The sequence below is a fragment of the Paenibacillus sp. Soil766 genome, assembly GCF_001428105.1.
Classification (GTDB): Bacteria; Bacillota; Bacilli; order Paenibacillales; family NBRC-103111; genus Paenibacillus_E.
On sequence record NZ_LMSJ01000012.1, the window covers coordinates 1 to 57671 of the forward strand.

51 protein-coding genes and 2 pseudogenes (1 of these 53 running past the window's edge) are annotated in these 57671 nt (G+C 45.7%); 41 read left to right on the forward strand and 12 right to left on the reverse strand.

Annotation, left to right across the window (positions count from 1 at the left end; translation table 11 throughout):
- The first annotated feature begins 78 nt into the window (after nt 1–78).
- The gene (locus ASG89_RS09475; protein WP_057310347.1) at nt 79–402 is read left to right on the forward strand and encodes a transposase; all 324 of its coding nucleotides are present in this window, start codon (nt 79–81) and stop codon (nt 400–402) included.
- An 11-nt stretch (nt 403–413) separates the two neighbouring features.
- On the forward strand, nt 414–1340 hold the full coding sequence (locus tag ASG89_RS09480; protein ID WP_268795611.1) for an IS3 family transposase: 927 nt from the start codon (nt 414–416) through the stop codon (nt 1338–1340).
- Between the two features lie 236 nt (nt 1341–1576).
- On the opposite strand, the gene mtnA is transcribed toward ASG89_RS09480, so the two are convergent.
- Nucleotides 1577–2668 (reverse strand): S-methyl-5-thioribose-1-phosphate isomerase, encoded by a 1092-nt coding sequence (gene mtnA, locus ASG89_RS09485; RefSeq protein ID WP_057310349.1) that lies wholly within the window; start codon nt 2666–2668, stop codon nt 1577–1579.
- On the reverse strand, nt 2665–3885 hold the full coding sequence (mtnK, locus tag ASG89_RS09490) for an S-methyl-5-thioribose kinase (protein WP_057310350.1): 1221 nt from the start codon (nt 3883–3885) through the stop codon (nt 2665–2667). The genes mtnA and mtnK overlap by 4 nt, the downstream gene beginning before the upstream one ends.
- 239 nt (nt 3886–4124) lie before the next feature.
- Between mtnK and ASG89_RS09495 the strand changes: the two genes are divergently transcribed.
- The 15 genes from ASG89_RS09495 to ASG89_RS09555 all read left to right on the forward strand — a co-directional run bounded on the left by ASG89_RS09495 (nt 4125) and on the right by ASG89_RS09555 (nt 15776).
- On the forward strand, nt 4125–4583 hold the full coding sequence (locus tag ASG89_RS09495) for a Dps family protein (RefSeq protein WP_057310351.1): 459 nt from the start codon (nt 4125–4127) through the stop codon (nt 4581–4583).
- Between the two features lie 90 nt (nt 4584–4673).
- Nucleotides 4674–4841: a hypothetical protein gene (locus ASG89_RS36235; RefSeq protein ID WP_157276586.1), complete on the forward strand. Its 168-nt coding sequence runs from the start codon at nt 4674–4676 to the stop codon at nt 4839–4841.
- 38 nt (nt 4842–4879) lie between these two features.
- On the forward strand, nt 4880–5080 hold the full coding sequence (locus ASG89_RS35520) for an isochorismatase family protein (RefSeq protein WP_082592945.1): 201 nt from the start codon (nt 4880–4882) through the stop codon (nt 5078–5080).
- A gap of 151 nt (nt 5081–5231) precedes the next feature.
- Complete coding sequence (locus ASG89_RS09500; RefSeq protein WP_057310352.1) at nt 5232–5801, forward strand: DUF1802 family protein; 570 nt, start codon at nt 5232–5234, stop codon at nt 5799–5801.
- Between the two features lie 165 nt (nt 5802–5966).
- On the forward strand, nt 5967–6797 hold the full coding sequence (gene sufC, locus ASG89_RS09505; RefSeq protein ID WP_057310353.1) for a Fe-S cluster assembly ATPase SufC: 831 nt from the start codon (nt 5967–5969) through the stop codon (nt 6795–6797).
- A 53-nt stretch (nt 6798–6850) separates the two neighbouring features.
- Nucleotides 6851–8146 (forward strand): Fe-S cluster assembly protein SufD, encoded by a 1296-nt coding sequence (sufD, locus tag ASG89_RS09510; RefSeq protein ID WP_057310354.1) that lies wholly within the window; start codon nt 6851–6853, stop codon nt 8144–8146.
- Entirely contained in the window at nt 8143–9369 is a 1227-nt protein-coding gene (locus ASG89_RS09515; protein ID WP_057310355.1) for a cysteine desulfurase, read from the forward strand. The genes sufD and ASG89_RS09515 overlap by 4 nt, the downstream gene beginning before the upstream one ends.
- Nucleotides 9356–9790: a Fe-S cluster assembly sulfur transfer protein SufU gene (gene sufU / locus ASG89_RS09520; protein WP_057310356.1), complete on the forward strand. Its 435-nt coding sequence runs from the start codon at nt 9356–9358 to the stop codon at nt 9788–9790. Before ASG89_RS09515 ends, sufU begins: the two co-directional genes overlap by 14 nt.
- A gap of 63 nt (nt 9791–9853) precedes the next feature.
- Nucleotides 9854–11251, forward strand: a complete 1398-nt coding sequence (gene sufB / locus ASG89_RS09525; RefSeq protein ID WP_057310357.1) for a Fe-S cluster assembly protein SufB — start codon at nt 9854–9856, stop codon at nt 11249–11251.
- A gap of 179 nt (nt 11252–11430) precedes the next feature.
- On the forward strand, nt 11431–12543 hold the full coding sequence (locus ASG89_RS09530; RefSeq protein WP_057310358.1) for a C40 family peptidase: 1113 nt from the start codon (nt 11431–11433) through the stop codon (nt 12541–12543).
- 124 nt (nt 12544–12667) lie between these two features.
- Nucleotides 12668–12889, forward strand: a complete 222-nt coding sequence (locus ASG89_RS09535) for a hypothetical protein (protein ID WP_057310359.1) — start codon at nt 12668–12670, stop codon at nt 12887–12889.
- Nucleotides 12886–13542: a hypothetical protein gene (locus tag ASG89_RS09540; protein ID WP_057310360.1), complete on the forward strand. Its 657-nt coding sequence runs from the start codon at nt 12886–12888 to the stop codon at nt 13540–13542. The genes ASG89_RS09535 and ASG89_RS09540 overlap by 4 nt, the downstream gene beginning before the upstream one ends.
- Nucleotides 13543–13546: 4 nt before the next feature.
- Entirely contained in the window at nt 13547–14743 is a 1197-nt protein-coding gene (locus ASG89_RS09545) for a glutathionylspermidine synthase family protein (RefSeq protein ID WP_057310361.1), read from the forward strand.
- Complete coding sequence (locus ASG89_RS09550) at nt 14740–15390, forward strand: hypothetical protein (RefSeq protein WP_235549684.1); 651 nt, start codon at nt 14740–14742, stop codon at nt 15388–15390. The genes ASG89_RS09545 and ASG89_RS09550 overlap by 4 nt, the downstream gene beginning before the upstream one ends.
- On the forward strand, nt 15387–15776 hold the full coding sequence (locus ASG89_RS09555; protein ID WP_057310363.1) for a DUF350 domain-containing protein: 390 nt from the start codon (nt 15387–15389) through the stop codon (nt 15774–15776). Before ASG89_RS09550 ends, ASG89_RS09555 begins: the two co-directional genes overlap by 4 nt.
- A 17-nt stretch (nt 15777–15793) precedes the next feature.
- On the opposite strand, the gene ASG89_RS09560 is transcribed toward ASG89_RS09555, so the two are convergent.
- The 3 genes from ASG89_RS09560 to ASG89_RS38440 are packed head-to-tail and all read right to left on the reverse strand — an operon-like array spanning nt 15794 to nt 18681.
- Nucleotides 15794–16843 (reverse strand): HD-GYP domain-containing protein, encoded by a 1050-nt coding sequence (locus ASG89_RS09560; protein ID WP_057310364.1) that lies wholly within the window; start codon nt 16841–16843, stop codon nt 15794–15796.
- Nucleotides 16844–16889: 46 nt separating this feature from the next.
- On the reverse strand, nt 16890–17918 hold the full coding sequence (locus ASG89_RS09565; protein WP_057310710.1) for a ThiF family adenylyltransferase: 1029 nt from the start codon (nt 17916–17918) through the stop codon (nt 16890–16892).
- A gap of 58 nt (nt 17919–17976) precedes the next feature.
- On the reverse strand, nt 17977–18681 hold the full coding sequence (locus ASG89_RS38440) for a molybdenum cofactor biosynthesis protein MoaE (RefSeq protein WP_057310712.1): 705 nt from the start codon (nt 18679–18681) through the stop codon (nt 17977–17979).
- 124 nt (nt 18682–18805) lie between these two features.
- On the opposite strand from ASG89_RS38440, the gene ASG89_RS09575 reads away from it, so the two are divergent.
- The 11 genes from ASG89_RS09575 to ASG89_RS09625 all read left to right on the forward strand — a co-directional run bounded on the left by ASG89_RS09575 (nt 18806) and on the right by ASG89_RS09625 (nt 30371).
- The gene (locus tag ASG89_RS09575; protein WP_057310365.1) at nt 18806–19276 is read left to right on the forward strand and encodes a hypothetical protein; all 471 of its coding nucleotides are present in this window, start codon (nt 18806–18808) and stop codon (nt 19274–19276) included.
- A gap of 68 nt (nt 19277–19344) precedes the next feature.
- A complete protein-coding gene (locus ASG89_RS09580) occupies nt 19345–20799 on the forward strand; it encodes a bifunctional metallophosphatase/5'-nucleotidase (RefSeq protein ID WP_057310366.1) in 1455 nt (484 codons plus the stop codon).
- Between the two features lie 243 nt (nt 20800–21042).
- The gene (locus ASG89_RS09585; RefSeq protein WP_057310367.1) at nt 21043–21855 is read left to right on the forward strand and encodes an undecaprenyl-diphosphate phosphatase; all 813 of its coding nucleotides are present in this window, start codon (nt 21043–21045) and stop codon (nt 21853–21855) included.
- A 119-nt stretch (nt 21856–21974) separates the two neighbouring features.
- Nucleotides 21975–23108: an HD-GYP domain-containing protein gene (locus tag ASG89_RS09590; RefSeq protein ID WP_057310368.1), complete on the forward strand. Its 1134-nt coding sequence runs from the start codon at nt 21975–21977 to the stop codon at nt 23106–23108.
- Between the two features lie 65 nt (nt 23109–23173).
- Nucleotides 23174–25402 carry an MMPL family transporter gene (locus tag ASG89_RS09595; protein WP_235549685.1) on the forward strand — a complete coding sequence of 743 codons (2229 nt, stop codon included), beginning with the start codon at nt 23174–23176 and terminating at the stop codon, nt 25400–25402.
- 128 nt (nt 25403–25530) lie between these two features.
- A complete protein-coding gene (gene yfkAB, locus ASG89_RS09600; protein WP_057310370.1) occupies nt 25531–26658 on the forward strand; it encodes a radical SAM/CxCxxxxC motif protein YfkAB in 1128 nt (375 codons plus the stop codon).
- 26 nt (nt 26659–26684) lie between these two features.
- Nucleotides 26685–28022 carry a hemolysin family protein gene (locus ASG89_RS09605; protein ID WP_057310371.1) on the forward strand — a complete coding sequence of 446 codons (1338 nt, stop codon included), beginning with the start codon at nt 26685–26687 and terminating at the stop codon, nt 28020–28022.
- A 14-nt stretch (nt 28023–28036) separates the two neighbouring features.
- Nucleotides 28037–29083: a sporulation integral membrane protein YtvI gene (ytvI, locus tag ASG89_RS09610; RefSeq protein ID WP_057310372.1), complete on the forward strand. Its 1047-nt coding sequence runs from the start codon at nt 28037–28039 to the stop codon at nt 29081–29083.
- Between the two features lie 194 nt (nt 29084–29277).
- Nucleotides 29278–29517, forward strand: coding sequence for a spore coat associated protein CotJA (locus ASG89_RS09615; RefSeq protein WP_057310373.1), 240 nt, complete (start codon nt 29278–29280; stop codon nt 29515–29517).
- Nucleotides 29514–29780, forward strand: a complete 267-nt coding sequence (locus tag ASG89_RS09620; protein ID WP_057310374.1) for a spore coat protein CotJB — start codon at nt 29514–29516, stop codon at nt 29778–29780. The genes ASG89_RS09615 and ASG89_RS09620 overlap by 4 nt, the downstream gene beginning before the upstream one ends.
- Before the next feature lie 21 nt (nt 29781–29801).
- The gene (locus ASG89_RS09625) at nt 29802–30371 is read left to right on the forward strand and encodes a manganese catalase family protein (RefSeq protein ID WP_057310375.1); all 570 of its coding nucleotides are present in this window, start codon (nt 29802–29804) and stop codon (nt 30369–30371) included.
- A 686-nt stretch (nt 30372–31057) separates the two neighbouring features.
- On the opposite strand, the gene nagA is transcribed toward ASG89_RS09625, so the two are convergent.
- Entirely contained in the window at nt 31058–32230 is a 1173-nt protein-coding gene (gene nagA / locus ASG89_RS09630) for an N-acetylglucosamine-6-phosphate deacetylase (RefSeq protein ID WP_057310376.1), read from the reverse strand.
- The gene (nagB, locus tag ASG89_RS09635; RefSeq protein ID WP_057310377.1) at nt 32227–32955 is read right to left on the reverse strand and encodes a glucosamine-6-phosphate deaminase; all 729 of its coding nucleotides are present in this window, start codon (nt 32953–32955) and stop codon (nt 32227–32229) included. Before nagB ends, nagA begins: the two co-directional genes overlap by 4 nt.
- Before the next feature lie 232 nt (nt 32956–33187).
- Between nagB and ASG89_RS09640 the strand changes: the two genes are divergently transcribed.
- From ASG89_RS09640 to ASG89_RS09650, 3 genes are all read left to right on the forward strand, one after another.
- Nucleotides 33188–33859, forward strand: coding sequence for an HAD family hydrolase (locus tag ASG89_RS09640; RefSeq protein ID WP_057310378.1), 672 nt, complete (start codon nt 33188–33190; stop codon nt 33857–33859).
- A 76-nt stretch (nt 33860–33935) separates the two neighbouring features.
- Nucleotides 33936–34160: a spore germination protein gene (locus tag ASG89_RS09645; protein ID WP_057310379.1), complete on the forward strand. Its 225-nt coding sequence runs from the start codon at nt 33936–33938 to the stop codon at nt 34158–34160.
- Between the two features lie 287 nt (nt 34161–34447).
- On the forward strand, nt 34448–35476 hold the full coding sequence (locus tag ASG89_RS09650) for a cation diffusion facilitator family transporter (protein ID WP_057310380.1): 1029 nt from the start codon (nt 34448–34450) through the stop codon (nt 35474–35476).
- A gap of 86 nt (nt 35477–35562) precedes the next feature.
- Here the strand turns inward: ASG89_RS09650 and ASG89_RS09655 are convergent, their stop codons facing one another.
- The 5 genes from ASG89_RS09655 to ASG89_RS09675 form a co-directional block, all read right to left on the reverse strand.
- A complete protein-coding gene (locus tag ASG89_RS09655) occupies nt 35563–36669 on the reverse strand; it encodes a YheC/YheD family protein (protein WP_057310381.1) in 1107 nt (368 codons plus the stop codon).
- A 6-nt stretch (nt 36670–36675) separates the two neighbouring features.
- Complete coding sequence (locus ASG89_RS09660) at nt 36676–37803, reverse strand: YheC/YheD family protein (RefSeq protein ID WP_057310382.1); 1128 nt, start codon at nt 37801–37803, stop codon at nt 36676–36678.
- Nucleotides 37803–39167: a YheC/YheD family protein gene (locus tag ASG89_RS09665; protein ID WP_057310383.1), complete on the reverse strand. Its 1365-nt coding sequence runs from the start codon at nt 39165–39167 to the stop codon at nt 37803–37805. Before ASG89_RS09665 ends, ASG89_RS09660 begins: the two co-directional genes overlap by 1 nt.
- A gap of 105 nt (nt 39168–39272) precedes the next feature.
- On the reverse strand, nt 39273–40379 hold the full coding sequence (locus ASG89_RS09670) for a YheC/YheD family protein (protein WP_162259691.1): 1107 nt from the start codon (nt 40377–40379) through the stop codon (nt 39273–39275).
- A gap of 14 nt (nt 40380–40393) precedes the next feature.
- Nucleotides 40394–41785, reverse strand: coding sequence for a YheC/YheD family protein (locus ASG89_RS09675; RefSeq protein WP_057310385.1), 1392 nt, complete (start codon nt 41783–41785; stop codon nt 40394–40396).
- 503 nt (nt 41786–42288) lie between these two features.
- Here ASG89_RS09675 and ASG89_RS09680 point away from each other — a divergent pair.
- The 10 genes and pseudogenes from ASG89_RS09680 to nfsA all read left to right on the forward strand — a co-directional run.
- Nucleotides 42289–42624 carry a hypothetical protein gene (locus ASG89_RS09680; RefSeq protein WP_057310386.1) on the forward strand — a complete coding sequence of 112 codons (336 nt, stop codon included), beginning with the start codon at nt 42289–42291 and terminating at the stop codon, nt 42622–42624.
- A 28-nt stretch (nt 42625–42652) separates the two neighbouring features.
- On the forward strand, nt 42653–43618 hold the full coding sequence (locus ASG89_RS09685; RefSeq protein WP_057310387.1) for an FAD:protein FMN transferase: 966 nt from the start codon (nt 42653–42655) through the stop codon (nt 43616–43618).
- Nucleotides 43615–44187: a ferric reductase-like transmembrane domain-containing protein gene (locus ASG89_RS09690; protein ID WP_057310388.1), complete on the forward strand. Its 573-nt coding sequence runs from the start codon at nt 43615–43617 to the stop codon at nt 44185–44187. Before ASG89_RS09685 ends, ASG89_RS09690 begins: the two co-directional genes overlap by 4 nt.
- A gap of 118 nt (nt 44188–44305) precedes the next feature.
- On the forward strand, nt 44306–45361 hold the full coding sequence (locus ASG89_RS09695) for an acyltransferase (protein ID WP_057310389.1): 1056 nt from the start codon (nt 44306–44308) through the stop codon (nt 45359–45361).
- Between the two features lie 243 nt (nt 45362–45604).
- Entirely contained in the window at nt 45605–47974 is a 2370-nt protein-coding gene (locus ASG89_RS09700; protein ID WP_057310390.1) for a helix-turn-helix domain-containing protein, read from the forward strand.
- 3 nt (nt 47975–47977) lie between these two features.
- A complete protein-coding gene (locus tag ASG89_RS09705; protein ID WP_057310391.1) occupies nt 47978–49525 on the forward strand; it encodes an extracellular solute-binding protein in 1548 nt (515 codons plus the stop codon).
- A 3308-nt stretch (nt 49526–52833) separates the two neighbouring features.
- Nucleotides 52834–54321 (forward strand): annotated as a pseudogene (locus tag ASG89_RS38600) (pectinesterase family protein); the annotation flags it as partial.
- A gap of 12 nt (nt 54322–54333) precedes the next feature.
- Nucleotides 54334–55554, forward strand: a pseudogene (locus ASG89_RS38605) (pectate lyase family protein); the annotation flags it as partial.
- 708 nt (nt 55555–56262) lie between these two features.
- Nucleotides 56263–56922 (forward strand): S-layer homology domain-containing protein, encoded by a 660-nt coding sequence (locus ASG89_RS38610; RefSeq protein WP_235549716.1) that lies wholly within the window; start codon nt 56263–56265, stop codon nt 56920–56922.
- A 154-nt stretch (nt 56923–57076) separates the two neighbouring features.
- On the forward strand, nt 57077–57671 hold the 5' portion of the coding sequence (nfsA, locus tag ASG89_RS09715) for an oxygen-insensitive NADPH nitroreductase (protein ID WP_057310392.1). The gene runs 134 nt beyond the window's last position; 595 of the gene's 729 nt are visible here — the first part of the coding sequence; the start codon lies at nt 57077–57079; its stop codon lies off the right edge, out of view.

A 57671-nucleotide genomic window follows, 5' to 3' on the forward strand; every position in this document is an offset into this window, starting at 1 on the left:
CTTTCTCTTAAGCCCCCTAATTGGATTGGAGTCTTCAATATGCATGAAGTACAATATTGATGAGGGGGAATGAGATGTATGAAAAGCAATATCCTATATGATGAGCAGCGTATCAAAGTTGCCCAWGAGGCACTTAGCGGAACGAAAATATCTTTCCTGGCACGTAAATATTCCGTATCTCCTAGTACGATTACGAACTGGGTGAAATTCTATAAAGAAAGATTTGGAGAGGAAGATCTTCCTTCCGTCAGTGAGCGTATCGATGATTCAAAGCGCCTACAGGAGTTGGAATCTAAGATGGACACAGCGGTAAAGCTTTTRGGTGAGAAAGATCTTGAAATACAGTTGCTACGTGAACTTCTAAAAAAGAGCAACCCCGCTTACAAGACAAACTTGAAATAGCCGGTAAAGCAATTAAGCGGGGCTATGCAGCGGCACCAGTACTGCGAATAATCGGCGTTCATGAATCGACGTACTACGCTAGAAGGAAGCGAAATTCTAAGCAACCAAAACCTCTAGTAAAAGATCGGGTTGCTTTAGGGCGTCCAGTTCCCAAATACTCTCTGACGACAGACGGGCAGAAGATCAACGATACGCAGATCGAAGAATGGCTAATGGAATTGGTAGAGGGCGAGGAGAGCGGTTACGGCTATCGTAATCTAGCCCATGCACTTTATGTGCAACGTGGCCTTATCCTCAACCACAAGAAGGCGTATAGGCTCTGCAGGAAGCTAGGTYTGCTTCAGAAAAAACCAAACAAGAAGTTTAAGCACCCCAGGCGTATCGCGAAGAATCGCTTAGTTACAGGCCCTAATCAACTTTGGCAGATCGACATCAAGTATGGTTATGTTCACRGCTATGATCGCTTCTTTTTTCTCTTTGACATGATTGACGTATTTGATCGTTACATTGTCGGCTATCACTTAGGGTCAAGCTGTGATGCGAAGGATGTATGTGCGGCCGTAAAACGCGCTTTAGAGGCTCGTCTGAAGCCTGGAGAACCTGCACCGGTCATACGTTCAGATAACGGTCCTCAGTTTCTTAGCCATGCCTTTGGGGACATGTGTGCAGATAAAAACCGTCCAATTGAACACGAACGTATACCGCCCAAGACACCCAACATGAACGCATACATTGAGTCATTCCATAGCATCATTGAACGAGATGTGTACACAAAGGAATACTTTGAAACATTTGAAGAAGCTTACCAGAGAGTACACATCTACATAGAGTACTACAACAATCGTCGCTTCCACGGTAGCTTACACAGAATGAGTCCAAGCCAATACCATGAGTCATGGAAGACAAATGAATTAGGAGCAGTTGAGTTTACCCTTTAGCAAAATTGGTCCAGTTCACACGAGATACAAAAAAACGAGAAACTGCGAAATGGCGAGTATTTATTAGAAAGACTCCATAATTAAGGGGCCGAACCGNTTTACCCTTTAGCAAAATTGGTCCAGTTCACACGAGATACAAAAAAACGAGAAACTGCGAAATGGCGAGTATTTATTAGAAAGACTCCATAATTAAGGGGCCGAACCGTCTGTAAGTACCAAACAAAGACTTTGAAGATCTATTCGAAAAGCTTACGAAGATTTCCGCCATAAGGTGCCTGAACGATACCTTTTTCCGTGATAATCGCAGTTACATACTCATTTGGCGTCACATCGAACGCCGGATTGAACACTTTCACGCCAGCAGGTGCTGTACGCTTGCCGAAACCTTGCGTGATCTCGTCCTCGTGGCGCTCCTCGATCGGAATATCGCCGCCAGTCGGAGTGTTCAAGTCGATCGTTGACAGTGGACTTGCCACATAGAACGGGATGCCATGCGCCTTCGCCAGCACAGCTACGCTGTATGTGCCGATTTTGTTGGCTACATCGCCGTTTGCCGCAACACGGTCCGTTCCGACGATGACCGCTTGAATCCACCCCTTGGCCATAACCGCCCCGGCCATGTTGTCACAGATCAGCGTGACATCTACGCCAGCCTGCTGCAGTTCAAAAGCCGTGAGCCGCGCGCCTTGGAGCACGGGCCGAGTTTCATCGGCGAACACTTTGATGTTCATCCCTTGCTCCTTCGCCAAGTAGAACGGCGCGAGCGCCGTGCCGTACTTGGCGGTAGCCAATCCGCCGGCGTTGCAGTGCGTCAGCACGCCGAACCCATCCTCGAACAGCGTGAGCGCATGTTCGCCGATACGGCGGTTGGTGTCTTCGTCCTCCGCCTGAATCACTTGCGCTTCTGTTAGAAGCGCAGCTTTGAACGCATCCGGACTCACGCCCTCGGCTGCCAATACATCCGCTCTCGCACGCATGCGATCGAGCGCCCAGAACAAGTTCACCGCTGTCGGACGTGACGTCGCCAGGTAATCCGCTTGCTTCTGGACTTCCGTCAGAAGCCCGTCTACCGCGGCATCCACGCCGCGGATGCCGAGATACACCCCATACGCGGCGGCGATCCCGATCGCAGGTGCGCCGCGAACTTTCAAGTGCCGAATCGCTTCCCACACCTCAATCGGTGTTTCCAGCGGCAAGTACACAATCTCCTCCGGCAGCAGTCGTTGATCAAGCAAATCCAACTGCTGGCCATTCCAACGCAAGGATTGCAGGGCACCTTGTTCTTGATTTTGATCTTTTACGTTTTCATTCTCTACGTTCGTCGTCATAGTACATAACCTCTTTCTGCTGCTCGTGTTGCAATTGCTATTAGTTCATCAATCGTTGCTACCTGACGGTTAGCACGAAGGCATGCTGTGCCGATTGTAAGTGCCAATCGTTGTGCGCGCTCTCTTGCTGCCGCGTCTTCAATTTTATCGATATCTGCAACGTGGGCAAGACCGACTACACGGCGTACCATTTTGGCACCTGTGAATCCGACTGTATCACGCAGCAAGCCTGCGATGAAATAATCTTGGTAGCCTGGAGCGGCAAATACACGATCTACCCCATGCTCATTCCATAATGCACGGAAGTTTTGTTCGAAATGCGTCCATACATCCTTCACAGTTTGTGTTAAATATGCACGGAATGAGGAACGGCTTTCTTCGTCCTTACTCCAACCTTCTTGAGCCGCAAAGTTAAGCAATAGGTTAGCTAGTACAGCGCCAATATCGAAGCCCATCGGGCCATAATAAGCAAATTCAGGGTCAATCACTTTTGTTGAATCGGGTTTGATGAAAATACTGCCCGTATGCAAGTCGCCATGCAACAACGCTTGTGCCTGAGTAAGGAACTTGCTGCGCAGAATGGCTACCTCTAAGTGAAGCTCATTGTCTACCCAAAGTTGTTCCACGGCATCGCGGATAGCTGCTTCAAAATTGTTCGTTTCCGCATCACGATACGGATCATCGAAGATCAAATCTTCCGTGATTTTGCAAAGTTCAGGGTTGATGAAGCGTCCCAGCTGAATCTTTTTCTCTTGTTGATTTTTGCCTAAATCGGAAGTGAAGAAAAGCGTATTCGCTAGGAAGCGCCCGATATGCTCAGCAAAAAGTGGGTATTGGTTACCCTCAATCAACCCTCTGCGCATGATCACGTGATCGCTCAAATCTTCCATGACTGTAAGCGCTAGGTCTGCATCATAGGCGTACACATGTGGGACAAGGTCTGGCACGAGCCCTTCTTCAATGATCAAAGCTTCGCTCTCAATGCGTGCACGATCAAGCGTCAGCGGCCAGGATTCCCCAACAACTTTGGCATAAGGAAGAGCTTGCTTCAAAATAATACTTTTACCTGTAGCAGCTTCTGTTATACGAAATACGAGGTTTAAATTCCCATCCCCGATTTCTTGGCTGGCCAGTTCAGAACCTGCTTGAAATAATTGCGGAATACGGCGTGCGTATTCAATGGCTTGTGCTTCCGATAACGGATGATAAGTGGACATGAATGAACCTCCTAAAAGTTTTCGTCAGAAAACTGACTTCGTAAGCGTCATCTTAAGTGATTGGAATTAATTCCAACTAATTTACTGAGTATTAATAGTCTTTACCTAGTATAAGACAAATTGTTTCTGCATGAAATACACTTTTCAGAAATGTCGTTTATTTTACATAAAATCCGCGTGATTAACGTAAATTAGCGTGTACAAGGACGATTTTTTAGGCGAAATGAAGGAGGATTTGAATGACGAGCGCAACACTAGTTTCAACACAATCCATACAAACTGTTCTTAATAAGCAAATTTCAAACTGGAATTTACTGTTCGTAAAGCTTCATAATTTTCATTGGTATGTAAAAGGGAATCAATTTTTTACACTTCATGTAAAATTTGAGGAGCTCTACAATGAGGCTGCGCTGCATGTGGATGAGTTGGCTGAACGATTATTAGCGATTGGCGGTCAACCTGCCGCAACGATGAAAGCTTACTTAGAGATTTCTTCACTTAAGGAAGCATCTGGCACGGAATCAGCTACAAAAATGGTTGAAGCGATTATTGAAGATTTCACAATCCTTACGCAAGAGTTGAAAGCGGGCATGGGGATCTGTGAGGAAGCGAGCGACGATACCACCTCGGATATGCTTTTGGCGATCCAAACTTCGTTGGAAAAGCATCGCTGGATGCTGCAATCATTTTTGGGTTGAAATATTTACACAATCTTTAATTCAAACAAACATTCAAGATATGAAATTCCATTATCCTAGAGACAACCTGATTTCAAAGGATGTGAATGGATGAAACTTCTGAATGTCCTATTGGTCGTTGCCCTAGGCACCATGTTCTTACTTCTTGCCTACCAGGCAAAGGCACCTGACAGCACCCATGACCCGAATCCAATGAAACATGATCAAAATCAGTTTGCCCGAATGCAGCTGACGTATTACACAGAATCAGTGAAATAAAAGAAGGAATGGCCTGATTTTAGCGCCATTCCTTTTTTATGTGCGGGGTTCAAACCGAGTACTGTATAGATACTACTGTGAAAACTGCGTTCTCAAACGGCTTTAGAGTTGAATTAGCAAGCTATTGCCATAGCACCTATGATTCCGATGAATTAACTGCAGAGCAAATCATAAGTCATCACATTGGAATACTCGCCAAATTTTCTAATATAATAAAGGCTAATGAGATTTTGTTTTAGATTTGAATTCGAGGGTAAGATTACCAAAAGGAATGGCTGATTTTTCGGGCTGTTCCTTTTTATTTTCTGAAAAATGCCAATCTGCATTTGTTTTGCTTACAAAGTTTATTTATAATAGATAGATTAATGAGGAGAACGAGGGGGTGGCGACATGGGGGATGGGAAAGCATTGAAGGAGTGGGCTTCTGCGGTCAAAGCGCTAGAGGCTGGCTCGCAAATTTTTATTATGCGCAAGGGAGGTATTGTTGAAGAAACGAGAGATTTCCAGGTGGAATCGAATGATTTCTTTCTCTATCCAACATATGAGCATCAGAGAAAAGAACTACTGAAAGAGCAGTATCGTGGGATTATCGATGAAACGTTGGTCAACTGGCGTGCACAAGATACACATGTTACGATCAGTTCTTTTGCCCGTGTGGTTGAAGATATCGAGGTCAGCGATCAGGAAAAGCTCAATCTGCTATTTCCATTTCATATTTGGACTGAAAATTTCACAGAAGAGCGTTTGAAGTGGAAACGGAAAAACCCGCTGCATATAATGATTTTAAGGGTTTATACACTGAAAGAACCGATCCAAATAGAGATCGAACAGGCCTATATTGGCTGCAAATCATGGATACAACTGCAGGCATTGATCCCGGATGATTCCGACATGATCCCCGTGTTGAATGAGGACGAATTTAGCGCACAAGTTGCTGAAATTAAACGTACTTTGGCGTAAAATTTACGTAGCATTTCACAAAACGCTCCCCTTTTTCACGGAATTGCCCTTTCTTGATTTGTTACAGTAAGTTATAATAGAATTATTCTAATGAGAATCAGTGATAATCATTACTTTGATTGTCATCTATCTAGTACACTCAAACATTATGGAGGCTTAAAGAAAATGGCAAATTCAACAACATTTACAATAGAGGGTCTGAAAGCGACCATCGAAGGAAAGGAAATTTTGAAAGGTCTTAGCCTAGAAATCAAAGGCGGCGAAATTCACGCGATCATGGGGCCGAACGGTACTGGTAAAAGTACTTTGGCATCCGCGTTAATGGGTCACCCGAAATATGAAGTAACAGAGGGCTCAGTTACTTTAGATGGCGAAGATGTTCTTGAGATGGCTGTTGATGAAAGAGCACGCGCTGGCTTGTTCTTGGCTATGCAGTACCCAAGCGAAATCACTGGCGTAACGAATGCTGACTTCTTGCGCAGTGCAATGAACGTTCGCCGCGGTGAAGGTAACGAAATTTCTTTGATCAAGTTCATCCGTCAAATGGAAGCGAAAATGAAGCAACTGGAAATGAACCCTGAGTTCATGCACCGTTACTTGAACGAAGGCTTCTCCGGCGGTGAGAAGAAGCGTAATGAAATTCTACAAATGCTTTTGCTTGAGCCTAAATTTGTTATCCTTGATGAAATCGACTCCGGTCTAGATATCGATGCCCTGCGTATCGTTGCTGAAGGTGTTAATGCGATGCGCAGTGAAGAGCGCGGATTCTTGATCATTACGCATTACCAACGTTTGTTGAACTACGTTAAGCCTGATTTTGTACATGTTATGATGCAAGGTCGCATCGTGAAGTCCGGTGGTCCTGAGCTCGCAGAGCGTCTGGAAGCGGAAGGTTACGATTGGATCAAAGAAGAACTCGGCATCGTTGATGAAACGGTTGGTCAAGATACGGAAGAATTCAAAGTACCAATGAACACAACTGGGCCGAAGTACTAGGAGATGAGAGACTTTGATCGCAGGGTCAAAGATACTTATAAATGGAGGAAATCATGAGCACTAAAACAACACTTTCCATCGATACTAATGCTGTTACTGAGCTCTCCCGCAGCAAGCAAGAGCCGGAGTGGATGACAGCCCTTCGTGCTGAAGGGGTAGCATTAGCGAATTCGTTGGAATTACCTATATTAGAAAAAACAAGAATTGACCGTTGGAGCATCTCTGCCTACGGTTCCCATAAAGAGCAAGCAACTTTGAGCTCACTTGATGCTTTGCCTGAAGTGGCCAAGGGATTAACGAGTTCCGATAATCTGATTGTCCAACGCAATTCTGGTATTGTATTCAATCAAGTGTCGGAAGAATTGAAAAAGCAAGGCGTTATTTTCACAGATCTTGAAACAGCTGTTCGCGAGCATGGCGATTTGGTTAAGCCTTACTTCATGCAAGCTGTTCAAGCAAATGAAAATCAGCTGACTGCTTTGCATGCGGCATTGTGGAATGGCGGTATCTTCATCTACGTTCCGAAAAACGTCGTTGTTGATATTCCCCTTCAAGCTTTGTTTGTTGCAGATGATGCAGAAGCAACGTTTGCACCGCATGTTTTGATTGTTGCTGAACAGTTCAGCTCCGTTACGTATGTAGATAACTTCGTGTCCTCCGTTGGCGGCGCAGCGCTTGTACAGAACGGGATTGTTGAAGTATTTGCAAAACCTGGATCACGTGTGAGCTATTCTTCGATTCACAGCCTGGAAGAATCTGTGACAGATCTTACGTATCGCCGTGCAATTCTTGAAGATGATTCCCGCATTGGTTGGGTTGTTGGTGAGTTGAACTATGGAAATTCCATGTCCGATACAACCTCTGTTCTGAAAGGTAAAGGATCCGATTCAGATGCGAAAGTCATCTGTGTTGGAACCCAAGAACAGAAGCTCAATCTGACGACTCGCGCTGTACATTGGGGCAAAGCGTCAACAAGCGATATGATTACACGTGCTGTTATGCGTGATGGCGCAACAGCGATTATTAACGGGATCACGAAGATTGAGAAAGGCGCAACAGGCTGTAACGGTCAACAAACCGAGAAAGTTCTGATGCTTAGCCCGAAAGCTCGCGGAGACGCGAATCCAATTCTTCTGATTGACGAAGATGATGTTAAAGCAGGTCATGCTGCGAGTGTCGGGCAAGTGAATGCCGAACAAGTTCACTACCTCATGTCCCGTGGGATTACAAAGGAAGAAGCTCAACGTTTAATCATTTACGGATTCTTGGCACCTGTTGTTTCCGAGATTCCGGTTAAGAGCGTTGAAGAACAGCTGCAAAGCTTAGTGGAGAGGAAGCTAGGACAATGATACCTGCCGAGATACGTGAACTTTTTCCCATTCTGAAGCAAGAAGTGAACGGTCATCCTCTGGTTTACTTGGATAGTGCTGCTACTTCCCAGAAGCCTATTCAGGTGATTGAGGCACTGAAGCATTACTACGAGTGGGATAATGCGAACGTTCATCGCGGGGTTCACACCCTAGGTTCCCGAGCAACGGATGCGTATGAAGGAGCAAGAGCCAAAGTGGCTAAGTTCATCGGCGCAGCCAGTGAGCAGGAAATTATTTTCACTAGAGGCACGACAACCGCTATCAATATTGTGGCAGCGAGCTATGCACAGTCGGTACTGCGTGAGGGCGATGAAATCGTCCTTACTCCGATGGAGCATCATAGCAACCTGATCCCTTGGCAGCAAGCTGCGAAGAAGACTGGAGCCATTTTAAAATATATCCCGTTGCAGCCTGATGGATCCATCTCCCTAGCCGATGTGGAAAACACGATTACGGAACGTACCAAAATGGTTTCGATCGTGTATGTGTCCAACGTGCTAGGTGTGATCAACCCGATCAAGGAGATCGCGCAAATTGCCCATAAGCATGGTGCGAAAATCATGGTCGATGGTGCACAAAGCACGCCTCATATGAAAGTGGACGTACAAGATTTGGATTGTGACTTTTATGGACTATCTGGACATAAGATGTGTGGGCCTACTGGAATCGGGGCATTGTATGGGAAGAAGTCTTTATTGAATAACATGGAACCCATTGAGTTTGGCGGCGAAATGATCGATCATGTCGATTTTTATGAGTCGACTTGGAAGGAACTTCCGTGGAAATTCGAAGGCGGAACGCCTATGATTGCAGGAGCAGTTGGGCTTGGAGCGGCCATCGACTTCTTAACAGAAGTTGGGATGGATAACATATTTAAACATGATATAGAGCTCACGAATTATGCATTGGAACGTATGATGCAGATTCCAGATTTAGCTGTTTATGGTCCTACAACGAATCGTGCAGGTCTTGTAACTTTCAATCTTGGAGATGTACATCCACACGATGTGGCAACCGTTTTGGATTCCATGGGCATTGCAGTTCGTGCCGGTCACCACTGTTGCCAGCCTCTAATGAGATGGTTAGAACAAAGCAGCACAGCTCGTGCAAGCTTTTATTTATACAATACGGAAGATGATGTAGACCGTCTTGTGAAGGCTTTACTGAAAACAAAGGAGTACTTCGGCGATGCAATTGGATGATTTATACCGTAGAGTAATTATGGATCACTATAAAACTCCTCGCAACCGTGGGAAATTTGAGTCCGGAGAGTCCGTTACGATTGATCTTAACAACCCAACCTGTGGGGATAAAATTTCTCTGCAAATGCAAGTTGAAGAGGGAATCGTAAAAATGGCGAAATTCACAGGTGAAGGCTGCTCGATTAGCTTATCCTCTGCATCCATGATGACGGATGCAGTCAAAGGTAAAACCATTGAAGAAGCACTGAAAATGGCTGACGACTTCTCCGGCTTGATGAAGGGCGAATCCGTAGAGTTTGAATATGAAGACATTGAGGCCCTGTCGGGTGTTAACAAATTCCCTGCGAGGATTAAATGCGCAACTTTGGCGTGGAACGCACTACGCAAAGGGATTGAACATTCTCATAAAACCGATAACTAACGCATTTGCGGTGGAATAGGTTTAACATATGGTAAGCAAAAGAACGTTAAGGAGGAATCAACCATGGCGAAACAAATGCCAGATTTAGAGGATTACAAATATGGTTTTAGAGATGAGCACAAGTCCATTTTCCAATCCGGTAAAGGCTTAACTCGTGAAATAGTTGAAGAAATCTCAAGAATTAAAGGCGAACCAGAATGGATGTTGGAATTCCGTCTGAAATCCCTTGAGCAATTCTTCAAAATGCCGATGCCGCGTTGGGGCGGAAACATGGATGATTTGGATTTCGATGATATCCAATACTATGTTCGTCCATCCGAGAAGCAAGGTAAAACGTGGGAAGAAGTTCCTACAGAAATTAAAGAAACATTCGACAAGTTGGGTATTCCTGAAGCAGAGCAAAAGTTCCTTGCTGGTGTATCTGCACAGTATGAATCCGAGGTTGTTTACCACAGCATGCAAAAAGAACTTGAAGATCAAGGTGTTATCTTCACCGATACAGACACAGCGCTTCGTGAATACCCAGAGTTGTTCAAACAATATTTCGGAACGATCATTCCTCCTTCCGATAACAAATTTGCTGCTTTGAACAGTGCTGTTTGGTCAGGTGGATCTTTCATCTACGTACCAAAAGGCGTTAAATGTGAAGTGCCTTTGCAAGCTTATTTCCGTATTAACTCCGAGAACATGGGTCAATTCGAGCGTACTCTAATCATCACCGATGAGGATAGCTTCGTTCACTACGTAGAGGGTTGTACAGCTCCTATCTATAGCACGAACTCCCTTCATAGTGCGGTTGTTGAGATCGTTTGTTTGAAAAACTCTCGTGCTCGTTACACAACGATCCAAAACTGGGCACCTAACATCTACAACCTCGTCACCAAACGTGCGGTTGCAGAAGAAGGAGCTACCATGGAGTGGGTTGATGGCAACATCGGTTCCAAGCTGACAATGAAGTACCCAGCCGTTGTTCTTAAAGGCCGCGGCGCTAAAGGGATGGTTCTTTCCATCGCTGTTGCGGGCAAAGGTCAACATCAAGATGCGGGCGCGAAAATGACGCATTTGGCACCAGATACAACATCGACGATTGTTTCCAAGTCGATTTCCAAGCATGGCGGTAAAGTAACTTACCGTGGTTTGGCTTCCTTCGGACGTAACTCCCAAGGTTCCAAAGCTAACATCAAGTGCGATACGTTAATCTTGGATAACGAGTCAACTTCGGATACAATTCCGTACAATGAAATCATGAACGATAACATTACACTTGAGCATGAAGCGACAGTATCCAAGGTATCTGAGGATCAATTGTTCTACCTCATGAGCCGTGGACTTACAGAAGCTGAAGCTACGCAAATGATCGTTATGGGCTTCATTGAGCCATTTACCAAAGAACTTCCGATGGAATATGCCGTGGAAATGAACCGTCTCATCAAGTTTGAGATGGAAGGATCTATCGGTTAATCGTATTGATAACAAAAAGCGTGTCAGAGATTGCTCTCTGACACGCTTTTTCGCATGTTTACCACGCTTATACTTCCAACAAACGACATGTCAGAATGAACGCAGGAATTGTATAATTGCATGCCACTTGTCTCACTCTATAAAGGATCATAATGTGTTCCTTAAGGAGAGAGAATTTGATGTGGAATAAGCTAAAGACACCAGCAATAGGTAGCGTGATTGCCATACTGGCAATTACGACGGCATGTGGGAAGGATAACACAAACCCACAGAGTGTAACCCCGTCGCAAAGCCCAACGAGTTTAGCTAGCCCTGGTAATTCGGTTACAAAGAGTATGTCGCAAGCAGGCACGGATATCATTGGGCTTGCAAGCAATGATGCGGTCCTGCCGATGAAACAAATTGGGAACGTAAATTATGTATCTGCTCAGGAATTAATTAAAACACTCAAATTTCAGTCCGAATGGGAAGATTCAGAAGGTAAGCTAATGATAGGGGATAATGATGCTAACTTTGAACTAATAATGAACTCGAACAAAGCCGTAAAGGATGGGGCAGATATTCAACTAAGCCAGCCTGTAGTGAAGGAAGGTGCGACGGCATATATACCTGTCTCTGATTTGGCGGATTTATTTCAAGACGATATGTCGTATGAAGTTAGGACAAGTGATGTCTTAATTCACGCTTCACCTATTGCGATTATCGAACATGAGGATGATCCTGTAAGCGCGAATGACAACTCGCCCGAGTTGAACTTCGGGGATGACCCTTCTGATCCATTCAAAGGCGACGGAGATGGGGTAAATCCGGCATGGATGTCGAATCAAACGAATGGTGATCTACCAGTATGGTCGGCAAACAATGGTGACGAGGTTATGCCGGTTTTGAAAAATATCAATATCAATGCCATGATCAACAAAGGAAAGAACTATTTAGGAGTCAAATATAAATTTGGCACGGGGCCTTACCCCAAAACAGGCCGCTTCGACTGTTCCACATTTACCCAATATATTTTCGGGAAATATAATATCAAGCTGCCGCGTGTAGCACGTCAACAAGGTGCTAAAGGTAACTTGGTATCTCGCAAGTCGTTGCGCAAAGGTGATTTGTTGTTTTTCTACGTCCCAGGGCGTTTCAAAACGAACAGAACGGTTGGCCATGTAGGGATTTACATCGGAAACATGAAGATGCTTCATGCATCGCCTGAGCCTAAGAATGGCGTGCAAATTTCCAGTATTGATAAAGCCTATTGGAAAAAAACATTTCTAAAAGCTAAAAGAATTGCCTATTAATAGGTATAATGGAAAAAGTCTATCCGATGGATAGGCTTTTTATTTTTTTCTATTTTGAAACAATTGAATCCCTCGTGCGTTTAAATGTGTAGAAAGTTTTTAGTTGTGGAGGAGGTATAGCGGAATGACAATCGTACTTTATGAAAAGTTGCCCGAGGGGCAGCTGCTCCGACTTGGAGAACGTGCTTGGGATGATCAACTTATTCAAGCCTTAAATGTGGCTAATTTTATTCTTGTTGGTGGGAAGGAATATGAAATGATTGAGGGGCGATTGAATTTGGATCTCGATGTTTTCGAATTGCTTCTCGTTAAAGCTGGTTCAGAAGGGGGAGGGAGCAAGGAGTGAAACGACCGCTTAAAGTACTATCAGCTTCACTAACCTTCATCTTGGCAGGTCAATTGCTGCTAGGAACGGTTCAAGCTGCGGAGACACCTAGTTCCAATGCAGGCTCATCTAAATTGGTGGAATGGTCGAACGAGGATGTTAAGGCCTATTACGATCCGCAGGTGGACTGGAGCTTACCTATACCGTCTGATAAAGGCTTAGCTGCACCCACACCTACGCCAACACCGAGTACAACAGGTGGGAGCACGGCACCGATTATTGTGAATCAAGTGTCGGGCGGTGGATTTGGCTGGGATGATTTGCTTCTGTATCATCTGATTTTCAATACCGTAAGCCCTTATTCATCAAGCAGTTGGGGGAATAATCATCGCTCGTATTATTATCGATCTAATACACCTTATGTGAATAAATCGTATCAACCAAGCTCGTTTACGAATCGTTCAACGACGAAGACACCAACAACTTCAAGCGGTAGTGGGACCTTTACTTCGAATTCGAATAAATCGTCAACTACCACTAAATCAAGCACATCTGGTTCCTCAGTTAGCGGCTCATCGACCAGTGGCTCCAAGTCAACATCAACCTCATCAGGCAGCATAGGTGGTAAATCAAGCGGTTTTAGCTCCTCCTCCAGCTCAAGCTCCGGAGGCTAATCGCATGGGATTTGAAGTAATTGGAACACCAGCACCTGACAGAAATTCTCGTGTACTGCAACTAGCTGAACTTGGGTTTACGTGGGCTAACTTGGAGAATGAAGAGTACTGGATTGATCAGCTTGTGGTTATGCCTCACGAGGTTTATCAGGAACTTATTCAAGCTGCGACTGGACTTTGGCAGGTGTTTGATAAAGCTGCTCGTTACGTTTTTGGCAAAAGGGAGTTATATGCAGACTTATCGATACCAGATGTGCTATGGGATGGACTGGATCGGCTTGAACCGAATGCCGAAGGGTTCATAAGCCGTTATGCCAGATTTGATTTTACTGTCGATCAGACAGGCAACATTAAACTACTAGAATTAAACGCAGATACGCCAACAGGTTATGTAGAAGCCTCCATTGCGACTCCATGGCTTTGTGAGCAATATGGGTTGGAATCACCGAATGGGAGGATGAAGGAGCTTCTAAGGGACGCCTGGGAGATCGAGGCACCTGATTACGCGGCATGTATAGCTTATGGTGTACATGCGGAAGACACAGGGACGATAGAAGCACTTGTTGCACATAGCGGAAGATCAATGACATGCGTGGACTGTTTGGATTTATGGATCGATGAAGGCGTCGTTAAGATTGGTGCGGATGGGATCATTCAGCGTATGTTTGCCTTATATCCGAAGGAGTGGATGGGGGTTGACGACGGGGGAGAAGCGTTGTCGTATTCAATCGAGGAGCAATTCGTTTATTTGTTCAATTCTTTACATGCTGTGATTTTACAATCCAAAGGTTTACAAGCATTGATCTGGGAACTTCATATAAGTCACTCAAAGTTATTTACGCAAGAGGAACATGACATCATTAAGACCTACATGCTGCCAACCTATATGGATCCTATCCTAGGAGGTAACTACGTGTCCAAATCGATGTTTGGCCGCGAGGGTGGCTCTGTTGAATTATATAACGAGCATGGAGAGTTAGAATATAAGGATGAAGCGGGTTTCGATACTAGTGTGTTTTTCAAGCGTGTATATCAAGAACGGGCAGACCTGCCGCGGCTAACCTTCCAGCATAGTCAAAGCCATTTATTAACCGGTCTATTCGTATTGAATGGTACGCCTTGCGGGCTTTTAGGTAGAGCAGGCGGCATCATAACGGGAAATGCAAGTCAATTTGTGGCGATTGGAGTGAAAGCGCCTTGAAACAAGGACGATTTATACTATTGGCAGTAGGACTTATCGGAGTTATCGTTATCATATGGCTGTTCAGCATGATATTTGATAAGAAGCCATCTGTCTTAAGCCAAACAACATCAGGCAACATATCATCGACATCGAATTATGCTCCTGGGGACGTACCGTGGGATTATCAAGTCCAACAAGTCAAGGTCGGTGATCTCATCGATGGTGATATGGTGTTGTTGCCTAACAACGACCGGATGTCCAACGATCAGAATTTTGCCACTGGGGATAGTATCTGGGTATTGAGTTTCATGCAAGCCTCGATGAAAGTGGACAGTCAAGGGAAGAACGATGTTACTTTGTCGCAATGGAAACCCATCAAGTCCTTCAAAACCAAAGAAGAAGCAGACAAAGATCTCGTGGAGCTAAAAGTGGAAATAAAGACGGATGTGAAATTGATCGGTGTTTATAAAACAGAGCTGGATAGCCAATTTAGATACTTTGCGGTCGTAGAGTTGCCAACTGGACAGAAGGTTAAGCAGCCGATTCCAGAAGAGAGATATAAAGCGTTTAAGGATAAAAAAGAAGTAAGTGTAGTCCTAGAGGAAGTACATGATTATACAGATTTTGATCAATCGATGGCTAAATTTCGGGGGTGGGCAGAGTGATTGTTGTGGATCTTATTATAAGTTTATTCGTCATTGTCTTGTTACAGTTTGCAGGGATGTACATCTTTAGTTTAATGACACCCTACCGAGATATGGAAGAAATCAATAACGGCAATGTGGCTGTGGGGATTACCATGGGAGGCAAGTTCGTAGCTACGGCTATCATTCTAGGCATCGCTGCCTATACGAACGCCTCCATCTGGCATATGAGTCTGTGGTTTGCGGTAGGGTACGCATGCTTAATAGCCTCATATTGGGTGTTCGATTGGTTAACCCCAGGTATGAAGCTATCAGACCAGCTTAAGGGAGGTAATGTGGCTGTAGGTACCCTTCTTGCTGCCGTGTATATTGGAATTGCAATTTCAGTAAGTAGTTTAATTATTTAATATACCTATGTATGAGATTAGATCGCAATTTTCGTTATTTCTACATTTGCGAGCTGTGATAAATCCAAGAATTGATTGTTGATGTTGATGAGCGGTCGGAAGAAATCAGTAGGGTTCGTCATGATGATGATACCTTCGCGTCCGTCGCTCAAAGACACTTTCTTACCTATAAAGTTAGGAATCATGTTGCGTATGAACACTTGGGTGATCTTAGGATCTAACTCGCCGAAGCTCATGCGATGAAGCTCTTTAAGTACATAAAGCATGTCACGTCGCTGTTGATACACTCTGCTGGATATCATAGCGCTATAGATATCTGCGACCGCGACTATGCGTGAGTAAGAATGGATGTCCATGCCGACTTTCCGTAGTGGATAGCCTGAACCATCCATACGCTCATGATGTTGAAGGGCAACAAGTGCGAGCGTTTCATCCTTTAATGACTTACGAATGATATCATACCCATGAATCGTATGCTTCTGAACTTCCTCGAACTCTGCCTTGGTCAACTTGCTTGGTTTATTCAGAACATCCGGATGTATTCTACATTTCCCGATATCGTGCAAATATCCCGCTTTTCCGATAACTAAAGCATCCTTCTCGGACTTATTCATCCATTTGGCTAAGTAGTAGGATAGCATCCCAACTTGAACACTGTGCTGAAGGGTATAGTCATCTGTACTATGCAAAGATAGAAGAAGGGAGACAACATCCTTCTCTTCTTGAATGCTCTCAATTAGCGGATTGAAAGCGGATTCTACAACATCATTGCGAAGAGATCCTCCGTCTTGTAAAGCTTCGAACATTTCTTTAATGCCCTGAGTTGCGTTGTTAAAAGAGGTTACCTGTAACCTATTAGCGTGTCTGGTTGGCGCTTCTTCTACGACTCTATCAATTTCAGTGCTTCTTGGAGCTATATCAACATAATCCACACTGTGGCGATTGAGCATTGAAATGTCTCCAGCATCGAGAACGGTTCCTGAGGATAGAAGATGAAGGCCAACTGCATTGTAGGAATCGGAAATTAATTTGTCACCAACGATAAGTTGAAGCACATGTACACGCATACAAGCTCCTCTCCAAGTCCTAGTATCAGATAGGTATATTGTAATACTACATCCCAATATAACGACTGTAAAGACTTTTGGCTTGAATTAGGTCCTCAGTCCCTTGAATGAGTACACGACCGCCAGGGAATAGAATAATTTGAATATCCTCAGATGCGTGAAACTTTAAAAGAAAGCGGTTTTTCTCAACAAGGCCAAGCGGTTGCAGACGTTCCTCCCAGTATTCCAGAGGTTGAGTGCTTGGAATAATCGGATGAATTTGAACCGAGTTGCGCCCGCATAAGGATTGAATCGTATCACTTTCAATATGGGCATCTAAGTACTCATATTGCTTATGCGCACAAGCGGGACAATCCGACTTCTTAGCCCCAGAGACCCGTATTGCAGAGCTCTGATTGAACCATAAGTCCCATTGCTGCATGCTGAGATTGAGCTGTTCTGTTGCGCCTACGAGTAACTTAAGTGCCTCAGTGGCTTGAAAAGAAGCGACAACATGGATGATCCCCCCTATGACACCTGCAGTGTCACAAGTATCTGTGGTGCCCGCAGCCGGCGCTTGTGGGAAGAGGCAGCGCAAACAAGGTGTTCGTTCAGGGATAATCACCAGTGAGACACCCCGCGAAGCTACGGCACCGCCATAGATCCAAGGGATCCCTAATTTCATGCTGACATCGTTGAGCAGAAAACGAACGGCAAAGTTATCGGTGCCATCGAGAATCACATCGACATCATGAAGCAATTGTTCGGCATTCGTAGCGTTAAGATCACAGACATGAGGATCAATGAAGACATTGGAGTTAACTAGTTGAAGACGTTTCGCAGCGGCGATCGACTTGGGAATCGTTGCAGATGCATCCTCTTCATCGTACAGCATTTGTCTTTGCAGATTGCTCTTATCTACAAAATCACGATCAATAATCCGAACATATCCAACACCTGCTCGAACCATATGATTGGCCAGAACAGTGCCTAGAGCACCCATGCCAACAATAGCAACACGACCAAGACCAAGCTTGCGCTGACCCTCTAGGCCAATCGGGGGGAATAGCGTTTGTCTTGAATAACGTGGGTCAATATCTGAAGTAGTTTCTGTATGTAAATGCGGGTCCAAGTGAAGTCATCTCCATTTCAAATCATTTATCAGCATTCGGTGTTTGTAGTGGATTCCAGGGTCCTGTTTGATTGCCTTTCCATTCGGATCCATCCTCCCACATTTCTTTTTTCCAAATGGGAACGATTTGCTTCAATCGCTCAATGGCATACCGGCTGGCATCATAGCAATCAGGGCGGTGAGGAGAGGATACAGCGATCACGACACTTGCCTCAGCAATCGCAACCTTCCCCAACCGATGTGTGATGGCACATAAGGTACCAGGCCACTTGGCATCGATTTCTTCGCCGATGCTCGCCATCATTTTCAGGGCCATAGGGACATAAGCTTCATACTCTAATAGGACTGTTCGCTGCCCATATGTCATTTCTCGCGTCGTGCCGATGAAGGCAAGTGAAGCGCCATGGTTGGGATGATTCACCTTTGATGTCACGGAAACGACATCAATCGTTGAATCGGTGATTTCATAGAGAGAAGGCTGTCCGCCTGAAACAGGCGGGATGAGTGCGAGCTCATCGGAGGCGGAAACCGTGTCCTGATTACCGGCATATGCTTGATTCTTGGCGAAAAAACATATGGAAAGCTGCGCGGAGGCAGCAGGATAATCAGTGATGATTTTATCCTTCAATTGGGCAATGGTTATCGAATCTTGATCGACTGTAATCGTTAGTACAGCAGTGCCGAATAGGTCTACAAGACCTGCGAAGAGTTGGATGTGTAAGTTCAATTTGTTTCTCCTTGCGATAGATGTTAGAATCCCTTTCAGCATATCATATTTTGCCATGATAATGGTATAATGGAGTGATTCTTTGGCAGGATATGGGATTTGAAATAGGGAAGGAGATCTAAGCATGCAATCCAATTCACACATAGTAGTGTCTGACTTACATAAGAACCAAGAAACCTTTACCGTAGATGAGATGGTCGCTTTAGCGGATCAGCGGTTGAACATTCAAGATCGCGTTCCGTCGGTGGAGGGGGAGGCATTTGATCTCAAATCATGGTACCAAAACTGGAACAACCAAGGGAAGCAGCGTACAGCTGAAGAGCCTACTCATGTAAGGGTGGAAGCGATAGATGAGTTCCAAGCGCTGATACCGTGGATTCAAGTGGATCAAGCTCTCTTCCTGTATGCACAAGAGGGACAACCACTTAAGAAAGGGTATCCTATTCGACTATACGTGCCAGATGGAAGCAGTGAGTGTCTTAACGTAAAAAGTATTGTAAAGGTATGGTTTTTGAACGATCCTGCTTTAGGTGAAGAAGCAACTTATGGGTTTAAGAACAAAGTAACCCTAGATGAGCTCAAATTCAAGAAATGAGGAAGCGGATACTTGCATAACATAGAGACATGCTAGGATCTACTTGATCATGAAGAGAGGTGAACGGGATGTCGGCTCCCTTGCAACGGCTAGTTATTTTACATACGAATGATATACATAGCCATTTTGAACAAATGCCCAAAATAAGCGCCTATTTTGATCGGGTCCGCCGCCTCTGGCCGCCAGATCAGGTATTGACACTTGATATTGGCGACCATATGGATCGGATGTTTCCAGAGACAGAAGGAACGAATGCGATCGCCAATTTAGAAATCATGAATGCCACGGGCTATGAAGCCATGGTTCTAGGCAATAATGAAGGCTTAACCTTCACACCGGACTGGCTCAGAGCTGTTGTACTAGAGCATGCGCAATTTCCGATTATTGGCAGTAATATTACGGATATCAACACGAAGGATACACCGGATTGGATGCTGCCGTCACTTACGCTTGAGAAATCAGGACTTCGTATCGGTTTGATTGGGGTCACGGCTGTTTATCAAGATTACTATGAGCTGCTAGGTTGGCATGTATTGGATCCCATGAAGGCTGTAAGCGCCCATGTGAACCTATTACGTCCCAAGGTGGATATTCTAATTGTCATGTCACATTTGGGCCTTAGAACGGATCAACGAATGGCTGAAGAGCTAGACGGCATTGACTTAATTCTTGGTGGTCACACCCATCATTTACTCGAAGAGCCGCTTCTAATCGGCGGCACGTATATTGGTGCGGCCGGCAAGTTCGGACAGTATGCCGGCCATATCGAGCTTGCTTACGACCCGGAGCAGCGCCGGATCGTAGAGCTGCACGGTCGCGTAATCCCGATGACGGACGCGAGCGAAGCAGACAGCAGCGTCATCACGCTGCTGGAGCACTACCGCATCGCCAGCAGCGCCTCGCTGGCGGTGGAGGTGGCGCAGCTGAAGCAGCCGCTGCGCCTGGATTGGTACGGCGAATCCCCGCTCGGCAACTTGCTTGCCGCGGGTATTCGCCGCTGGACCAGCGCCGAGATCGGGCTGGTCAATAGCGGGCAGCTCCTTCAGGGCCTGAAGGAGGGGGGCTTGACCCGGGGCCGGTTGCTGGAAATCTGCCCCGGCCCGATCAATCCCTGCCGCATGGAACTCAGCGGCGCGGATATTCGGCAAGCGCTCGAAGAGTCGCTGCTTGACGAGTTCATGGAGAAGCCGATACGCGGCTACGGCTTCCGCGGGGAGGTGCTAGGCGTTCTCTGTGTGGACGGGATAACCGTCCAAGTCGATGCCACGCGCCCTCCCTATGAGCGCATCGTCGCTGTGTATGTCGGCGAAGAATTGCTTGATCCAGAACGATTCTACCTCGTGGGAACGATCGATATGTTTACATTCGGCTCAGGCTACTTATCGCTGAGCCGAGGCAAGCAGATCGTTTACATGCTGCCGGAATTTATCCGTGATGTGCTAGTCGATCAACTGCAAGATGAGGCTGCGATTGCAAGCAGCCACCACCTTCGGTTCACAGATGTTGTCAGACCCAGTCAATAACAGGTAGAATAAGAAATTGGAGCAAGATTTCTGATAGAGGTTGTTCAAAAAGTCCACTTTTGATCACGAAGTAGTGCATGAAACATACTCGACATCGAATATTGAATTCAGCCGGAACTTCTGGTGCTCACGTAGCTTTCACTACGCTCCGCTCCTGATTTCCTAGCTTCTTTCAATCTCCTCGATGCTGAAAACTGGATTTTTGAACACGCAATAATAATTATCAGATTATAGGGGGCAATTATGCATACAATTTTTGAGGCGATCATTATTGGGATCGTTGAAGGTCTAACTGAGTTTTTACCCGTTTCATCGACAGGACATATGATTTTGGCGCAAAGTTTATTAAACACTGAAAATGACGAAGTTATGAAAACATTTGATTTCGTGATTCAATTGGGTGCGATAATGGCGGTCGTCATTATTTATTGGAAGCGAATCCTCTCGTTATTTGGACTTGTGAATCGGAAAAGTGAAAGTAAAACAGGAAAAAAACTGAATTTAATTCACATTTTAATTGGTATCGTACCTGCTGGTGTGATCGGTGTATTATTTAATGATGTTGTGGATGCGAAGTTGTTTAATACAACAACCGTCTTAGTTGGACTCGTGGTCGGTGGTATACTCCTGATCATTGCCGAGAAGAAGAAGGAACCACCCAAAACGACCGTCCTTGATGATCTGACATATCGCCAAGCTTTTGCGATCGGATTGTGGCAGCTCGTTTCGATTTGGCCAGGTTTTTCTCGATCAGGTTCCACAATTGCCGGTGGTATGCTTTCAGGTGTAAGCCGTGCAGCTTCGGCGGATTTCACCTTCATCATGGCGATTCCGATTATGTTCGGGGCGTCAGGGGTCTACTTTTTGAAAAACTATGAAGCATTGTCATCCGACGATTTGGCCTTTTTTGTTGTTGGATTTTTAGTGGCTTTCGTAGTAGCCTTATTGGCTGTCGTATCCTTCATTAAGTTTGTACAAAAGATGAAGCTCACTTACTTTGCGTATTATCGTTTTGCTGTCGCGATTATTTTCGCGCTGTATATGTTTTTAAAGTAATATATTTTAAGAAAGAATAGCGAATCGCGTCGAAAGACGCGGTTTTTTGTATTGAACTTTTCTTTGAAATCTATTACATTTAAATAGAACGTAATGCTCACCTATGCGGGGGTCCTGAAATGCTGTTTATGCCGATCAACATGTGTCAACCTGGGATGAGGCTGGCTAAGAATATATACAACGATGATGGTATGGTCCTTCTGGCCGTTAATGTTGAGCTTACACAGAGACTCCTTGATCGCTTGTTTAGTTATGGAATTGATTACATTTACATAGAAGATGCAAGAACGAATGACATTATTCAACAAGATGTGATTCAGGATGAAACAAGAAGCAAAGCAGTTACCGAAATTCGCAATACGTTTAAGAAGGTCATGGAAGATTCGAATAAACGCGGAGCTGTGAATTATTACGACATTGGTCGTAATTTTCGTGATGTCATGAAGATGATTATTGATGATCTTAGTGCTCATGAGGGTGCTATGGTCATGCTCAATAATATGAATGTGAAAGATAATTATTTATTTCAGCACTCCGTTAACGTGAGTATTTATGCGATAATGCTTGGGATTAGTTATGGGTACAGTCGAGATAAGCTCGAGACTCTTGGTTTAGGGGCGTTATTGCATGATATTGGTAAAACCAAAGTGCCGCTAGGCATTCTTCGCAAGCCTTCTCAGCTAACTCCAGACGAGTTCAGGGAAATGAAAAATCATACGACCTATGGCTTCAATTTATTGAAGGATGAACCGAATATCCCACTTCTTTCTGCACATTGTGCCTTACAGCATCATGAACGGATTAATGGCAGCGGATATCCGCGGGGAATTCAAGGTGGCGAGATCAATGAGTTCTCCAGATGGATTGGACTTGTCGATTCCTATGATGCCATGACGACGACACGGGTATATCGCAGACCGTTATTGCCGCATGAAGCGATGGAGCAGTTATTCGCGGGATCTGGTACGATGTATGATCAAAGTCAAATAGCCTTGTTTCGCGACAAGATTGCCATTTACCCGCTAGGGATTACAGTACGACTGAATACGGGTGAATATGGCATCGTATCTAAGTTGAACATGTCTGTTCCCCACAGACCGACTATTCGAGTGCTTCAAGATGAAGCAGGTACTGTACTGAAGGAACCCTATGAAATCGATCTTTCAAGCAAGCTATCGATATTAATTTCCGAAATTGGGGAAATTAAAGTAAGCGAATCGGAATTAGATTCAAGTATGCCTACAATTTTATAAGAATAGTTATGTATATGATAAAGAACCTGGGAAACCAGGTTCTTTTTGTAGATTAAGGAGGAAGCATGATGCGGGAGTCCATGGAAAAAGGTGGTTTTTGGAGATGGGGGCACGCCATGTATCGGTTCCGATGGTTCGTTCTAACGGTTGGCATTAGCTTAATGCTTATCTTTGCTATTTTCGCTCAAAAGACGCCAGGTATGTTGAAAGACAATGGGTTTACACCGAAAGGGAGCGAATCCGATCTGGGCTTGATTCAAATGCGGGATGAGCTTGGTTTACCTCGAACACAACTGAATTTGGTTTACTCCGGGCATAATGGGCTTGATTTAACAGAGAATGATCAGCAAGATGCGATTATGACCTCACTTACGAAGCTGAAAGAACTGCCTTACGTGGAGGATGTGAAATTCGTAACGACGCCTCGTAATGAGGGACATCACGATGTGCAGGCTGTTAGTGTATCGCTCTCGTTGGATACAGACCCCGCGTTAGAGGCTTACCCAGAGCTCAAGTCGCTCGTACATCCGCCGCCAGATATGGACGTGTATGTAACGGGAGGACCCGCGATTCTTTATGACATGCAAGTAGCGAGCAAACATGATATTGCCAAGTCGGAAGCGATAGGTTTACCAATTGCACTTATTGTATTGCTAATTGTTTTCGGTACATTCGTTGCAGCATTCCTACCTATGGTCGTGGGATTAATGAGTGTGACGCTCACACTGGGAGTTACCTATTTTATTGCACAGCATCAATCCTTATCGAATTTTTTGCCGAATATGGTTACGATGCTGGGGCTCGCTGTCGGGATAGATTATGCACTCTTTCTGGTTAGCCGGTTTCGTGAGGAGCTCAAAGTGCAAGGTAGTGTTGCTGCTGCCGTAGCCATGACATGTCAAACCGCAGGAAGATCGATTTTCTTCTCGGGTATCGCTGTGCTCATTGGTTTGTTGGGGATGCTCTTTGTGGATTTGACCTTCTTCAGGTCTCTCTGTCTCGGAGGGGTTATCGTTGTTTCTATTTCCGTCATTGTGGCCAATACAGTGCTGTTAGCGCTTCTAGGTATTTTAGGTCATCGCATCAACTCCTTACAGGTCGTCCCTAAACGATTCCGTAAGCAAGAAACTTCGAAATTCTGGGAGAAAATCGCCTATGCGGTGATGAAACGTCCAGTCGTTTTGGTTGTTCTAGTAGGTGGTGTGTTGATCTATAGTATGACGCCAATTTGGCAGATGAAATTAGGTGTGCCAGATGCGGAGGTCCTTCCTCCAAGTTATGAATCCCGATATGGAGCGGAGCTGCTCAAAACCGCCTATGACCCTCGTATGACAGGACCGATTCTAATTGTGATACATACGAAAGATGAGATCTGGTCATCAGCTTCGATCGGCGAAATTCAAGCCTACGGGGATCAGGTCAAAGCTGTCGCTGGCGTAAAAGAAGTGCAAAGCTACTTAACCCTCTTAGGGCAGCATTCAAATGAAGAGCTTGCAGGTATGTTTACAAAGCCTGAAGTTCAAAAGCAGCTAGAAGACGCACAATTAGCGAAAGGCCATACTGCTTTGATGATCGTTATACCTGAGAAGGACACGAATGATCCTGTGACGGATGCGTTAGTTTACGAACTCCGCAAGTTGAATAAAGAAGGATTAGAGACGGCCGTTACAGGTGGATCTGCCTATCGCTTGGACATCATTGATCGCATTCAAAAGGAAATTCCTGAAGTTCTTATTTTTGTTATGGGCATCACCTATCTCGTTCTCTTGCTGGCTTTTCGTTCCGTCCTGCTACCGCTGAAAGCTGTGCTCATGAATATGCTTAGTTTAGGTGCTAGCTTAGGCATTGTAGTTTTAGTTTTCCAACATGGATTTATGGCGGATATGCTGCATATTACATCAATCGGATATGTGAGTGCAACGCTACCTGTCATTATTTTTTGCGTTGTTTTTGGTATCTCCATGGATTATGAAGTGTTCCTCATTTCACGTATCATGGAAGAGTATGAGGCAAGTGGGGACAATGATCAGAGTACAGCCGAGGGATTGAAAAAAACAGGAAGCTTAATTACAAGCGCTGCTTTCATTCTTGTTGTCGTGGTTGGCTCATTTATTTTCACAGATATAGAGATTATGAAGGCGCTCGGACTCGGACTCGGACTTGCGGTATTGATTGATGCCACGATCGTACGGGTTATGCTTGTGCCTGCATTAATGAAGCTGCTCGGTGACGCAAATTGGTGGGCACCAAGGTGGCTTCGTGTGAAGCCCCAGTCAAAAGTGGAGAAGCGCTAGCGCCATCTGCAATTCCTGTCTCTGTTTCCTTTTTTGTGAATCATAAGTTACAATAAAGGGCATAGGTATAGGCATAATAGGTAGTAACATGTTCTTGAATAGGAAATGATAGGTCAGGTGTAAACAGCATGAATAGGAATGTAACACACTCCATCTTACCGGAGTTAACTCCCCATTATGATCCTTGGGACCCCATTCGGTCGTATCGGAAATACGGGAAACATGTATTAACCAGCATAGAGCTTACCATCACCAATCTGTGTAATATGCGTTGTGAGCATTGTGCGGTTGGGGATTCACTTACGATGTCAGAAGGACCCCGTATTCCATTACCAGTCATTTTACAAAAGCTGGATGAAATTGAACATTTGGAAACGATCAGTTTAACAGGCGGCGAGCCCTCCTACCACATCAAGATTGTGAAGGAGTACATGCTGCCCATACTGAAGTATGCGCGGGAGCGGGGAATTCGCACACAAATCAACTCGAATTTAACGTTAGATTTGGAGCGTTATGAGCTGCTTGCACCTTATCTTGATGTCATGCATATTTCGTTTAATTATTTGAATAGTGATGATTTCCATCAAGTAGGTTTTGTGAACTCGAGTCGTCCAGTCGGTCAAGCGACGGCATCGGGGATGTACGAGCGAATGGTGAATAATACGATTGCGCTTAGCAAAGGCGGTTTGTACGTTTCTGCGGAATCGATGATTAACACACGAACCCATTTGAAATTGCCTGAGATTCATCAGTTAATTAACGAAATGGGGTGCAAACGTCACGAGGTACATCCGATGTATGCGAGCTCTTTTGCCTCACATCTTCCAATGGTTACACTAGACGAATTGCGCACGAGTATCCATCGCTTGTTAGACCATCGCAATCCGGACATGTGGATGCTATTCGGAACGCTGCCGTTCTTCGCATGTAATGAACTGGAAGCGGACCGTCAGTTAGTTAAGCGTCTACGTGAGGAGCAGAATGTTACGGTTCGTAATGATCCAGATGGGCGGAACCGATTGAACGTCAGTACGTTTACTGGCGAGGTTTTCGTCACCGATTTTGCTAATGAGCCTCCGCTTGGAAATATACATAATGATGGGCTTGATGATATCTTTGCACGTTGGGAGAACAATCCGCTGAACGAACGGGTGAATTGTTTCTGTAGTATCGCATCCTGTTGCGGACCCAACCTGCTTGTAGCTGACTCGTACTATCGCACTGTGGATTTCAAGAGCCGTAAAGCTATTATCTAATCATCTTTCTGAAGGAGAAATACATTTTGCCACATACGTCGTTTGATTTCGGTTCCATCGCACTCAATCTTTTCCTGGTGATCTTACTCGTCCTGTTAAATGGATTTTTCGTAGCAGCCGAGTTTGCCCTAGTGAAGGTTCGACATTCTCGCATTCAACAGCTTGTCAACGAAGGCAGTGGAAAAGCTAAATATGCGAGTATCGTAACGTCACAACTGGATAGGTATTTATCAGCCACACAGCTTGGCATTACACTTGCCTCCTTGGGACTGGGTTGGATTGGAGAACCTGCGATTCATGATCTGATCATGGAGCCTCTATTTCATTCGTTTGGTTTAGGGGAATCCGTGTATACAACGACATTGTCTTTTGTTATTGCTTTTGGATTTATTACGTTTATGCATATTGTGCTAGGGGAATTGGCTCCTAAATCGTTTGCGATTCAAAAGCCTGAAGTGACTTCTTTGTGGCTCTCTGCACCGCTATTGTTTTTCTACAGAATATTTAGTCCGATTATTTGGGTTCTTAATGGTGCAGCGAATAAATTTCTTGCGATGATTGGTGTCGAGCCTGCCAGCGAGCATGAAGCCGCACATACGGAGGAAGAAATTCGAATACTGATGGATGAGAGCGTCAAAAGCGGTCATATCAATGAAGACGAGATGACGCTTTTCGATAACATTTTTGAATTCTCTGATCTCATCGCACGTGAAGTAATGCTGCCGCGGACAGATATGGATTGTCTGTTTCTGGAAACAAGCTTTATCGATAATTTGCGATTCGTTCACGAAACCAAGCATACACGCTACCCTGTAGCTGATGGGCATAAAGATAACATTGTAGGTTTTGTACATATTGCTGACTTACTGACGGCAGATCCTGATGTCGAGCAGGAACTCAAGACTTTCATTCGTCCTATTTTAAATGTGCCGGAGTCGATGGAAGTTAGTCGCGTACTCAAGCTCATGCAGAAAAAGCATTCCCAACTCGCAATCGTGGTTGATGAGTACGGAGGAACAGCGGGGCTCTTAGCTCTGGAAGATATCATCGAGGAAATCGTGGGAGAATTACATGACGAATTTGATGTGAATGAACGACCTGGTGTGGAAGTGAAAGACAAATACACTTCTGTCGATGGTCGTGTATTGCTGGAAGATCTGAACGACATGCTGGATCTCCAAATTGAAGACGATGATGTGGATTCGATTGGCGGTTGGCTGTTTAAGAAGGTGGAAGGTGCGCCTGTTAAAGGCAAGAAAGTGCCATATGCTAATCATGTTTTCGAAGTGACCGAGGTAGATCGATTACGTATTGTTCGTATACATATAACGAATATTGATACGGTTAAACCGGGAAATGAATAATCGGAGGAGTCTCTATGTCACCCAAGACAGCTATAATCATGGCGCTAGGCATATTGGTGTTATACGGTTTGTTCACCGTAGGGCTGCCATTTCTCTTAGCGTTGGTGACAGCTATTTTTCTAGACCCACTGACAACGCTCTTGATGCGTGTAGCGAAAATAACCCGCTTTATCGCCGCAACCATTATTAGTACAGCGTTTACGCTTCTAATGGTAGCATTAGTTTATTTTATTGGGATGAATGTTGTAACCGAGTTAATCGATCTAGGTCGTAAAGCGCCTAACTATATGGAAGAAGTCAATAAATACGTGGACCAAGCCGTGGTGCGTACCCAAGTATTCTATGATTCTTTATCACCAGAAATGGCAGCGCAGGTACAGACTTGGGTGGAACGTAGTACGGAAACGTTGACAGGTGCATTGACGAGTATATTGAGTGGTATTTCAGGCTTTTTCCTCAATATGGCTGGGAAAATTCCTAATTTATTCATGCTGTTGATTATCTATGTAATCACCTTGTATTTATGCATGTACAACTTGCCCAGTTTGAAGGTTGCTTTTCTCTCGATGTTTGAAACGAAAACTAAGGAGAAAATGGAGCATGTGCTGACTTATTTGCGCGAGGCTATTTTCGGTTTCATTCGCGCTCAGCTGATCATGGCGATCTTTACGTACTTGTTAACTTTCATTGGACTGCTAATCCTTCGGGCAGAGTACCCACTCGCAATTTCACTGCTCGTAATGGTAATGGAATTCGTGCCTGTGATTGGTACTGGAATTGTTTTCATCCCATGGATTATTTATCAGCTGCTGCTAGGATACACGGGCATGGGAATTGGATTGTTCGTGCTTTTCTTAGTACTCATCATTCTCCGCAGGATTGTTGAGCCCAAAGTGCTTAGTGATGCGGTTGGGATCAACTCGTTAGCGGCTTTAATCTCCTTGTACGTTGGATTTGAATGGCTAGGCTTCGCTGGCTTGTTCCTGGGACCTCTGGTGGTCATTATTTATCAAGCGTTGCGCAAAGCAGGCGTGCTGAATTTGAATATTAAATTAGATTAAAAATAAGCTGGAAGAAATCTCTTTTCGAATTGCGTAGGTGCAATCGGAGAGGGATTTCTTTGCGTTTGGCAGGGCACAAGGATCGGGAATGGAGCTAAAGTGATATTCTCTTGAAAAAGATGGGATAATTGGTGATTATGGTCAAGTTATACCGCATATAACGAGTCATATAGGCTTTGAAAAGGAGGAGACGTATGCACTCACAATTTAAAAGTTGGTACCCGTATTTCGGACCATGTGACCCTTGTCCACCGATTCGAGTGAAATGGTATAATACGCCGCCGCAATTATATATGCATTTTCAACCGCCAGGATTGCCACAGTATAGCCCTTACGATGCTTTGAAAATAGGGACGCTCTGGCCGGCACTTTATGGACCCTATCCGAATCCATTACAGGAGACAAGAGGTGATGAAGGAGGCCAATCAACATGAGTGAGCGAGTGCTGCCCGAAGCCTATTACAAGCAACTTCGTGATTTGCAAGCCGTGGATTTTGTACTTGTGGAGTTGACACTTTATTTGGATACGCACCCTGACGATCTGAGTGTGATCCAGCAGTATAATCAATTTGCCCATAAGCGAATGCATATGGCCCAGCAGTTCGAAATGGAATTTGGCCCCTTGATGCCCTTTGGTCACAGCTTTACGAAAGCGCCATGGCAGTGGGTGGAGACACCTTGGCCGTGGCAAGTTTAGGGAGGAGATGATGGATAGCCAATGTGGATATATGAGAAAAAGCTGCAATACCCCGTCAAGGTAAGCAAATGTGATCCCCGGATGGCCAAACTGCTTCTTGAACAGTATGGGGGAGCCGATGGGGAACTCGCTGCAGCACTTCGCTATTTAAACCAACGTTACTCGATTCCAGATAAGGTTGTAGGCTTGCTGACGGATATAGGGACGGAGGAGTTTGCTCATCTCGAGATGATTGCGACCATGGTGTATAAACTGACGAAGGATGCGACGCTTGAGCAATTGAAAGCGGCAGGCTTGGATGATCATTATGTAAGTCATGACAAAGCACTTTTCTACCAGAATGCCTCGGGTGTACCTTGGACGGCTGCCTACATACAAGCGAAAGGAGATCCGATCGCTGACCTCTATGAGGACATTGCCGCCGAGGAGAAGGCTAGGGCGACTTATCAATGGCTCATTGACGTTACCGATGATGTTGATTTACAAGATAGCTTGAAGTTTCTGAGGGAGAGGGAGATTGTACATTCGCTTCGATTCAGGGAGGCAGTTGAAATATTGAAGGCAGATCGGGTGGAGAAAAAGATTTATTAGGGAAGGGGCCGCCTCAAGGTAGTGATTGCTACTTTGGGGCGGCCTTTTCGGTAACGATAGTTTAAAGGTCAGATAGATTAAACCGATTAAATCGAATTTAGGATCAGAAAGTCGAAAGAATCGACTTACACGTCAAGAAAGCGCAAGCTGCGACTGTGTAAGTCGAAAAAATCGACTTGCACGCCAAGAAAGCTCAAGCAGCGCTCGTGTAAGTCGAAAAAATCGACTTACACGTCACGAGAGCTCAAGCTGCGCTCGTGTAAGTCGAAAAAATCGACTTACACGCCAAGAAAGCTCAAGCTGCGCCTGTGTAAGTCGAAAAAATCGACTTACACGCCACGAAAGCTCAAGCAGCGCTCGTGTAAGTCGAAAAAATCGACTTGCACGCCACGAAAGCTCAAGCAGCGCTCGTGTAAGTCGAAAAAATCGACTTACACGCTACGAAAGCTCAAGCTGCGCTCGTGTAAGTCGGAAAAATCGACTTACACGCCAAGAAAGCTCAAGCAGCGCTCGTGTAAGTCGAAAAAATCGACTTACACACTAAGAAAGCCCAAGTTGCGCTCGTGTAAGTCGAAAAAATCGACTTACACGCCACGAAAGCTCAAGCTGCGATTGGGCTAATACTAAACAAAAAAGCGGTCGCTCAACTTTCAACAGCTGAGCGACCACTTTTTATTATCCAATGCTTAAGCCTCTTTCATCGCCGCGCCGTGGACCCAAACCTGCTCGAGCTCAAGCTCGGAGCTGATCAGCAACAAGTCGGCGTGCTTGCCTTCGGCAATCGAGCCGTGCGTCGCTTCGAGGCCGAGCAGCCTCGCCGGGTTGCCGCTCGCATAGCGGCTCGCGTCTGCGACGCTGACACCGACCTCGCGCACCATAAACCGGAGCGCATCGATCATAGTCAGCGTACTGCCGGCGAGCGCGCCGCCCTCCGTCAGCCGGGCAACGCCCGCCTGCACGGTCACGGCTTGGCCGCCAAGGTCGTACTGCCCATCGCCGAGCCCGGCGGCGGACATGGCGTCCGTGATCAGCAGCAAGCCATGCGGCTGCTTCACCATCGTCAGCAGCTTAATCGCTGCTGGATGCACATGGATCCCATCGGCGATCACCTCGCCGCTGATGCGTGCGTCGGTGAGTACGGCACCGACGGTCCCTGGCTCGCGATGATGCAGAGGCTTCATCGCGTTGAAGGTGTGCACCGCATGCGAGAGCCCAGCGTCCACCGCCGACTGGATGTCGGCGTAAGAGGCGTCCGTGTGGCCGCATGCGGCAACGATGCCTTGATCGCGCAGCCACGCGATCATCTCATGGCCCCCCTCGCGCTCGGGGGCCAACGTCAACTGCTTCATGAGCTGCGGGAACCGCTCATGCCAATCTTTCAACCAATCAAGCTGCGGCGTAACCATGAGCTTCGGATCTTGAGCGCCTGCCCATTTCGGCGATATGAATGGACCTTCCAAGTGCACGCCAAGCAACTGTGCGTAAGGCATTTCCTGCTCCATATAGCTGTGCACTTCAACAAGCACATGATCAATCGCTTCACGCGTAGCTGTCATCGTCGTAGCCAGCATGCCAGTAGTGCCATGCAAAGCATGATATTGTGTGATCGTATCCAATGTTTCCGAATTTGCATCCATGAAATCAGCGCCATATCCGCCATGCACATGAACGTCAATGAAGCCAGGGAGCAGCCATTTGCCGCCGGCTTCGATGCGAACCACAAGTGGACTAGCAGTGTCCTGCCAACCAGTTGGGTCACCAACGTAAGCTAATTTACCATTCACCACGTGAACCAATCCATTGTCAATGATGCCTTGTTCCGTGATTACCTTGGCACCTGAGATGAGAAGCTCGCTCATTCGAACAGCCTCCCTGCCTCAGCATCAAGCAGAACAACGAGATGAGGATGTGTTTGCAGCAGCGTGGCAGGAACTTCGGTTGTAATCGGTCCCGTTAGGGCACGATGTACGATTTCGGCCTTGTCGGCGCCTCGTACGATTAACAGAATCGTTTTGGCTTTTAGAATCGTTCCAACGCCCATCGTCAAAGCGTGTGTTGGCACATCATTAATTGAATCGAAATATCGCGCATTCGCTTCACGTGTTTCTTCTTTTAATTCGACACGGTGCGTACCGCTAATCAAGGAATCATCAGGCTCATTAAAACCGATATGACCATTATGGCCAAGCCCTAGAATTTGCAAGTCAATTTGCTTAGCATCATCCAAAAGTTGATTGAATCGCTCACACTCGGCTTCCAAATCAGGTGCATTACCATTCGGGATATGAGCGGCTTCCGCAGGAAGATCAATATGTGCAAATAAATGCTGTTGCATATAAGCATGATAACTTTCAGAATGGTCGACAGCTAAGCCGACGTACTCATCCAGATTAAAAGTCGTTACTTGTTTAAAACTAACGCGGCCTTTCTCGTAGGCTTTTACCAACTCTTCGTAAATACCAACAGGTGTGCCGCCTGTGGCTAAGCCGAGAACAGCTTTTGGTTGCATTTGAACCAGGGAAGTTATAATACCTGCACCTGCTTCGTTAAGTTCTTGTTGATTCTGGAAAATATGAAGATTCATATTCACTATTCCTCGCTTTCAGTAAGATGCAGTCGACTATTTAGTAAGATTTAAATTTATTTTGCATGAAAATATCATTTTCGGATGAAATTATTCTCATTTCAATCATAACTGAAATTTTTGAGATCGGCAATAACCATTTTCCATCATTGTACATTGACTTACATGGGTATGTTTGCCATTCTTAACATAGATCATTACAACTATTTTATACCTATAAAGGAGTAAGAAAATGACTACTCGGGGACAACTGCCAGAAGCAATGCTTTTTGATTTGGATGGGACGTTATTTCAGACAGAAACTTTATTATTACCAGCGTACCATGCGACCTTCGACGAACTTAGAGCCAAAGGTATATATGAAGGAGAGACACCGCCAGAAGAGCGAATTCTCGGTGCGTTAGGCATGCTCCTTGAACAAATTTGGATGCGTGTAATGCCAGAATCGTCTGTTGCCGTACATCAGGAGGCTGATAAGTTATTGATCAAGTACCAGGTTGAGGGACTTCAGGAGGGCCGCGGGGTCTTATACGAAGGTGTGGCGGAAACCTTGCAGATCTTGCATGCCAAAGGTGTTCGTTTATTTGTAGCCAGCAATGGCTTAGAAGATTACGTCAAACAAGTCATCACTATGATGGGGCTAGCGCATTTGTTCGAAGGTTTATATAGTGCAGGAGAGTACCAAACACGATCCAAAGTAGATTTAGTCCAAATTTTGCTCGAAGAACACGGTATTCAGTCCGCGTGGATGGTTGGAGATCGCTCTTCAGATGTAGAAGCAGGACTTCGCAATAACCTGACAGTCGCCGCTTGCGACTATGCGGGCTTCCGTGAATCTGGCGAACTCGAGGGTGCACATATCCGAATTGGACGATTTGCTGAGCTGCTGGACTATATATCTTAATTCTCTCAGGTCAGTCGCAAAGCGGGAGCCTTGGGCATACACTGTAGCACATTGAGAGATAAAGGTGCTGATCAGAATGCCTTCTTTTGTAGGAATATTCAATATTATTAGGAATGAAGGGAACCTGATTAACGGAGATACGTGTGTTATTGCCCCCACGAGTGCTTCAAAAACTTACTCAGGCGCTGGCGGAGGAATCACGGGGGACTTCTCGATATCTGGGACCGTATTCAGTGCTACAATTACAGTAGACCCTGACGTAATTGAAGCAGGGGCGAATAAGACAGCAACAGGTACCTAAGAGTAAGCGATTCTAGTTGCAGATGGAGTTGGCCGATTCAAGCTCACCATACGTGGAGAGATGAATCGGTCTTTTTCCACTTTAGAGAGTATGAGTTTTCGGTTTCCGAAAACGTCTTGCTAATTGGCGACGGTCGCTCATCCTCGAAGGACATCGATACAAGTTTTTCTCATTTTTGGAGAAGCCTATTGACACTGGCAAGCATGCTTATTTATTATTAACATATGAGCAATCATTCATATATATAAATTCAAGAGGAAATAGGGAGCAACTGGGGAGGGAATGCCATGCATCAGCATGATTCGAAAAAGGAACACACATGTGGACATGACCACGGAGAAGATAAAAGTCATGAACAACATGGCCATGAGGGCCACACTCACGATGAAGCTGGGCATCACGGTCATCACCACGACCATCATCATGGTCACGGTCATCACCATGGACATTCGGGCAATAAACAAGGGCTGCTGATCGCGCTAGGTATAACGGCAGGTATCATGGTGCTTGAATTGGTTGGCGGTCTCTGGACGAACAGTTTGGCACTGCTGTCTGATTCGGGTCACATGCTGAGCGATGCTGGTGCGCTGGCTCTGAGCCTCCTGGCACTATGGTTTACAGCGAAGCCTAGCTCAGCTCGTTTATCCTTTGGATTTCATCGTATTGAAATATTAGCGGCGCTTTTTAACGCGGTGACGTTATTCGTCATTGCTGGACTCATTATATGGGAAGCGATTGAACGATTCCTCCATCCTGCTGCCGTTGCTAGCGGGTCCATGATGCTCATTGCGTGCATTGGATTAATCGCCAATTTACTAAGCGCTTGGTCACTCATGCGTAAGGGTGATGTACATGGAAATCTGAATTTACGCAGTGCTTATCTGCATATCTTAGGCGATGCGTTAGGTTCTGTAGGCGCGATCATAGCTGGCGCTGTGATGCTGATCTTTGGCTGGTATGCGGCAGATCCTATCATTAGCATCATTGTGTCTCTACTTATTTTAAAAGGCGCTTGGGGCGTCCTGAAATCAACCCTTCACATCTTGATGGAAGGAACACCAAGTTCCATTTCTATCGTCTCTGTTAAGCAAGTCCTAGAAGGAATCGAGGGTGTCATTGACGTTCATGATTTGCATGTGTGGACGATTACATCAGGTATTGATGCCATGAGTTGTCATTTGCTGATCAAGGATGACAAGGATAGCCAAGATATCCTGCAACAAGGAATAACCCTCATTGAAAAGCGGTTTGGCATTACGCACGCGACCATTCAAATTGAGAAATCAACGATCAGCCATCAAGCTCTTCTGGTATAAGCAGGAAAGACCGTTAAAGCTATGTAATCCAAAAAATAACAAGCGTTCACCCAACAAGGTGATTCGCTTGTTATTTTAGTGTTCGATTAATCAGTTCTGTCATCGGCACCTTTTTTTTGTCTCAGCATCCAAAGCGCATATTCTAGTGGCCTTGTTACGGCCTTCTGGTAGGTAGCGTGCTGACCGATCCTGCGAAATACTTCCCGTGATGGCTTCGGATTCACTTCGAGCAGCCAGACACTGCCTTTGGGATCTACGGCGATATCCATGCCCAATTCACACAGCTTGCCGAATTTGACCTCCAAATAGTCGGCCAGCTTATAGGCAAAATCGTTCATCTCGTCTTTGATGTCTGCAATTTTCTCTTGAGAGGAGAAACGATATCCTAATAAGCGATCTTGCGTTACAGCCGTACCTCCTCCATGAAGATTGGAGGTAATACTGCGATGAGGGCCAATTCTTCCTGCACACCCGGTTACTTCCCACGCGCCTTGACCATTTTTCTGAATAAGCAACCGATAGTCATGAACACGACCATCATTCAGTGTTAGATGGATCCCCTGCTGAACGACATAGTCAGGGCTCAGATTCAGCGTATGCAGCTTGATGGCGAGCTGTTTTTCATTCGCTCTGAAGGGAGCAATGATCGAACGGTATTGATTTCTGCCCTGTAACAAATAGAGATCAGTGGAAATCTGTTCAATACGAAGAATTCCTCTTCCACCGGTGCCATTCTTCGGTTTTACATAAATGAGCTTATGTTTCTTCAGAAACCTCATCAACTCATTGATGGTACTGTAACGAACGGTTGAAGGTAGATAAGGGCGAATGGCGCTGCTTTGGGAAAGGGTTTGATGCATCGCCCATTTATTGGCCAGCGGTTTGCTCAAATAGATGAGCTTGGCATGGCGGTTGCGAAAAGCTTGAAGCATATGATAATTCGCCGCGGCTCTATAGCGGCAGCGATCATAGATAATGGGAGGTAATGTTGTGTACTTCCGAAGCCATCTTCCTCGACTGGAATCAAATGTGAGAGTTCGCACGGCATTTCCCTGTACATCCGCCGGAGTAAACACTTCGACTTGAACGCCTAGCCGCCTACCTTCCTTGCTAAGCTTCTTGAAGTAAGACAGTTCCTCAAGTCGTGAGTTGTTTAAATAAATAGCGAGTACGCCTAGTCGATCTTGAGCCAAGCATAATCACCTTCTTCTCCGAGTATTGATCAAATGCAGACTGTATTGAATAATCCGTTCAAGTGATTTCTGGCGGATTCGAGGTTCATCGAATTTCATAGGTTTCGAATTCGCTTCAAAAAACCAAATATGTCCAGATGTGTCAACACCGATATCCATGGACATTTCACCAAGCGGATTGCCTGATGATTTCTCTATTTGTGTAGCCAGTGTAATCACGGCTTGACGAACCCGTTTTAGAATGTTTTTGGCTTCTTTGGGCCCGAAAACAGAAGCAAGCAGTTTCCTTGGTTCATCAATGGAACCACCGCGCGGAACGTGTGTGGTTATGCTGGCTTTTCCTGCTACGCGGGCACCAATCCCAGAGACACTCCATTCTCCTCTTGCTGTTTTCTGGACTAGAGCTCGCAGATCATAAGCGCGTTCTTTGAATCTGGTTAGCGCAATCCCTTGTTGAACGATATAATCTTGGCCGCCGCTATGACGCTCCCATTCATGCCAGATGTCTTCCGAGCTGTTATGATAACTATAGACCATTTTCTTGTCATCAAGGCGACTAAGACGATATTGTCCATTGCTGCCCTTGGTGCTAACACGATCTATACGCATAATGCCCATTCCGGCTTTACCTTTAACAGGCTTCAAGTAGAGTACAGGATGCTTCTGTAATAATTGGGAGAGATCAGATACTTCTTTCATTTGCAGGGTATCTGGCATGAACTGCTTACTTTCTTTGGCGTTATTTAACCAACTGAATAATGTCCATTTATTAAAAAAGGAAGGATTGAATAAATGAATGCTGGTGCTGCGTTTACAAGCTTGAATCGTTTGCTGGACCTCAGGTCTCATTTCCATTTTCCGGTAAGGGATGCGATTGTAAACAACTTGAGGAGAGGGAACGAGTTCCCTGCTCCACTTTTTAGCACTTGGACGAAAGCGATAACCGTACATTTCTGAGTTCGAAATACTGAAGTCCTTGGTAGTAACGACATATACATCTAGGCCATAGCGTTCACCGGTATGAATCAGGTCTAGAAAGTTATCTAAATTTCCACGAAATACACGGGAACTGTCTTTCACAGTTAGGATAGCTAGTGTTGGTTTAGGAGCTTTCTCATGAAGGGTAAAACCCATTAGTTTTCCCTCCTTGAGCGGAAACGGCTCAAATAAAGACAATGCTCATACACGCTTTGAAGGGTGGCAGTATCTCCGTCTTTCAGCGAGGGATGCTTGAAAATGGATCGACCTGGCTTGGCATTAGCTTCAAACATCCACACTTTTTCATTTTGATCTATCCCGATATCGAAGCCCAGCTCTCCGAGCAGATGATCATAATTATTTTCAATGCCTTGCGCAAGTTTAATCGCTGTTTCCTTGGCATTTTCAAGAATCTGTTCCCCGCGTGCCCCATAAACTATACGAAGAACCTGCTCAGGTGTCATGAGCTGCCCACCGTTACGGATATGCGTTGTGACACTGCCTTTTCCCGATTTCTTAGCCCCGATCGCGGCAACAACCCATTGGTTACTGCCATTTTTCGTTAAGTGGAAGCGGAAGTCAATCGGACAATTATCAATTTCGATGAGTCGAATCCCTTGTTGGGCGACATAGCTTGCTAAACGGCCACGTCCTGTTCCCAGCATCTGCATTAAACCTTCAAATTTGGAATAACGAATGAGGACATTTTTATTCCCTTTCCGGAAGCGGACGAAATAACCGCGCTTCGGATTGTAGGTAACCCGATATATGCCAATGCCAAGGCTGCCTGCTGTTGGTTTTAAGTAAATAAATTTATGTTTATCAAGCATTTCTTTGATTTGTTCTGCGGTGGGATTAATTCTGGATTCAGGTACGAAGCGAAAGGCATCGTCACCATCTAACATTTTGTAAACATCCCATTTATCAAAAAAGCTCCAGTTAAAGATCGGAATACCCCGCCCCACAAAGCGATTTTTAAATCCCTCCATACCGGCTGATTTCTCTGCTTTCCGGCTAGATAGTCGATTGTAAATGACATCCGGAAGCGGGAAGGTTTTGCGCATCCAACCTCCGCCTTCTTTGGGAATAATGCCTGATACGGTCTCTTGAATCCAGTTCACACTCTTAGGACTGAATGCGAAGCTGAAAGAACGGTGAGAGCCAGTATTGATGACTTGGCGTATGAAACCTGTTTTGGAACCGAATGGCGATGTACCACTTTCCACATTGGTTAACACGCCAATAAGTGGACCGATGCGAAGCTCTTTATTGTTGGTATTAGCGACTAACACATTCCCTGTGCGAGGAATACGCAAGGAGGCCATTAGGGAAAGCGGGATGTACATATGCTGACCACTTTTTTTGATCAAACGGACCGGTAACGAAGTCCCTTTACTCCCAACCTTTACAGTAATGGATTTGATTCCGGTTAACCGTAAAGCTTTGGCGAGATCACTTGTTAAGTAGACCGATCTATCTGTTCGTTGTACGGCGTGGAGCATACACGATGTCAAACTCATTAGGTTACCCTCCTAAACTTGTTGCCCTACGGGGCTTTCCGTGTCAAACCAAGCAGATATGACATTCTGCCCCCATGAGCACGTTCAAACAAAGCTTAGCTACCTTCAGCTCAGCTGTTTGTTCAACAAAAATCCAGCATAGTGGATCGGATTTGCAATTGATTTCGAACGTGCTCGCTCATTATGCAAACGTGCGAATATCGTTCGACCCGGCTTTGAATTCACTTCAAGAATCCACACGCGTCCGCTGGTATCAATGCCGAAATCAATGCCTAGCTCGGCTAATCGACCATGGTTGGATTCGAGAACAGACGGGATGTGTTTAGATAGCATAGCTATGGTAGCAATCAGCTGCTCGGACTTCATCTCCCCGAATTCTCGAGTTAGATACTCGCTGACATCTTCGGCAGTGCCTCCGCCATGTAGATTGGAAGTGATGCTTCCCGGCTTTCCAACGCGAACGGCCATGCCCGTATGCTCCCAGTTTCCTCGACCATTTTTCTGGACTAGTGACCGTACGTCATAGGACATCCCATTCATCGAGTGGAGCTGTAAATAGTGTTGCAAGAGATATGGACGTGAGCCTATTCTCTGCTTCAGCCATTGCCAGCAAGTGGACCACTCCTGAAACTCTTCAGAGAGGGGGTGATTGCGTCCATCTCGTCCTAGCAGCCTAAACAGGGGGCCCTCTTTGTGTATATGAATTGCACCTTTGCCTTGACTCCCGCCTTGAGGCTTCAAGAATGCGTCGGAATGGTTCTGTAACCAACTTTCAAGTTGATGTCCACTTCGGAGTCTACTGGTCTCTGGCAAGTAGGGCAGTAAGACGGGATCTTTTTGCAGAATCAGTCCCACTTCCCACTTTCCGCCAAGACCGTAGCCAAGGAATCGAATGGATGGGATCTCACGCAGCTTGCGTACATGATATTGATAGGTGAGATAACTACGTTTTTTGCTGAAGAAGCAGCGATCATAGATGAGAGAAGGAAGGGGGAAGAGCTTGGTAATCCATGCTAGCTGTGTAGGGTCATACATATAGCCTCTTACCCTCTCTTGCATCCAATCGATGCGATTTGGCGAGAAAACAAACACATCGATCCCTTTGCTAGCACCATGTGCTGTAAGACTCTGATAGAAACTCGAGCTTGCAAAGGGAAGTTCGCTGTTCAGTTCGGTAACCATGATGCCTAACAAGGGTCGTTGTGTTCGCAATCGCATATTTCACCTCAATGCTTCGCTAGAAAACGAGCGTATTTTACTAAAGTTCTTACAGATGGTCTGATTTTATTTTTATTGTTGTCGGTGTTGAGTGCTGTATTATCATCCTTAGATGGCTTGGAGTTTACTTCGAGCAGCCATACTCGACCTGATCGATCAACGGCAAGATCAATACCTAATTCACCGAAATGACTGTGAATTTGGGTCTCGATCCCTTTGGCAATATCCAAAGAGGCCTTGCGTAAACGACGAATAATCGAAGCGCGAGCGGCAGTCGTGGAGAAAGAGGCTTTGGCAAGCGCAGCCGGTACAGTGGATAAGGATCCACCTCGTGCCAGGTTAGAAACAAAGTGCTGGCTACCCGCAATCCGACCTACAATGGATGTGATTTCCCATTCGCCCTTTTCTCCCCGTTGCACAAGTGCTCGGAAGTCAATTGGATTCCCCTCGGATGATATGAGATCAAGTCCTTGCTGGATTTGATAGCGCTGTGTCTTGAGTTTCCCGGAAATGGACTGAAATACGGCAAGCAGAGTAGGGAATGTTTGTCTGCGAACTCCTGCAAGGCTTGTAGAATGAGCCGTATAGGCTTCGCCAAGGCCTTCTCTGCGAATACGGATAATCCCATTGCCGAGGCTTCCAGTAATTGGTTTGAGAAATAGCGTCCCATGGCGAGCAGCCATAGATTTCAGCATTTGAAAGTTTTTGAAAAGATAAGACTCAGGCAAGTAGCTATGCAACGAGTTATCTTTCCGCAGAGCCTCGAAAACCTCTGTCTTGTTCAAATATTTTTCATTAAAGATTTCCGTGCCATATCGGGACTTAACGTCCTTCATGAACTGTTGAACATTGGTCATATTCTCGTACTTGCGTGAGGTGAGACGATTGTAAATGACATTTGGGATCGGGAACGTTCTTTTACTCCAAGAACCATTAGCATAAGAATAAGCAGAAAGTGACTGCGGATTTGCGTGCATTTCTTTCGGCGGGAAGAAACAAACGCTAGCCCCCATCTGATTACACGCATCGGTCAATTCTTTACAAAAAGTGGTGATTGGACCAAAAGGGCGGGTTGTGGAACTCGCGTTAACGCGGCTTATCATGACACCAATTAAGGGTCCAATCGACATTGTATTCGAAGTTGGCTTATAGTTGATCGTAAGCCGAGCCCCTTGATGAAGACCTATCTTAGTTGCAAGCGCAGGGTCGACACGGAGACTATTCGGTACAGCAGCTGTGACCACTTTAACATCCTGCTGAGATGAGCCGAATCGCATGTTAATCATTTGGTTGGACGGAACTTTCCACTTTCTTGCAATGGATTCACTTAGAACAACGGTCCGATCATCCAAAAAGATGCTGGTGTTTTGAATGGTTACGCCAACTTTCGATCTGGTCAATAGTGAACACTCCTTCCAGCATGACAAAATCCCTATCGAGGCCATTCAAGGATGATCGACCGCTATTCTCCCCTGCAAAGTGACGAGAATCTCCGAAGCAAAGTCCGTCGCACCGAGTGAGTGCCCGGTCGGCGTCTTGACTTTCTTCGATATGCGTTTCTACATTACTTTGTGGGGGCCCCGGGAAAGGAGAGACTTTGGTTTCCGACCAAAGATCCCTATATTTGGTAGATTTTATCTCCAACAAGAAAGCTGTTTCGTTAAACCGAAGCGAATACTTTCTTATCTGGTCGTGGCGATATTGCTGTTTATGCAAAGTAAACTACTCCATCATATGAGGACATATTTCCCTTTGTGCCTAGGCACCGGAAGGAAAGCGCCCATTCTTCAAACATAACTTCAGGGAGTTTTCAGCTAATTTTTAGGGCTTACTCAGGATTTTAAGTCCTTTACCGCGTATAATGAGCTTAGATTCTTATTCATTGAGATGGGATGGGTTAAGCATGAAAGCATCCTCCAAATGGACCAAGTGGCAGATCGGATTCGTTAGCGCGATGATTGTTGTCTATTTGTTTCAGGAAGTCAAAGAGAGCCCCGAATTTCTTACGGCTGTTCGAGAAGCATCGAATGCTAAGCTGAATACGACAGCCGTGATTGCACAGAAAAGCCTAGATATGCCACCATCAGAAGCTTTCAGTCGAAATTCAAATAATAGGATACAGCGCAGTGGAAGTAGTCGAGATCAGGTCAATCAGTCAGAGGACTCATCCTCGCAATCACTTCCACAATCGCAACAGTCCAATCAGACCAAGACCCATACCAGAAGTCACGCATCCTAGCATTGAGTCTGGACAGGGGAGGGAATACATGTTTCGTGATTTTGCATTTCATGCGATGAATTCGCACATACAAGTCTTACTGGAATCGGACACACCAACCGCTGAGCTTGAAATCCCTGTTTTGGAAGGATTCGATATTTCCGAGCAGCGGTTTAGCCGATTTCTTCCGACAAGTGAATGCTCCTATCTCAATGCGAGAAGCGGGCAGCTAAGTTTTGTTTCTGACAGCATGCTCGAAGTTCTTGAGCTAGCAAGACATTATCAGGAACAAACGAATGGTGCTTTTGATATTTGTGTTGGACAAGCGATGGAGCGGGCTGGATATCGACAATCCTTTGAGAGCATACAGGAACAAATGATGGAGCTTGAGCAACCGAACCCTCACCCACACTCTGGTATGGCGTTGCAAGTGGACCCTTGGATGAAATCAGTTCGCATATTGGCTGGCCAGAAGATGGATTTCGGTGGGATTGTGAAGAGCTGGACAGCACAGCATGTTGCGAATCGTCTGCAAACAGATTGGTTAGTACGTAGAGGCTTCATTAATGCTGGTGGAGATGTACGGGTATGGGGAGGGGCTGCAGAGAGTGAGCCTTGGTGTATTGGGATTGCCAATCCCTTTGAGACGGATCCAGCCCAGGAAGTCACACTTCAATTACGAACAGGTGCTGTAGCTACTTCCAGCATATTGCGTAGACGTTGGCTAACGAACGCAGGGGAAATGCATCACCTAATAGATACACGCACGATGCAGCCAAGCCAGTCAAGTGTTGTGCAGTGCACCGTTATCGGCCAAGATTTAATAGCCTGTGAGGTTTGGGCAAAAGTGTTGTGCATGCTCGGTAAGGAGGAAGGCGTCGCCCTCTTCCAACGTAGATCACAAGGTATGGAAGCACTGTTATATACCTCCGTTGGTGATGTGTTTCAAGCGAAGTCGCTTCACGGCAGCTTGGAACATTCCTGGACAGGGTTGAAAGGAGAAAGAAGTTTATGATTCATCTCTTGATTGATCTACCTACTTGGATTCTAATTCGAACCTTTGGGATACTTTCCTATCTAACCTTATTCGTTGGCATGGCAATCGGTATCACCTATAGCTTTCCGCAGTTCAAAGGGCACAAGAAAGGCCAATTGCTCCGCTGGCACACGTATACCAATTTAACAGGAACGGGCTTCGCACTCCTTCATACGGTTCTTCTTATTATAGATACTTTCATGCCTTTCGACTGGGCGGAACTGTTAATCCCTTTTTCAGCTAAAAATAACCCCGTGTTAAACGGCATGGGCACTATCGCCATGTATGGATTACTTCTTGTCCTGTTTACTACGGATATTCGGAATAAGTTGAAAAGAAAGGTATGGCTAGCTCTTCACATGTTGTCATATCCCATATTTGCATTGTCCCTTCTGCATGGCATCTTCTTAGGGACAGACAGTAAACAAGGCTGGGCAGCCACGATGTATATCGCAACCGCGATCATTTTAGTTGGTTTAATGCTGGTTAGATTTCAATTGTCATCGCGAAAACGTCAAGTTAAAGTAGGGCAAACGAAACAGCTGTGACGCAGAGTTCCAATTCCATGCGATTGGAGCTCTTTTTGCGTATCCCCATGTTGCGAAACGTGTCGAAAATGTCTATAGTTAAGGGGTATTTATTATGAAATGAGGATAGTAAACCGACATGGCAAAAGCAAAGATTACGGAGCTTGATATTGTCAGAGCCATTTCCATTTTGGCTGTAGTTCTGATTCATGTAACGGCAGACTGGACAGTGGATCCAGCGTTGAAAGGCAGCAGTACGCAGCTGTTTATTTTATTTTTGAACAAAATAAGTTATTTCGCTGTTCCCGTCTTTATTTTTTTGAGCGGCATCGTGTTGTTCTATATTTATGCGGATAATTGGAGCGCTAAGCAAGCAGGCATCTTCTATTGGAAACGTGTTCGGCAAGTGCTGGTCCCCTATATCATTTGGTCCTTTTTCTACTATATATATAATCCGTGGCTATGGACGCCTGGGCATCCATTTAAAGTAGACTTAAGTGTATTTCTCCAACAGCTAAAATGGGCAGATTCCGGCTATCATTTATATTTTATGATCATTATTGTGCAGTTCTATTTGCTGTTTCCTTTGCTTGTATGGGCTGTAAGGAATGCAGCTTGGTTTCGTAAAACACTGGCGTTATGGGGGCTAGCGGTGCAGTCTGGTGTATATATCTATAGCCACTGGGTTGGTCCTATCAGTCATAAACCTGAGCTCTGTATCACCTATTTCGGTTACTTCCTCATTGGCGGAGCCATTGGGATGAATTACGGTAATTTCCGCGCGTGGCTGGATCGCAACAAAGGGTGGGTTATTCCGTCCTCAATCTTGAGCGGTTTGGTGTACACGGGGCTGTATTTATTAGCATCTAGAGGATACACGTTTGAAAATACGTGGTATGAAATCGCGTGGTTGTTATACAATCTGGGCATCGGCGTGAGCATGATCTGGATGGCTAAGGAGCTCCTAGTGAGGTCGAAGCGCGTGGCGAAGTTTTTCGTCTCGCTGGGGATGGTCTCCTTTGGCGTCTACCTGATGCATCCTGCCTTGCTCTCCTTATGGAAATATAAGGTTCACATGCCGGGCTCAATTCTACTATTTAATGTCTACAATGGTGTTGTCTTTGTATTAATTGTAGCCATACCTTGGATATTAACTTTACTCTATCGAAAAGGAAGAAAAGTGTTGTTGAAATAAGCCAATACTGTTCTCTTCACAAGCACATAAGAATGGATTTACACCAATGACCTGAGGCAGAGCCTCGGGTTTTTCTCATGGGATTAAAGTTGTTACAAGTTCTGGAAAATACGTTTTTGCTGTTTCTCTTGTTTACTATAAAAGCTGTATTCTTGACAGTAGCCGATTATGATACAATGTGATAGCTTAGATTTGGACTCCGTTTACGCAAATTGAAGAACGCAAAGGATGGACTGCAGCACAATGAAAAAACGTCCGAATCGCTATTATATAAAATGGGTTTTATTATGTTTCATTCTTACGACCTTGCCTGTATTATTGCTGGGTCTTTTCTCGTATGCCAAATCTTCAGGTGTGGTGCAGGATAAGGTAAATGAAGAAACGGCCCTTAGTCTGCAGCAAACGCAGATGAACGTAGAGCATTCACTTAAAGTGGTTGATCAGGCGACAACTCATTTTTTGAGTTCCAAAATTATTCAAACGGCTTTGAGCGAGCCTCTCGGACCGGATCAATTTCAGCTGTATGCACAGGTGAAAACGGAGTTGAGCGGCCTGCAGCGGCTGGATACCGGTATTTCAGACATTCAGGTATGGAGCAAAACGGGCAATTGGCTAATTAACAATGACGGCTTGTACCGGATGGATGCTTGGAAGAGGAGCAATGCAGAAAAGCCGCTCCACGAACCAGCCGTACCGTCCATGTGGGAAACGACGAGCCATCTCACATCGGACGCGGCTTTGCCTGCATTAAATGAAGATCAGAATGGTGACCAGAAGCTGACGTCATCGATAAATGAATGCAGTACGAATGTGAATTTGTTCAAAAGGCTTCCACTTACAGCCTATACAAGCATAGGGACTGCAATGATTCAAATTCCGGCGTGCAGCCTGAGCAATTTAATCTCCGTGAATACAGAGCATGAAACCGTGATGCTATTTGACGAAAAGGCTCGTTTGTTCATACATAAAGGGGTCACGATAGTTGGATTAAGTGAGTCGCTGAGCCAATCTGTGCTGCAGTTTCCACAGGAAGTAACCGGGCAATATAACCTCGGATATAACGGGGAATCGTTTACTGTTACCTATCGGAAGTCGGAGTATAACGGTTGGTATTATGTGTCCGTCGTTACGCTGGATCAATTAACCCGTTCATCCCGTGAAATAGGTTGGTTCACCTTCTATATTTGTATGGGTTTACTGTTGTTCTTTATTATCATTTCATTGTTATGGACGAAACGGTTATATCGGCCGATTGCCAAAATATATTCGGATGTGTCGGCACAGACAGGGATTACTTCCCCCAAGAAAAGTATTGATGAAATTAAGTTTATTGGCGAACAGGTGCACACCTTATTTGACACGAAGAAACAGCTGGAGTACCAGTTGGAAGGACAAAATGAGCTGCTGCGGACGTTTCTGATGGTCAAGCTGTTTCTATTTGGGATGCAAGAGGAAGAGATTGTTGAGCGAATGGAAAGTTTAGGACTGCGCAAAGATTTCTCGCGTTTTTGCGTACTTGCCTTAGAGTTAGGCAGTTTGGAAAACACCCGTTTTGGAGAAAAGGATCACGATCTGCTGCTGTTTGCAGTAAACAACATGGTTGGGGAGCTTGTTACGGTTGATCGGCGTCTGCAGCCTATTATCCTGGGCAGGACACAAACGACGATTCTCACGGGCAGTGCAGACGACGGAGAATCGTTCCTGTCGGACGTATATGCCGCGGCGAAGGTCATTCAGCAAAAGGTAGCCGAGGTGCTTGATCTGAAGGTGCATATCGGAATCAGTATTCCGTATCTGCGGCTTACTGAAATACCAAGAGCCTATGAGGAAGCGATTGAAGCGATAAAAAGGCATGCTTTGTTCGGTGATGAGGCGATTGTATATTTCGGTGATCTCGGTGAAAACCATTCGTTGCATTATACGTATCCTTATGCGCTGCAATCGGAGCTGTTCGACGCCGTGAAACTGGTGGATCGGGAGCGGATTGTGCAGCATCTTCAACAGCTCTTGGGTGAAATATGCATCAGGAATCCGAATCCTTACGATTTACAGTTTAATGCGGTTCGCTTGCTGATGAACATGCTTGGTATGGCAAATGGGATTGCTGGGCATGCGATACCGATGCAGCGGCAGCAAACGCTTTTCGATGAGCTCTTTCATCTGAATATCGTTGAAGCTGGCGAGACATGGTTTATGACTAAGCTCATAAACCCGATTATTGGTGAGATCGAGGAACAGACCGAGGTTCGTCATCTGTCACTGTCGAAGCAGCTCGTTACTATAATTCATGAGGAGTTCGACACGGATTTAACGATAGATTCGTGTGCAAATCGTCTTCATTACAATGCAAGCTACTTGAGTACCATTTTCCGAAAAAGCATGGACATCCCCTTCAGCGCTTACTTGGCACAATACCGGCATCAGATGACATTAAAATGGCTAAAGGAAACCGACATGCCGATCAAAGATATTGCAGAACGGATCCGTTATAACAATTCTCAGAATTTTATTCGTTCCTTTCGTAAAACAGAGGGGATCAGTCCCGGGAAATATCGGGAATTGAACTGCCGGATAGAAGCAGATGGAAGCACAGTTACTTCGAGGGAGGTTTAAGCAATGGGTATCGATGGCAATAAGTCGTGGAGGCGTCGGCTTGTGCAGACTTGTTTATTCGCTTTGATTACCGTATTAACGGCGAGCTGCAGCCTTCAACCTTTTGCAGGCTCCAAGGATAACGTAACCAAATCGGACGGGCCAGCGGTCATCCCTGAATTGAGCTTCATGCTTGTTCTCAATCGCAACGATTCGCCAGCGGATACGATTATCCCGGAACTCCAGAGGCTGACGAATACGAAGCTTACGTTTACTTGGGTGCCGGACAACATTTATACGGATAAAATGATCTCTGCGATTACGTCGGGGACTCTACCGAAAGCGGTGCAAGTCAAAGCGGTTGATGTCAAGCATCCCTCCGTAGTGAACAGCGTGCGGTCCGGACTTTTCTGGGAGATCGGTCCCTATTTGAAGGACTTTCCGCTGATGAGCAAATTCGCAAACCCGATTATTATGAATAACGCCTCTTATTTCGGCAAGACATATGGCATATACTGGGAACGCCCGCGTTCCAGACAAGGTATCCAATATCGGAAGGATTGGCTCGAACGGCTTCACCTCGCGGAACCCAAAAGCATCAATGACATGTATGAGGTGCTCAAAGCCTTTACTTATCGAGATCCGGATGGCAATGGCAAGCAAGATACCTATGGGCTCATTGACCGTAACGACTTGGTATATGGAGCCTTCGATAATCTCGCTTCTTACTTTGGTGCACCGAACAACTGGGGACTGGATGCCGACGGGAAGCTGATTCCGGACTTTATGACTGTGGAATATCGCGATACGATGAAATTTATGAAGAAGTTGTATGACGAGAAGCTCATCAATACGGACTTTACCATTACGAGCAAAGTGCAGCAGGAGGAGCGGTTTGTGCAAGGAGAAGCGGGGATGATGATCAGCAATATCGTCTACTCATCCGTACGGAATCGACTTCAGAAGATGAATAAAGCTGCTGAGGTCGAAATCACCAATCGTATTCAGGGTCCCAAAGGTGAACGGATCTGGGGCGGAAGTGGATTTGGCGGGCTTTTCCTATTCCCCAAATCAAGCATCAAAACAGAGTCCGAGCTTCGCGAGGTGTTGAGCTTTTTCGAAAAGCTCTTGTCTGAAGATGCGAACAACTTGATCACCTATGGCCTGCCGGATCGCCATTACAAGCTGAATGAGAACAAGTCGGTTAAAGTTTTCCCTGATACACAATCCATACGGGAACAAGAAGTCGAGCCATACACAAATGCGCTGCGGACATTCGATATAAGGTATTTACAGCTTGGTGAATTGAGTGAACAGCAAGAAAAGACTCAGCGGATGATTGATGACACCACGAACATCGTGGTCAACGACCCGACAACTGCTTTGTTCTCCCCGACACAAGCGGAGAAAGGATCAGAGCTGCATAGCATCATTACGGATGCCACCTACCAGTTTATTCTCGGGAAAATCGATGAACTAGGGTTTTCGAAAGAGGTTGACAAGTGGCGTCAAAACGGCGGTAATCAAATTATTCAAGAATTGAACCAGGAGTATGCTCAAATTAATAAGTGATATCGGCAATGAGACAACCCCCTTAAGGACATGATCCTGAGGGGGTTATTTTTGGTGCAAATAGCGGTAATACGCGGATAAATGCAGTAATCATGCACCTTCCCCCGAGATGATTATAGCGGAATAGGGGGTATGGTTACATAATGAAAAGCGTAGACAGGCACTTCGGGAAGAAAGGAGGAGGGTTGCTGATGTGTATGGTTAGGAAGACCGCAAGAGGTTTACGCTTAGAGGAGGATGGGAACACGATGAAGAAAATGGCAAGTATCAAGAAGATGGCAAATATAAAGAAAATGATTAGTACCGCACTGACGGGGATGATGCTGCTAAGTTCCGTACCGTTTTACAGTGAAACGGCGGAGGCTGCTGCCGCATTGCCCTATGTAGAGAACTTTGAAAGCGGATGGGCTGACGGGAATTTTTTGACGACTTTCTCAGGCACATCATCCGGCGGTTCATCGATAAGCAGTGTGACTGTCAATAATACCAAATTTACTAGCACGCTTTTGGATGCCAATGCAGGCACCACAAGTTTATCTGATTTAAATGCTGACGTGAGTGCAAGCAGCAATGGCACGAAGGCGCTGCATCTATATGATAACGTGAGTCTTACGAAAGGAAATATTAGTGCTTTGACGACGTTTGCACTACAGACAACTGGCGGAACAAATATGGAATTGGACTTTTTAAGTAATACCTTAGGCAGTGGAGGGAATGGCAGCGCGCGGTTTCGTGTGGCCAATGGGGCAAATAATAAAAGACCGATATCCATTGAAACCAGAAGCGGTAAGCTCCAATATAAAGATGCAGCAGGTGCGTATGCAGATTTCTCACCCGCATTGACATTTAGCCAAGGTACTTGGTATCACTTGAAGCTTGAGATTAATATGTCGACTTCCAAATACTTTATTACAGTGACAGATCAATCAAGCAATATTGATTATAAGGCGAATTCAATTGGATTTATTAGCGGTCAAGAAGTTACAGATATTGGCGGATTAGACATCAACACAGGCGACGGAGCACAGATGGAGATCTACGTTGATAATCTCAACATTTACAACGCTACTCCGCCGCAGTCCATTGTTGCTGCTCCAAGCAATGTAACCGCTGTCAATGGCAACGCTCAAGTCAATCTGACTTGGAATACGGTGACGGACGCTACCTATTACAACGTCAAACGCGGTAGTGTAAGCGGAGGACCCTACACGACAATGAATGCTAGTCCGATCACAGCATTAAACTATACCGATAGCGTAGTGTCGAACGGGCAGACGTATTACTATGTTGTTACCGCTGCGAATGCGACGTCGGAGAGTGTGAATTCCACGCAAATGATCGGGAATCCGGCCGTGCCGGCAACGCTAGCAACGCCGACGGGATTAAGCGCGAATCCGGGCAATAACAAAGTGGATCTTACCTGGAACAGCGTGACAGCTGCAACTTATTATAACGTGAAGCGAAGCACAGACGGGAGTACGTATACCCCCATTGCTTCGAATGTGACCGTAACGAATTACAGTGACCTGATGGCGGTAAATGGTACGACGTACTACTATGTCGTTAATGCAGGAAACGCAACAGTGGGTAGTGCCGATTCATCGCCAGCATCTGCAACCCCAGTTGCTCCATCCCTGCCTGCCGCACCTGCAAATGTTGCAGCTTTGGCCGGAGAGGGCCAAGCCGTGATATCTTGGAGCGGTGTAGCTGGAGCCACTTCTTATAATGTGAAACGAAGTGATTCAGCTGGCGGCACATTCACCACCATTGCGAATGTAAGCAGTGGTACCAACTTCACGGATACTGGCTTAACGAATGGGATCGTTTATTTCTATGCGGTAACAGCCGTGAACACGGTTGGGGAAAGCGAGAAGTCCAGCGTAGTTTTAGTCAAACCGGGTAATTTCCTGGTGAATGATAATTTTGAAACCAGAACGCTAGGCGATCTGCCAGCAGGATACACACCTCCTTTTGGTTCAGGCGTCATTACCGCCTTTTCGAGTACTAATAATAGCACGGTCATTAACAATGTTTCACGAACGAACAGCTACAGCAATACATCTGCAAGTATAGATGGAAACGCGTCCAATGTGCTGTGGATCAACGACGGTCCTTCCAGAGGCGGATTCAATAATGCTTTTACTCCGGTTACCGCTGATAGCCTGAAGGGGATCACGGCAGAGCTGCGTTTTATGCAGGCGGCAAGAGTAGGCGATTCCTATGTGCTTGAACTTCTGGACAGCAGCAAAAAAATCGCAGTATCCTTTAATATCAATTCTTCACCAGTGACCATTGATGCCAAAACATGGTACACCGTGAAGTATGTCGCGGATGTAAAGGCGAATACGGCGGATTTATTCGTAAATGGAAAATATTATGGAAACGTAAATTTCAGCACCCCGGTCGCCGATATTGCTTCGATGAATTTCCGTATGGCGGGTTCTTCAACGGGGAATGCGTATGTGGATGATCTTGTCGTGTATCAGCAAGAGGTCGTAACTCCGCAAAAAGTGACGACAGCTGGTGCGGATAAAAAGGTAACACTGAGTTGGAATCCAGCAAGCGGAGCCACTTCTTATAACATTTACCGCAGCGCGACAGCAGGTGGTCCCTACACTTTAGTTGCGAATAACATCACAGAGCCAACGTATACGAACATAGAGCTAGAAAACAAGAAAGAGTATTTCTACGTCGTCACCACTGTAAATGCGAACGGTGAAAGCGACTATTCGAATGAAGCGAAAGGCTATCCCAATAATGTGACTCCGCCAGAACAGGCTCCTGTCTTTCAATCAACGGATATAAGGGACAGCCAACTCACTTTACGATGGAATGATGTGAGAGGCAAGGATGATGATGGCAACGAGGTTGCGACAGTGTACACGCTGCTCAGAAGTACCAATCCGAATGGTCCTTTTGAAGCGGTTGCCAAACAGCTTAGCAGCACGACGTATCTTGAGAAAGGCTTGAATAACGGTACGGATTATTATTATCAAATCATCGCGGAAAATATGGGGGGCGCTGCGCCTGCATCTGAATTGCTCAAAATCGCACCAGCAGCACCGTTAAGCCAACCAACGTTGAGCGGATTGCCTGGCAACAAAAAGGTTGATCTCAACTGGTCGCCGGTTGTGAATGCCGCTAAATACGTGATCAAGAGAAGTGAAGTGAATGGCGGTCCATATTCCGAAGTGGGTCAGTCTGTGACGACAAGCTACACAGATGCGGAAGTAACTAACGGTACCCTTTACTATTATGTTGTTACTGCAGTTGCGACCATATCCCAGGTGAATGCGATTCAGGAAAGTATGATTTCCAATCAATTGAAAGCAGTGCCTTATGTGACCGTTTCCGGTGCTCCAAACACGCCGATCAGCCTAACTGCATCTGCGAACGAAGGCAGTGTCAGCCTGAGCTGGGGTGCTGTAGCCGACGCATCTTTGTACAATGTGAAGCGCTCGACAGTGAGCGGAGAATCATTTGACATTGTGACTGCAAGCAGCACGGCGTCTTACGAGGATAATAGTGTAACGAATGGTACGACCTATTATTATGTGGTTTCCGCAGTTAATGCGAGCGGAGAAAGCCAAAATTCGGATGAAATCATCGTTCTACCAGCCAAGGTACTTACCGTAAACAAGAATGCCACTGCGAATGGCACGACCGTATTTAACACGATTCAAAGCGCTGTCAATTCAGTTTCCCTAACGAACACAGCCAGGACGATCATTCATATTATGCCGGGAACCTATACGGAGAAACTTGTTGTCAACCGTCCATATGTCAGTCTGGTCGGATCCGGGATGGATCAAACGAGAATCGTTTACGGCGATTATGCGGGAACAACGGCTACTGTCGGTCAACAGGGGCATGTCGGCAATACGTTCCTGAGCCAAACAGTTGATGTCAATGCGGATTATTTCACTGCCGCTAATTTGACGATTGAAAACAATGCAGGTCCTCGTTCCGCTGTAGCACAGGCAGTGGCTTTGTCATTGAAAAGCGATATGGCCGTCTTTGAATCCGTCAAACTGATTGGCTATCAGGATACACTGTACACTGGGCTGAATGCTGCTAGCAAAGGTCGTCACTATTTCCACAACAGTATCATTCAAGGCGACGTTGATTTTATTTTCGGTGAAGCTCCTGCAGTCGTATTCGACAATGTAAAAATGGTTCTTGTCAGCAATTCCGGCGGTGGAGGGCACATTACAGCAGCAGCGCAAAAAAATGCCTCTGATCTCGGCTATGTGTTCCTGAATTCACAAATTGTTGACGATGCTTCTGCTCAAGGGGCTTATGATCTGGGCCGCCCATGGAAGGACTATGCCAATGTACGTTTCATTAACACATCAATAAGCTCTAATAAATTCCTAAGTGCAGGTTGGATTCCAGCTTGTGCCGGCACTTGCAAAAGCTACTCATTTAACGAGTACAACAGCTATGGTACAGGTGCAGTTCCAGCAGCACGGCAAATTGCTGCGCAATTGACAGGACAGGATGCCAGCTTGACGATTCCGCAAATGTTCAGCGGATGGGACCCAACGGTTCCAGTCATCATGCCAAAGGTGAATTACTTGCCATCTGTTTCCGTAGCATCGTCCAGTTTCGATAAAAATACTGCCAAGCAAGCTGATATTTTTGTTACGCTGTCTGGAAATGGACATGAACTGCAAAGTATCGAGAACGACTCCAAAGCACTGACCGCATCAGATTACAGCGTAGCAGGCAATATCGTGACGATTAAGAAGTCTTACCTTGCTGAACTTTCAGTCGGAACGACGACATTAACCTTTCATTTCGACAATATTGCCATACCTTTAACAATTAGCGTGTTGAATACCGATGGTTCAGACATAGGTAAACAAATCCTTGCTCCTAATGATGGTTGGGCTTCTCATACTTCGGGGACAATGGGGGGATCAACAGCAAATCGGGACAATACTTTCATCGTTACCAATCGAAGTGAGCTTGTTAAGGCAGTGGCTGGTAATACCCCTAAAATTGTCTATATTCAAGGCATAATTGACATGAATGTCGATGATAATAACAATCCGATAGGGATGGATTACTACAAAGATCCAGAGTATGATTTTGACGCCTATCTGGAAGTGTTCGATCCGGCAGTATGGGGTAAAAATACGCCATCCGGAGCGCTGGAAAGCGCACGTTCAAGATCGGCAACCAATCAGGGCAACAGAATCAAAATTACGGTCGGCTCGAATACAACGATCGTAGGGCTGCCTGGTTCGAGTGCGAAGATCCTTGGCGGTAACATCAATCTGGATAAAGTAGATAACATCATCATCCGTAATATCGAATTCCAGAACACATTCGATTACTTCCCGCAATGGGATCCGAATGATGGAGAAACAGGCAATTGGAACTCCGCATATGACAATATCTCGGTAAAAGGTTCCACCCATGTGTGGATCGACCGCAATACATTTAGCGATGACGGCGGTCTGGATGATCAGAGTCATAAGTATTTCGGACGCAAGTTCCAACAACATGACGGAACGGTCGATATCACCAATGCTTCCGACTTAGTGACAGTTTCCTATAATTATTTCCATGATCATGATAAGACGACGCTTGTAGGCGGAAGTGACGAAGCTACAGGAGATGCTGGTAAGCTAAGAGTGACATTCCACCACAATTATTATCAAAATGTGGGTCAACGTGTGCCTCGTGTACGCTTCGGACAAGTACATGTGTATAATAATTTCTACGATGGTTTTATCAACCATGTGAATTATCCGTACCTGTACTCCATTGGAGTCGGGTATAAGTCTCACGTAATTGCTCAAAACAACTATTTTAACGTAGGCGGCGCGACAGCTGCATCGATCATTCAAGTATCACCTGGCGGTACTGAATTTACGGATAAAGGCAGTGTTCTGAACGGAGTTCCAATTCAAATTGCGGAAAGTAAAGGCGGATTACTTCCGGCAAGCTGGACGCCAACCTTGTATACATCCATGAATTCTACGAATGAAGTGATTAAAGTTAGGACTTTAGCGGGGGCAGAGGATGCACATCCTTCTCCATCCATGCTGCCGGCGTTGCTTTCTCCAGAAGATGACGAGATCAGCAGTGGTTCTAGTGGCGGAAGCGGTACCGGCTCCACCACTAGTACAATTACAACGTCAGCGGATCAATCATCGGTAACGATTAATGCTCCTGCGGTGAAAGAACAAACAGCACAAGGTGCCTCCATTCTGAAGGTTACAATTGATGCAGCAACATGGAATAAAGCCATTGAGGAACTGAAAGCTGCTGCAGGGGGAACGCCGATAATTGAAGTGCCTGTCCAAGGTCACGAATCAGCCGGCAAGGTTCAGCTCCCATCCGCTGCACTTGATTATGCACAATCGAAATCACCAACAGCCGTCATAGCTGTAAAATTCGATACCTTTACCTACAATCTTCCGGTGATGGCAATCGATACGGCGATTCTGTCGGAGAAACTTGGTGTGAAGCCGGAAGATATGACAGTAACAATTGCTATCGAAAAAGTAGCGGATTCCATCGCTTTGGCCGTGAGTGAAAAATCGAAGCAGGAAGGATTCACGCAAGTAACGGAAACGGTAGACTTCAGTGTATCTGCCCAAGCAGGTGGCAAATCGTTCGTCTTGAATGATTTCGATACGTATGTAGCGAGAACATTCCAAATCACGAAGCCGCTTGATCTGAAGACTTTAACTGCAGTGATGTACGACCCAGCTACGGGAAGCATGAGCTTCGTACCGGCTGCGATTACGGTAGTGGACGGTGTAACAACAGTAGTTCTGAAGCGTCCTGGCAACAGTATCTATACCATTGTACAAACAACTCCAAAACAATTCGCAGATCTGAAAGGACACTGGTCGGAAACCGACGTTGAACTGCTTGCTTCTAAGTTAGTCGTGCAAGGGGTTTCGGAGGCTGAATTTGCACCGAATAGTGCCATTACCCGTGCGGAATTTGCAGCACTTCTGGTACGCGGCTTGGGACTGTCTGAAGTGAAAACAGCGGCCTATGCCGATGTGAATACTACAGATTGGTTCGCAGGCACAGTAGGGGCAGCAGTGAAGGCAGGATTGGTGGATGGTTTCGAAGACGGAACATTCCGACCGGGCTCACCAATTAACCGCGAGCAAATGGCTCTCATGATTGCCAGAGCGCTAACGTTTGTCGGTAAGCAAGTACACGTGGATAACAATGCGCTGACTGTATTTGCAGACGGTAAAAGCATTAGCAGCTGGGCGAAGGATGCAGTCGCTAAATCGGTTACTGCCGGTATTATTAACGGATTATCCGGTGGCACGTTCAAGCCGGTTCAGCAGGCTAGCAGAGCGGAAGCTTCTGTCATGCTGAAACGTTTGCTGCAGGCAGTAGAGTTTATCATTGAATAAGTTAAAGTAGTAAAAAGGAAGTCTTCGGTTCCACGCAAAAAGTGGTTCAGGAGGCTTCCTCATTTTTTTGTATAGGACTGTAGAGGGGGAAATTGCAAATTAGCCTTTTTTCAAAGATACTGAGAGAAAAGTGATTAAGGAGTGGACGCTATTCATGAATACAATCATCGATCTATTAAAAAGTCATCGCTCTATTCGTAAATTTACGAATGAGCCTGTGAGCATCGAGCAACGCGAGTCGATTATCCAGGCAGCACAAGCTGCCTCCACTTCGAGTAATGTGCAGGCTTACAGCATCATCCATGTAACAGATGCTGACCTGAAGAGCCAGCTAGCCGAGCTAGCTGGCAATCAAGCTTACGTCAGCGAGTGCCCGCTGTTCCTCGTGTGGTGCGCAGACCTGCACCGCTACGCGGAGGCGGTCCACCAACACGTGGACACGCCAATCACTGGCAATGCTGAGAATCTCATCATTGCCACGGTCGATGCTGCATTGGCTGCGCAAAATGCAACGATCGCCGCCGAGTCACTCGGCCTCGGCGTCTGCTACATCGGCGGGCTGCGCAATAAGCCCGCTGAAGTATCCGAGCTGCTGGGCCTGCCCCAGCTCGTGTACCCAATCTTCGGCATGTGCATCGGCATGCCGGATCAAGAGCCGCTGCAACGCCCGCGGCTCCCGCTTGAAGCCGTATACCACGAGAATCGGTATACACTGAATCAACTCGCGGTCGAATCCTACGATGAGACGA

Excerpts from the sequence above, each read along its gene's own strand:
- mtnA (WP_057310349.1), bottom strand. The coding sequence starts at position 2,668 with ATGACGACGAACGTAGAGAATGAAAACGTAAAAGATCAAAATCAAGAA.
- mtnK (WP_057310350.1), bottom strand. The coding sequence starts at position 3,885 with ATGTCCACTTATCATCCGTTATCGGAAGCACAAGCCATTGAATACGCA.
- ASG89_RS09495 (WP_057310351.1), top strand. The coding sequence starts at position 4,125 with ATGACGAGCGCAACACTAGTTTCAACACAATCCATACAAACTGTTCTT.
- ASG89_RS36235 (WP_157276586.1), top strand. The coding sequence starts at position 4,674 with ATGAAACTTCTGAATGTCCTATTGGTCGTTGCCCTAGGCACCATGTTC.
- ASG89_RS35520 (WP_082592945.1), top strand. The coding sequence starts at position 4,880 with ATGTGCGGGGTTCAAACCGAGTACTGTATAGATACTACTGTGAAAACT.
- ASG89_RS09500 (WP_057310352.1), top strand. The coding sequence starts at position 5,232 with ATGGGGGATGGGAAAGCATTGAAGGAGTGGGCTTCTGCGGTCAAAGCG.
- sufC (WP_057310353.1), top strand. The coding sequence starts at position 5,967 with ATGGCAAATTCAACAACATTTACAATAGAGGGTCTGAAAGCGACCATC.
- sufD (WP_057310354.1), top strand. The coding sequence starts at position 6,851 with ATGAGCACTAAAACAACACTTTCCATCGATACTAATGCTGTTACTGAG.
- ASG89_RS09515 (WP_057310355.1), top strand. The coding sequence starts at position 8,143 with ATGATACCTGCCGAGATACGTGAACTTTTTCCCATTCTGAAGCAAGAA.
- sufU (WP_057310356.1), top strand. The coding sequence starts at position 9,356 with ATGCAATTGGATGATTTATACCGTAGAGTAATTATGGATCACTATAAA.
- sufB (WP_057310357.1), top strand. The coding sequence starts at position 9,854 with ATGGCGAAACAAATGCCAGATTTAGAGGATTACAAATATGGTTTTAGA.
- ASG89_RS09530 (WP_057310358.1), top strand. The coding sequence starts at position 11,431 with ATGTGGAATAAGCTAAAGACACCAGCAATAGGTAGCGTGATTGCCATA.
- ASG89_RS09535 (WP_057310359.1), top strand. The coding sequence starts at position 12,668 with ATGACAATCGTACTTTATGAAAAGTTGCCCGAGGGGCAGCTGCTCCGA.
- ASG89_RS09545 (WP_057310361.1), top strand. The coding sequence starts at position 13,547 with ATGGGATTTGAAGTAATTGGAACACCAGCACCTGACAGAAATTCTCGT.
- ASG89_RS09560 (WP_057310364.1), bottom strand. The coding sequence starts at position 16,843 with ATGCGTGTACATGTGCTTCAACTTATCGTTGGTGACAAATTAATTTCC.
- ASG89_RS09575 (WP_057310365.1), top strand. The coding sequence starts at position 18,806 with ATGCAATCCAATTCACACATAGTAGTGTCTGACTTACATAAGAACCAA.
- ASG89_RS09580 (WP_057310366.1), top strand. The coding sequence starts at position 19,345 with ATGTCGGCTCCCTTGCAACGGCTAGTTATTTTACATACGAATGATATA.
- ASG89_RS09585 (WP_057310367.1), top strand. The coding sequence starts at position 21,043 with ATGCATACAATTTTTGAGGCGATCATTATTGGGATCGTTGAAGGTCTA.
- ASG89_RS09590 (WP_057310368.1), top strand. The coding sequence starts at position 21,975 with ATGCTGTTTATGCCGATCAACATGTGTCAACCTGGGATGAGGCTGGCT.
- ASG89_RS09595 (WP_235549685.1), top strand. The coding sequence starts at position 23,174 with ATGATGCGGGAGTCCATGGAAAAAGGTGGTTTTTGGAGATGGGGGCAC.
- yfkAB (WP_057310370.1), top strand. The coding sequence starts at position 25,531 with ATGAATAGGAATGTAACACACTCCATCTTACCGGAGTTAACTCCCCAT.
- ytvI (WP_057310372.1), top strand. The coding sequence starts at position 28,037 with ATGTCACCCAAGACAGCTATAATCATGGCGCTAGGCATATTGGTGTTA.
- ASG89_RS09615 (WP_057310373.1), top strand. The coding sequence starts at position 29,278 with ATGCACTCACAATTTAAAAGTTGGTACCCGTATTTCGGACCATGTGAC.
- ASG89_RS09620 (WP_057310374.1), top strand. The coding sequence starts at position 29,514 with ATGAGTGAGCGAGTGCTGCCCGAAGCCTATTACAAGCAACTTCGTGAT.
- ASG89_RS09625 (WP_057310375.1), top strand. The coding sequence starts at position 29,802 with ATGTGGATATATGAGAAAAAGCTGCAATACCCCGTCAAGGTAAGCAAA.
- nagA (WP_057310376.1), bottom strand. The coding sequence starts at position 32,230 with ATGAGCGAGCTTCTCATCTCAGGTGCCAAGGTAATCACGGAACAAGGC.
- nagB (WP_057310377.1), bottom strand. The coding sequence starts at position 32,955 with ATGAATCTTCATATTTTCCAGAATCAACAAGAACTTAACGAAGCAGGT.
- ASG89_RS09640 (WP_057310378.1), top strand. The coding sequence starts at position 33,188 with ATGACTACTCGGGGACAACTGCCAGAAGCAATGCTTTTTGATTTGGAT.
- ASG89_RS09645 (WP_057310379.1), top strand. The coding sequence starts at position 33,936 with ATGCCTTCTTTTGTAGGAATATTCAATATTATTAGGAATGAAGGGAAC.
- ASG89_RS09650 (WP_057310380.1), top strand. The coding sequence starts at position 34,448 with ATGCATCAGCATGATTCGAAAAAGGAACACACATGTGGACATGACCAC.
- ASG89_RS09660 (WP_057310382.1), bottom strand. The coding sequence starts at position 37,803 with ATGGGTTTTACCCTTCATGAGAAAGCTCCTAAACCAACACTAGCTATC.
- ASG89_RS09665 (WP_057310383.1), bottom strand. The coding sequence starts at position 39,167 with ATGAGTTTGACATCGTGTATGCTCCACGCCGTACAACGAACAGATAGA.
- ASG89_RS09680 (WP_057310386.1), top strand. The coding sequence starts at position 42,289 with ATGAAAGCATCCTCCAAATGGACCAAGTGGCAGATCGGATTCGTTAGC.
- ASG89_RS09685 (WP_057310387.1), top strand. The coding sequence starts at position 42,653 with ATGTTTCGTGATTTTGCATTTCATGCGATGAATTCGCACATACAAGTC.
- ASG89_RS09690 (WP_057310388.1), top strand. The coding sequence starts at position 43,615 with ATGATTCATCTCTTGATTGATCTACCTACTTGGATTCTAATTCGAACC.
- ASG89_RS09695 (WP_057310389.1), top strand. The coding sequence starts at position 44,306 with ATGGCAAAAGCAAAGATTACGGAGCTTGATATTGTCAGAGCCATTTCC.
- ASG89_RS09700 (WP_057310390.1), top strand. The coding sequence starts at position 45,605 with ATGAAAAAACGTCCGAATCGCTATTATATAAAATGGGTTTTATTATGT.
- ASG89_RS09705 (WP_057310391.1), top strand. The coding sequence starts at position 47,978 with ATGGGTATCGATGGCAATAAGTCGTGGAGGCGTCGGCTTGTGCAGACT.
- ASG89_RS38610 (WP_235549716.1), top strand. The coding sequence starts at position 56,263 with ATGAGCTTCGTACCGGCTGCGATTACGGTAGTGGACGGTGTAACAACA.